Here is a 56,481-nt window from a genome sequence, read left to right as displayed (position 1 = left end):
GCGAGATCGCGGAGATGCCGTACCCGGTGTGCGTGAAGTCCCGGCAGGTCTCCTGGGTGAGGCCGGTGACGAAGGTGGACTGGCCCTGCCAGTAGGAGACGATCTTGGCGGTGGTGTCCAGGTTCTGGCTGGGCACGGTCTTCGGCACCGACCCGTCGGAGGCCAGGTAGACGTAGGCGGCCGTGCGGGTGCGGAACTTGGCCATGGCCGTGTCGTACGACGTCTTGTCCTCCAGGAAGACGGAGATGCCGACGGCGGCCTCCATCATCGTCAGCTCCCAGTTGCCGTTGGAGTTGGAGCCCTTGATGACGGTGGGGAGGTAGACGTTGCGCAGCATGGTGGCGAACCGGGCCTCGTTCGCCCAGGTGCCGGTGTACGTGTACCTGATGATCTCGGCGGCCTTGGGCCAGGAGGAACCCGCCCAGCCGGTCTGGAGCGGCGCGTTGCTGTTGGTGTGGCTGGTGAGCGTGGCCGACCAGGCGTCCATGATCTGGATGGCCTTCTGGGCGTAGCGGGCGTCCTTGGTGATGTACCAGGCGACAGCGTCGGTGTAGGCGGCGATCGCGTCCTCGCGCTCGTCGGTGCAGCCGTAGTTCGGGTCCGAGTACGGTCCGCACTCGACCGTCGCCCGGGGCGCGGGCGTGCGGTTCAGGTCGGCGTACTTGCTCGCCATCATCTGGTCGTAGGCCGCCTTCCAGGGCTGGGCGCCGGCCAGCACCTCGGTGCGGGCGAAGTCCAGCTGGGCCTTGGAGACGGTGACTCCGGGGTGCACGAAGGTGCTGGGGGCGGAGTGGGCGGCGGGGGCCGTGAAGGCGCCCAGCAGCAGGGCTCCCACGGCCGCGAGCAGGGGGATGCGACGCACAGCGACTCCGTTCGTACGTTCTCGTATGTGAACATGGAGCGCCTCTGTGAACGTAGGCGTTGATCCGAGACCGTAGGTACGGACCAGGCTTCCGTCAAGGTGTGAAGTAAGCAGGAGCCATTCACACCGGAACACCGGGCATGTGAAAGGGCCGCACCCCGGGTGCGGGGTACGGCCCTCGTCGCCTGCCTGTTCTGCTACCGGACCTCGGTGATCTCCGGTCCGCGCTGGAGCTGGCCCATGCCGCCGGAGAAGCGCGAGGACTCCTCCTGCTGAACGCCCTCGGGGACCATCTGGGCGTCGTTGGGCAGCTTCAGGACGATCGGGTCGCGGGGCGCCATCGGGCCCTCGCCGCGGACCACGACGGTGTCCCGGAAGATCTGCTCCAGGAGCCCGGCCGCCTGCGGCTGCACCGCGCCCTGCCCGGAGATCACACCGCGCAGGAACCAGCGCGGGCCGTCCACGCCGACGAACCTGACGACCTGGAAGCCGCCCGTGCCGTCCGGCAGCTGCACCGGCACCTGGGCGCGCAGCTCCCAGCCCAGCGGACCCTCGACCTCGTCGACGATGCCGCCCTGCTGGGTGATGCCGGTCGCGATCTCCTCGCGGACCTCGCCCCAGATGCCCTCGCGCTTGGGCGCGGCGAAGGCCTGCAACTGGACGGCGCTGTCGCGGAGCACGACGGTCGCCGCGACGATCGCGTCGCCCGCGACCTCGACCCGCAGCTCCATGCCGTCCACGCCGGGCACGAACAGACCGCCCAGGTCCACCCGGCCCTCGCCGGGCTCGCGCACCTCGGTGTCGTCCCACGGCCCGTCGGGCCGGGGCTCCGGCTCCAGACGAACGCGCTCGCGCTCGCCCTCTTCCTCGTCCGCCTCGGTGTCGACGCTGTCGACGACCTGCTCGGCCTCGCCGGCCGCATCCTCGGCGGCACCCTTCTTCTTGCGACGTCCGAACACGTCACTGTCCTTCCCGGTCGGATACGACCGAAGCGTATCGATTCCCACCCGTCCGACCGCCCTCGGCGGCCTGACCGCTTGTGCCGCTCACGTCGCCCACCGCGGCATGACCGCCGGTGGACCCGAAGCCCCCCTCGGCCCGCGCCGAGTCGGGAAGTTCCGCCACCTCATGGAAGCGGACCCTCTCGACCTGCTGGACGACCAGTTGGGCGATCCGGTCGAAGCGCTCGAACCGCACGGCCTCGCGCGGGTCGAGATTCACCACGATCACCTTGATCTCCCCACGGTACCCGGCATCAATCGTCCCCGGGGCATTCACGAGGGCCACACCGCACCGGGCGGCGAGCCCCGAACGAGGGTGCACGAAGGCCGCGTACCCCTCCGGGAGGGCGATCGACACTCCCGTGGGCAGTACGGCCCGTTCCCCGGGCTTCAGCTCGCACGCCTCGGTGGTACGCAGGTCGGCTCCCGCGTCGCCGGGATGCTCGTACGCCGGAAGCGGTACGCCGGGGTCGACGCGGCGGACGAGTACGCCGAGCGGGCTCGCCGTACCGGCCGCGGGCAGGGGGTTCGCGGAGTTCACGGATTCACCTCGAAGGCGCGGGTGCGCCGGGCCTGGTCCGGGTCCTTCATGGCGGCCTGGATCTCTTCCTGGCGGCCGTTGTCGACGAAGTGCTCGACCGGGACCTCGATGAAGAGGGCGTCCGCGCGGACGGCGACGGGCCCCGCGGGGCCGTCCATGCGTCCGGTGGCGGTCGAGTAGATCTTCCGGCCGGCCACGGCGACCACCTCGGCCGCCAGGTGGAGTGTGGTACCGACCGGCACGGGCCGCACGAAGTCGGTCTCCAGCCTGCCCGTCACGGCGATCTTCCGCAGCAGCCAGTTGAGCGAGCCCAGCGTCTCGTCCAGGGCGGTGGCGAGCACCCCGCCGTGCGCGAGGCCCGGGGCGCCCTGGTGGGCGGGGCGCACGGTGAACTCGGCGGTGAGGGAGACACCCTCCCCGGCCCGCGCCTCCAGGTGCAGCCCGTGGGACTGCTCATGGCCACACCCGAAACAGTGTTCGTAGTGTGCACCGAGGAGCTCACCGGGCGCGGGCGCGTCGGGGTGCCGCTCCGGTTTCCGGGCACTGGCGGGGGGCTGAAGAGCTGCGGAACTACCACTCACAGCCGCAGACCTTACCCGCGCGTCCAGTGAATCCGGACACCGTGCCAAGCTTGGCTCCATGCAGCTCTCCGCGACCCCGTACGAAGAACGCCTGACCGCCCCCCGGTCGTGGTGGTTCCTCAGCTTCCTGATCGGCGTCTCGTTCGCCTTGGTCATGCTGCCGTTCGGCACCCTGCCGATGCTGGGCGGCCTGGTCGGCGGCACCGCGGCGGCAGCGGTGGTGGCCAGTTCGTACGGCTCCCCGCGCATCCGGGTCGTGGGCGACTCGCTGATCGCGGGCGAGGCGAAGATCCCGGTGTCGGCCCTGGGCTCGTCGGAGATCCTGGACCCGGAGGAGGCGCGCGCCTGGCGCACGTACAAGGCCGACGTCCGCGCCTTCCTCCTGCTGCGCTCCTACATCCCGGGGGCCCTGCGCGTGGAGGTCACGGACCCGCAGGACCCGACGCCGTACCTGTACCTGTCGACGCGGGAACCGGAAGCCCTGGCGGCCGCCATCGAGGCGGCGAAGAGCCAGCAGGCGTAGCGAGCCAGGGGGCGTAGGCGGGCCCGGCAGCCGCCCGCCCGGGCCGTCCGGGGCCGTCTGCGGGGTTCTCCGGGGCCGGAGCCGTCGACCGACGCCTCCCGGGGTCTCTGAGCCGTCTGACGACTCGTGCCGTGGTTCGTGGGTCGCTCGCACCGCCAAGGTCGGCCGCCCGCCGGGCCCGGCTCTCCACAGCTCGGCCTTCTCCCGGCCGCTGCTCTCTCCACGCCGCCGCTCCGCCCCGGCCGCCGGTCTCTCTCCCGCACGCCGCTACGGGGCTCGGCCACGACGGTCGGGTCCGGCGGTGCCGGCCACGCGCGCGGCGGCCGCGCGGCCGTCAGCCGCCGAAGTCCTCCGGCAACTCCGCGATCGGCAGCGGCTCCGCCGGCTTCTCCAGCGGCGGCAGCTCCGGCAGTTCCTCCCACGGCACCTGGATCTTTCTCAGGTCCGCCCGGATCCGCGCCGCGAGTTTTCTGGTGTCCCGGCGGTTCATGACCGCACCCACCGCGGCGCCCACCATGAACGGCATCAGGTTGGGCAGATCCCGCACCATCCGCTTCATGATCTGCTGGCGCAGCTCGCGCTTCATGTGGCCCCCGAGGGCCGTGTTGATCGTCGACGGCTTCATCACGTCGATCCCGCGCTCCCCCGACCAGGAGGACAGATACGCGGTGCTGCGGGCCTTCAGGTTCCCCGGCGGCCGCACGCCGTAGACCTCGTGGAGCTCGGCGATCAGCTTCAGCTCGATCGCCGCGACCCCGGTGATCTCCGCGGCCAGCTCGGTCGGCATGGCCGGCGGCACCGGCAGCATCGCCGCCGCCCCGACACCGGCTCCGACCGCCGAGGTCGCGCCGGCCGCGCCCGCCACCAGCTTGTCGGCGAGCTGCTCGGGCCCGAGACCCGGGAACTGCCGGCGCAGGGCCGCGAGGTCACGTACGGGGACACGCGGGGCGATCTCGATGATCCGGTCCGCCAGGTACCCCAGCCCCGCTTTCGCCCGGCTGCCGCCCTTACGGGCGCCTTCCCGGGCCATGTCCACGGCCTTGTCCCGGATGGCCGCGGCCCGTCGCCTGGCGACGGGCGCGGGCCGGTCCGCCGGCGCCGGGAGGTCACCCCGGTCGACCGCCGGTTCGAGCGAGGCTCCCGGATCGGATGAGCCCCGCTCGTCGTCACGCGCACGTGGGCCGTCGGACGGCCCCGAGTCCGCTCCCCGCAAGGGGAAGCGGCGCTTCCGAGGTGGGGTCGAGCCAGTCATGCCCGACCCGTCCTCAGTCGCAGTCGCGGCAGATCGGCTGACCGTTCTTCTCCCGGGCCAGCTGGCTGCGGTGGTGCACCAGGAAGCAGCTCATGCAGGTGAACTCGTCCTGCTGCTTGGGCAGCACCCGGACGGCCAACTCCTCGTTCGAGAGGTCCGCGCCGGGCAGCTCCAGGCCTTCGGCGGCCTCGAACTCGTCTACGTCCACGGAGGACGTGGACTTGTCGTTCCGCCTGGCCTTCAGCTCTTCAAGGCTGTCCGAGTCGACGTCATCGTCGGTCTTGCGTGGAGTGTCGTAATCGGTTGCCATGTCGCTCTCCCCCTCTGGGTGTCTGCGGTGTCTCCAGCGCACGTAACGCGTGAGAGGCCGGACTTGTGCCCGACCCGAGGCGGAGATTTTGCCTCACATCAAGGTCTGTTACTCAATCGACACCCAACCGGACCCCTCAAGAGCGATCAGGTTGAATGGCGATGGGGACCGTACACGGTCCTGTTGAGGCACTTCAAAGGCGCCTCACCCTGTACTTCCCGTGATCAAGACCCCTGAAAACAGGGATTTTCCCGGCTTTATTCCCCCGGCCATGATCACGGAGAGTATATGGCCGGAAATCCGTGCTTGTGATCGATCACACACAGGGGAATGTGCCGCGCCGCTGGAAAATTCAGCGCAAAGCGAACATCCCCCGCGTGTGTCGCGATCTTGTAACAGCGTCAGACCGGCAGCGTGACGCGCATCACGAGCCCACCGCCCTCCCGGGGCTGGGCCGCGATGTGCCCGCCGTGCGCCCGGGCCACCGACCGCACGATGGAAAGGCCGAGGCCCACACCCTTGTCGCTGCCCGTGCGCTCGGTACGGAGCCGTCGGAACGGCTCGAAAAGGTTGTCGATCTCGTACGCCGGGACCACCGGCCCGGTGTTCGCGACGTACAGCACCGCCTGGCCGTGCTGGATCTCCGTGTTGACTTCCACCCAGCCGTCCTCCGGCACGTTGTAGCGCACCGCGTTCTGCACCAGGTTCAGGGCGATCCGCTCCAGCAGCACGCCGTTGCCCTGGACCACCGCGGGTTTGCGCACACCCCGGATGGTCACGCCCTTGGCCTCCGCCTCGGCGTGCACCTGGTCGACGGCCTGGGAGGCCACCTCGGCCAGGTCGACCGGCTTGCGCTCGACGATCTGGTTGTCGCTGCGGGCGAGCAGCAGCAGGCCCTCCACCAGCTGCTCGCTGCGCTCGTTGGTGGCCAGCAGGGTCTTGCCGAGCTGTTGCAGCTCCACGGGCGCGCCCGGGTCCGAGAGGTGCACCTCCAGGAGCGTGCGGTTGATCGCCAGGGGCGTTCGCAGTTCGTGCGAGGCGTTGCCGACGAAGCGCTGCTGGGCGGTGAAGGCCCGCTGGAGCCGCTCCAGCATGTCGTCGAAGGTGTCCGCGAGCTCCTTGAGCTCGTCGTCCGGGCCGTCCAGCTCGATCCGGCGGGACAGGTCCGAGCCGGCCACCGCGCGGGCGGTGCGGGTGATCCGGCCGAGCGGGGACAGCACCCGGCCGGCCATCGCGTAGCCGAACGCGAAGGCGATCACGGCCAGGCCCAGCAGGGCGAGGAGCGAGCGGCTGAGCAGGTTGTCCAGGGCCGCCTGGCGCTGGTGGTCCACGCACTGGGCGATCGCGTTGTTGAAGTCCGACAGCGACACGGAGTTGGCCGTGGCGGCCATGTTGATCGCGGGGCAGTTGTCGCTGGAGACCTGCAGCTTGTCGTAGTTGACGATCTTGAACAGCGGCTGGTTGCCGGTGCTGATCGCCTGGGCGGCGAGCAGGTAGATGATCGACAGCAGCAGGATGCCGGCGATCAGGAACATGCCGCCGTACAGCAGGGTGAGCCGTATGCGGATGGTCGGGCGCAGCCACGGGAGGACCGGCTGCTGCCTTCGGGGGTCCCAGGTGGGCTTGGGGGGTGCCTGCGGGGGCGCGGGAGTGGTGGCCACGGTCATCAGATCCGGTAACCCGAGCCGGGGACGGTGACGATCACCGGGGGCTCGCCCAGCTTGCGGCGCAGGGTCATCACGGTCACCCGCACGACGTTGGTGAAGGGGTCGGTGTTCTCGTCCCACGCCTTCTCCAGGAGCTGCTCGGCGCTGACCACCGCACCCTCGCTGCGCATCAGCACCTCCAGGACGGCGAACTCCTTGGGCGCGAGCTGGACCTCCTTGCCGTCGCGGAAGACCTCGCGGCGGTTCGGGTCGAGCTTGATGCCGGCGCGCTCCAGGACGGGCGGCAGCGGCACGCTGGTGCGGCGGCCGAGGGCACGCACGCGTGCGATGAGCTCGCTGAACGCGAAGGGCTTGGGGAGGTAGTCGTCGGCGCCGATCTCCAGGCCCTCGACGCGGTCGCTGACGTCACCGGACGCGGTCAGCATCAGCACGCGGGTGGGCATGCCGAGTTCTACGATCCGGCGGCAGACGTCGTCGCCGTGCACCAGGGGGAGGTCGCGGTCGAGGACGACCACGTCGTAGTCGTTGACGCCGATGCGCTCCAGGGCGGCCGCGCCGTCGTACACGACGTCGACGGCCATGGCCTCCCGGCGCAGTCCGGTGGCCACCGCATCGGCGAGCAGTTGCTCGTCCTCGACGACGAGTACGCGCACGTCGCTTGTCCTTCCTCTGTCCACTCGCGTAGCGCGCAGCGGCGCACACGGGCAGGGGGCTCCATGGGGTGTGTGACCTCCATCCTGCCCTTTTCGGCCATAAGTCGGCAGTAAGACAGGGGGCCCGGCAGCGGGATCGGAGGCGGCCGGGCGGGAATGCGGGATTTTCTCCTGCGGTTGAGGTTTCCACGGAGGGGAGCGGGGGGAGGACGGCAGGTACACCCCGCGATCACGCTCTGCATGTGCCGCAGCACCATGCGGTACGTACACCGCCGCTACAGCAGAGTGGACGATGGGGGTGTCCAGGCACCGTCGCCGCCCAGCGGGGCAGCGCTGGGCACCCGCGAGAGCTGTGATCGCCCCTTCCGAACGGCACACCCCCGTGCCACCGACCCACGACCCAGGACGAGGGGGCGCAGCATGGACGCTTTCACGACGGGACTTCTACAGCGCATAAAGGCGACCGAGTCCGACATCACCCGGGCTCGTGACGAGGGTGACGACTTCCTCGTCGAAGTGGAACAGGCCGAGCTCGACGACCTGCGCCGCCTCGCCGCCGAACACGGTGTGGAAGTCGGCGCGACCAGCGTCTGACAGTCCCGCAGCACAGCACCACGAGAACAGGGCCCCGGCGAATCCAGCGCCGGGGCCCTGCTCGTACCTGATCCTTTCCCCCCGCAACAGCGTTCGATTCCTACCGACCGCCAGGACACGAGACCTTTTTCACGAGAGCACACCGGCCGCCCGGGGCGACGTCACCCAAACTCCCGGGCAAGGGCGCTCGGGCTCTCCGAGAAGAGCGCCGGGACTCCCGAGCAAGGGCACTCAAAGCTCGCGGGTATGGGTACTGGGAGCTCGCGGGCACGGGCACTGGGAGCTCGCGGGCACGGGCACTGGGAGCTCGCGGGTATGGGTACTGGGAGCTTCCGGGCAAGGGGACACCGGCCTCGCGGGCATGGGCGCTCGGAGCTCCCGGTCACGGCGACACCGGCCTCGCGGGCATGGGCGCTCGGGGCTCCCGGCCAGGGGGAGCACCGACCTCGCGGGCAAGAGCACTCAAGACTCCCGGGCAACGGGGCACCGACCTCGCGCCCGGCATTCAGAGCCCTTGCTACGCCGGCACCTGAAATCTTTTCCCGCCGCCACGGCGCCTGGCCACGACGGCGGTGTCCGGCGGTGCCCGCCGACCCCGTCGGTCACCCCCTGCCGACTCCCCCGCTACCGAAGCGGGCTCGCCCGCCGCCGATCGGTTCCTCCGCCGCAACGGCGCTCGGCCGCCACACCAGTGCCCAACGGTGCCCGGCTACCCCAGCCTCCCCACCGTCGCCCTTCCCGCCGCCGCCACGGCGCTCGGCCACGGCGACGGTCTTCGGCGGTGCCTTCGCTCCCTCGGCCCCGGCGTGCGGCGGGCTTCAGTCGTGCCACGCTCCGAAGTCCTCCAGGAGGCGCTGGAGGGGCTCGAAGACGCCGGGGGTGCCGGCGACCGTCAGGTCGCGGGAGAGGGGCTCTCCGGGGCGGCCACCGGTGCGGGCGCCGGCCTCGCGGGCGATCAGGTCCCCCGCTCCCCAGTCCCACGCGTTCAGCCCGCGCTCGTAGTACCCGTCCAGCCGGCCGCAGGCCACGTCGCACAGGTCGACCGCCGCCGACCCGCTGCGCCGGATGTCGCGGAGCAGCGGGATCAGCCGGGCGGCGACCTCGGCCTGGTGGGTGCGGACGGCGGAGACGTAGTTGAACCCGGTCGACACCAGCGCCTGGTCCAGCGGCGGCGCCGGGCGGCAGCGCAACTCCCGCTCGCCCTCCCACGCCCCGGTCCCCCAGGCCCCGCCGCCGCGTACCGCGTGGTACGTCTCGCCGCGCATCGGGGCCGCCACGACCCCGACCACGGTCTCCCCGTCCTGCTCGGCGGCGATGGAGACCGCCCAGGTCGGCAGCCCGTACAGGTAGTTGACCGTGCCGTCGAGCGGGTCGATCACCCAGCGGACGCCGCTCGTGCCCGGAGTCGACGCACCCTCCTCGCCGAGGAAGCCGTCGTCGGGGCGGTGACCGGCGATCAGGTCGGTGATCAGCTTCTCCGCCGCGATGTCCATCTCGGTCACGACGTCGATCGGGCTGGACTTGGTCCGGGCCACGGCGAGGTCGGCCGGGCGGCCGTCCCGCAGCAGCTCGCCCGCGCGGGCGGCCGCCTCCCGGGCGAGCTTCAGGAGGTCGGTGTGCAGGGCGTCGGTCACGGTGCTCCTCACGCGTAGGGGCTGTCGGCGCCCGCGGCGGCCGGGCGGGCAGCACGGGCCGGGCAGCAGCCGACGGGGCAGAGGTTGTGGCTCGCGCCGAGCGCGCCCAGGGCGCACGGCGTGACCGCCCGCCCGCTCTCCACGGCCGCGCGCTCCAGGACGAGGTCGCGGATCGCGGCGGCGAACCGCGGGTCGTCCCCTACGGTCGCGGACCGCCGTACCGGCAGACCCAGCTCCTCGGCCTTGGCCGCGGCCTCCGTGTCGAGGTCGTAGAGGACCTCCATGTGGTCGGAGACGAAGCCGATGGGGGCCATGACGACGGCCGGGACCCCGGCGCCGTGCAGCGCCTCCAGGTGGTCGCAGATGTCGGGCTCCAGCCACGGGATCTGCGGGGCGCCGGAGCGGGACTGGTAGACGAGCCGCCAGGGGTGGTCGATGCCGGTGCGCTCGCGGACCGCGTCGGCGATCAGCTGGGCCACGTCCAGATGCTCCTCGACGTACGCGCCACCCTCGCCGTGCGTCTCGACCGGGCCGGAGGTGTCGGCCGAGGCGGTCGGGATGGAGTGGGTGGTGAACGCGAGGTGGGCGCCCGCGCGGACGTCCTCGGGAAGGTCGGCGAGGGACTCCAGCACCCCGTCGATCATCGGGTCGAGGAAGCCGGGGTGGTTGAAGTAGTGCCGCAGCTTGTCGATCTTCGGGAGTTCGAGGCCCTCGGCCGCCAGCGCGGCCAGCGAGTCCGCGAGGTTCTCGCGGTACTGGCGGCAGCCCGAGTAGGAGGCGTAGGCGCTGGTGGCGAGCACCAGGATGCGGCGGCGGCCGTCGGCGACCATCTCGCGCAGGGTGTCCGTCAGGTACGGCGCCCAGTTGCGGTTGCCCCAGTAGATCGGCAGGTCCAGGCCGTGCTCGGCGAAGTCCTTGCGCAGGGCGTCCAGCAGGGCGCGGTTCTGGTCGTTGATCGGGCTGACCCCGCCGAACAGGAAGTAGTGCTGCCCGACCTCCTTGAGACGTTCGGTCGGGATACCGCGCCCGCGCGTCACGTTCTCCAGGAACGGGACCACGTCGTCCGGGCCTTCCGGGCCGCCGAAGGAGAGCAGGAGCAGGGCGTCGTAGGGGGTGGCATCGAGCGCGTCTGACATGTGCCGATCCTGCCACCCGGCGCTGACGGCCCGGAAACAGGAGCGTGAAGAGTCGGATTCGGGAGGTTTATCCCGGGTGCCGAGCGGGTGCAACACGGCGGCCTCACTCGTAAGCTGTATCAGCCGCAATCGCGCCTTACCTCGTACATCAGTCGGAGACCCCCGTGCCCAGCCCCTATCGCGCCCTGTTCGCCGCCCCCGGCAGCAAGGGCTTCTCCGCCGCGGGCTTCGTCGGCCGGATGCCGCTGTCCATGATGGGCATCGGCGTGGTCACGATGATCTCCCAGCTCAGCGGACGGTACGGGCTCGCGGGCGCGCTGTCGGCCACCATCGCGCTGTCCGCCGCGGCGATCGGGCCGCAGGTGTCCCGGCTGGTCGACCAGTACGGCCAGCGCCGCGTCCTGCGCCCCGCGACCCTGCTCGCGCTGGTGGCCGCGGCCGGGCTGCTGCTCGCCGCGCACTACGGGTGGCCGGACTGGGTGCTGTTCGTGTGCGCCGCCGGGATCGGCGCGGTGCCGAGCCTGGGCGCGATGATCCGGGCCCGCTGGGCCGCCCTCTACCGGGGCACCCCGCAACTGCACACCGCCTACTCGTTCGAGTCCGTCGTCGACGAGGTGTGCTTCATCTTCGGGCCGATCCTCTCCATCGGCCTGTCCACGACCTGGTTCCCGGAGGCGGGGCCGCTGCTGGCCGCCGGTTTCCTCGCGGCCGGCGTCCTCTGGCTGACCGCCCAGCGGGCCACCGAGCCCGAGCCGCATCCGCGCGGACACCACGGCGGAGGTTCGGCGCTGCGCGCGCCCGGTCTCCAGGTGCTGGTGGCGACCTTCGTGGCCACCGGAGCGATCTTCGGGGCGGTCGACGTGGTGACCGTCGCCTTCGCCGACGAACGCGGCCACAAGGGCGCCTCCAGCATCGTCCTGGCGTTGTACGCGGCGGGTTCCTGCGTGGCCGGAGCGGTCTTCGGGCTCATGCGGTTCGGGGGGAAGCCGGAACGCAGGTGGCTGCTGGGCATATGTGCGATGGCCGTGAGTATGATCCCCCTCCTACTGGTCGGAAACTTGCCGCTTCTGGCCGTGGCGCTGTTCGTTGCGGGCCTGTCCATCGCACCGACGATGATCACGACGATGTCCCTCATCGAAAAGCACGTACCTCGCGCGAAACTCACCGAGGGGATGACCTGGGTGAGCACCGGCCTGGCGGTCGGGGTGGCGCTCGGCTCCTCGGTCGCCGGCTGGGTGATCGACGCGGCCGGCGCCCGTGCGGGGTACGGGGTTCCGGCCGTTGCCGGGGCCGTCGCGGTCGCGGTCGGTTTCCTCGGGTACCGCCGGCTCAGCAGGCCGGTCACGGGTCGGGGAGGCACCGTTGAGCAGTACAGCGAGCGGGAAGAGCGGCACGTGGCGTAACTGGGGAGGGAATGTCACCGTCCGCCCCGCGCGGGAGGTCACGCCCGCCTCCGTGGACGAGCTGGCGGCGGCCGTTCGGCAGGCGGCGGAGGACGGCCTGAAGGTGAAGGCGGTCGGCAGCGGCCACTCCTTCACCGCGATCGCCGCGACCGACGGCGTCTCGATCCGCCCTCAGCTGTTGACGGGCATCCGCAACATCGACCGCAAGGCCATGACCGTCACGGTCGAGGCCGGCACCCCGCTCAAGAGGCTCAATGTGGCCCTGGCCCGCGAGGGCCTGTCGCTGACCAACATGGGCGACATCATGGAGCAGACGGTCTCCGGGGCCACCAGCACCGGCACCCACGGCACCGGACGCGAGTCGGCCTCGCTCGCCGCACAGATCAGGGAACTCGAACTGGTCACCGCCGACGGCTCGGTGCTCACCTGCTCGGAGAAGGAGAACCCGGAGGTCTTCGCGGCCGCGCGGGTCGGCCTGGGCGCCCTGGGCATCGTCACCGCGATCACCTTCGCGGTGGAACCGGTCTTCCTCCTCACGGCCCGTGAGGAACCGATGACCTTCGATCGGGTGTTGTCCGAGTTCGACCAACACAGCACGGAGAACGAGCACTTCGAGTTCTACTGGTTCCCGCACACCGCGTCGGCCAACACCAAGCGCAACAACCGCAGCGCCGGACCGGCCCAGCCGGTCGGACAGTTGTCCGGCTGGTTCGACGACGAGTTCGTCGCCAACGGCCTGTGGCAGGCGGTGAACATGGTCGGCCGCGCGGTGCCCGCGACCATTCCGTCCATCGCCCGGATATCCACCCGGGCCTGGTCCGCACGGACCTACACGGACATCCCCTACAAGGTCTTCACCTCGCCCCGCCGGGTGCGGTTCGTGGAGATGGAGTACGCCGTCCCGCGCGCGGCCCTGGTGGACACGCTGCGGGAACTCAAGGCCATGGTCGACCGTTCGGACCTCAGGATCAGCTACCCGGTCGAGGTCCGCACCGCCCCCGCCGACGACATCGCGCTGTCCACCGCGTCCGCCCGGGACAGCGCGTACATCGCCGTGCACATGTTCCGGGGCACGCCGTACCAGGCGTACTTCACCGCCGCCGAGCGCATCTTCACCGCGCACGAGGGCCGCCCGCACTGGGGCAAGGTGCACACCCGGGACGCGGAGTACTTCGCCGGGGTGTACCCGCGCTTCGGCGAGTTCACGGCGCTGCGCGACCGGCTCGACCCGGACCGGCTGTTCCAGAACGACTACCTGCGTCGGGTGCTGGGCCAGTAGCCGGGGAGCCGCCCGCCTCCGAACTCCCCCTCGCCCCCTCCCCGCACCGGCCCGGTTCCCCGAACCGGGCCTTTCGCGCATTCCCAACCCTGCACACCCTTCCCGCACTTGTTCGATCGACGGGGCAGAAAAGGGACGTACGCACGAAACCATTAGTTCCGTTTCTGCGTATTGCGTGAAGTACGCCACGTTCAAGATCGCCCGAGACGGGCAAACAACGGGCGAGAAGCGGTTGTTGCCAGAAGTTGGGCGGCGCGCCAACCCACGCACGTGGCCCGAATGGAGTACTGTTTCGAGCCCTGGGTCCGGTCTCCCACCAGGGTGCCCGAGGCCTTGCAGGACCGCCGGGAGGGGGCTAGTTGCACAGGGTGACGGAGTTGGTCACTTAGCGTTGCGAATAGGTAACCGTGCCATAACGGCGGCGTAGGGCCCATGCCCGACACGCCGGGCAACTCGGCAAGGTTGTGGCAGGCTGCACCCGGGCAGGCCACACTCGACTAGCGGAAGCAGCGACGCACGTGACGTCGGCAGGCACCACCCGGGAGGTCCCCATGCCCGAACTGCGTGTCGTGGCCGTCTCCAATGACGGCACACGGCTGGTGCTCAAGGCTGCCGACTCTACGGAGTACACCCTTCCGATCGACGAACGGCTCCGTGCCGCCGTACGCGGCGACCGGCCCCGGCTCGGCCAGATCGAGATCGAGGTCGAGAGCCATCTCCGGCCCCGAGACATCCAGGCGCGGATACGGGCGGGTGCGACGGCGGAAGAGGTCGCACAGCTCGCCGGGATCCCCGTCGACCGGGTGCGGCGCTTCGAGGGTCCGGTACTGGCCGAGCGCGCCTTCATGGCCGAGCGGGCCCGCAAGACGCCCGTCCGCCGGCCCGGAGAGAACTCCGGACCATTGCTCGGCGAGGCCGTGCAGGAGCGGCTCGTGCTGCGCGGTGCCGACAAGGACACCGTGCAGTGGGACTCCTGGCGCCGCGACGACGGCACCTGGGAAGTCCTGCTCGTCTACCTGGTCGCGGGCGAACCGCACTCGGCGAGCTGGACCTACGACCCGCCCCGGCGGCTCGTCCAGGCGGTCGACGACGAGGCGCGCTCGCTGATCGGCGAGTCCGACGACCTCGCCGTGCCGGAGCCCAGCTTTCCGTTCGTGCCGCGCATCGCGCGACTGCCGCGCGATCGGCCGCTGGACCGTTCCGCCGACCGGGACCGCGAGCGGCCGAGCCTGCCCGCGCAGTCGTCCGAACCGGCCGAGGAGAGCGCCGGCGAGCGGGACTCGCTGACCAGCCTGCTGGAGGCGGTGCCGAGCTTCCGGGGCGACATGGTGGTCCCGGAGCGCCCTGCCGAGGTCCCGGAGGAGCCGCCCGCCCCGGAACCGGCGGAGGAGGAGCCCCCGGCCCCGGCGGCCTCGGCCGGCTCCGCCTACGCGGACGTCCTCATGCCCCGCTCCGTCGGCAGCCACCGCGACCGGCTGATCGGCGCCACCGACCGCCAGGCCGAGGCCGACGGCGTCCGGCCCGGCCGCCGGGCCGCCGTGCCGAGCTGGGACGAGATCGTCTTCGGGACGCGGCGCAAGAAGCAGGAGTAGCAGGAGCAGCAGGAGCAAGAGGCCGAAGCAGGCACAGGAATGAGGGGCACACTGCGTGCCCCTCATTCCTGTGCGCTCCTACTGCGGGTCCGGGCCGACCGCCACCGGACGGGACGGGTCGGCAGACCACTCCGACCATGAACCGACGTACAGCGCCGCCGGAATGCCCGCGACGGCCAGCGCCAGCACCTCGTGGGCGCCGGACACGCCCGAACCGCAGTACACGCCCACCTCGGCCGCCCCGGAGGCACCCAGGCCCTTGAAGCGGTCGCGGAGTTCGGCGGCGGGCAGGAAGCGGCCGTCCGGGCCGACGTTCTCGGTGGTCGGCGCCGACACGGCGCCGGGGATGTGGCCGCCGACCCGGTCGATCGGCTCCACGTCACCCCGGTACCGCTCCCCCGCACGGGCGTCGAACAGCACACCCGAACGGGCCAGCGCCGCCGCCCCGTCGGCGTCGAGCAACTGCCCGGCACTCGGGGCCGGTTCGAAGTCGCCCTCGGCCGGCTCGGGCACGTCGGTCGAAAGAGCGCCCTCCCAGGACGGCAACCCGCCGTCGAGGACCCGCACGTCCGGGTGACCCGTCCAGCGCAGCAGCCACCAGGCGCGTGCCGCCGCCCAGCCCTGTCCGCCGTCGTAGACGACGACCGGCCGGTCCGCCGACACCCCCGCGCGGCGCATCGCCGCGCCGAAGACGGCCGGGTCGGGCAGCGGATGCCGGCCGTTCTCGCCGGGCGGCGAGGCGAGTTCGCCGTCCAGGTGCACGTAGGCGGCGCCCGGCAGGTGCCCTGCCGCGTAGGCCGCCCGGCCGTCGAAGGACGGCGTGCCGGGCGGGGTCAGCTGCCAGCGGACGTCCAGCAGGACCGGCGGGGTCGGCCCGGCCAGGGCGTCGGCGAGTTCGGTTGCGGTGATGATGGCTTCCATGGCCCCATCCTTACGCCAGGGGTGGCCGCATCGTCCAGGTACGACTACTCTGCTCGGCCGGACAGCCTCGATCACCGGGTGTACGGGATCGAGCACATGCTGTACAGCTGATGGACACCCGACGGCAATCGGCCGGGAACGGGCGAGAAACGGCAGACCAGGCATCCTCGCGGCGAAGCCGCCCGACACCTGTGGACGCAGGACACCACGGAGGGTGCGAGCATCGGCACGGGGCGTGTCCGCGGCTGCGGTACAACCGGTCCGGAGAGCGGAAGCGACACGGCCACCGCAAGGGGCCGAGGAGAGAGTGACGATGACCGAGGTACGGGGAGCGGCCGGCCCGAACGGCGACACGCACGCTCGGCGCGCGCCCGGCACCCCCTGCTGGGTGAGTCTGATGGTGCACGGCTTGACCGCGACCGAGGAGTTCTACGGAGCCCTGTTCGGCTGGGAGTTCGAGCCAGGACCCCAGCAGCTCGGCCCCTATGTCCGGGCCCTGCTCGACGGGCGGGAGGTGGCGGGCATCGGCCAGTTGCCGCCGGACCTGCACCTGCCGATCGCCTGGACGCCGTACTTCGCCTCGGAGGACGTGGATCTGACGGCCGAGACGGCCCGGCTGTGCGGCGGCACGGTGGGCGTCGGCCCGCTGGACGCGGCCGAGGCCGGCCGGATGGCCATCGCCTCCGACCCCTCCGGCGCCGTGTTCGGCATCTGGCAGGCCTCGGCCCACCTCGGCACAACCCTGACCGGCGTCCCGGGCACCCCCGTCTGGGACGAGCTGCTCACCTTCGAGACGTCGAGCGTCGCGAAGTTCTACGAGACGGTGTTCGGTTACGAGGAGGAGCCGGTGGTGTCCACCGACCTCGACTACGTGACCCTGCACGTCGGGGGCCGCCCGGTGGCCGGCATCCACGGCGTCGGCCTCTCGCTGCCCCGGGACCGGGGGCCGCACTGGCTGACGTACTTCGAGGTGGCCGACGCGGAGGCGACCCTGCGGGAGGTCGCCGAGCTGGGCGGGCAGGTGCTGAAGCCGGCCCGGGACAGCGCACACGGGCGGGTCGCGACGGTGGCCGACCCGGAGGGCGCGGTCTTCTCGGTGATCCAGAGCCCGCACTGAGCCGGTGCCGATGCCAGTGCCTGTGCCGGTGCCGGTGCCGATGCCAGTGCCCGTGCCGGCGTGGGACGGTACGAGACGAGTCCGTCCGCCCCACGCCACGGTGACGCCGGTCAGTGCTTACGGCACTTGCTGACGTCGATCCGTACGATCTGCGGGTCGTGGTCGCTGGCCTGGTCGGCGAACTCGGCGTTGATGTGCACCACGTCGTAGTCGAAGCGGGTCACGGCCGGGCTGGTCAGGATGTGGTCCAGGGTCTGCGAGTTGCCGTCGTACACGTAGGTGTAGCGCTCGGCGGCCGGCAGGGTGGTGATCAGCGGGGTCAGGACGCCGCCGTCCGTCAGCTTCGTCACCGTCTGCGAGAACTCGTAGTCGTTCAGGTCGCCGAGCACCACGGCCTTGGCGTCCTTGTCCGCCGCGAGCAGGGACTTGACGAAGGTGTTGACCTCGGTGGCCTGGGCCGCGCGCTGGGTCTCCGAGCTGCGGGCCGGCGGCTGGTAGCGGCCGTGCAGGGGCTGGTCGCCGCCCTTGGAGACGAAGTGGTTGGCGACGACGAAGACGGTCTGGCCCTGGAAGACGAACTCGCCCACCAGCGGCTTGCGGCTGTCGTCCCAGGCGGCGCCGGCCGGGTCGATCCGGCCCGGCGAGTAGGTGAGCCGGGCCCCCTTGCGGGTCTTGACCACGCTGGTGCCCGTGGTGGCGTCGCCGCCCGGCCGGTCGGTGAAGGAGACCCGCTTGGGGTTGAAGAGGAAGACCTGGCGGATGTTGCCGCCGGGCTCGCCGCCGTCCTGGTCGTTCTCGGGCGCGATGTAGCGCCAGGAGTAACGCGGGCCGCCGGCCGCGCGGATGGCGTCGGTGAACCGCTTGAGGGTCGCCTCGGCGGTGACGGTCCCGTCGTCCGTCGCGCCGTTGTCGTCCTGGATCTCCTCCAGGGCCACGATGTCGGGCGAGTTGAGGTTGACCGCGACGCCCTCGGCGAGCCGGTCGAACTTCTCCTGGTCGTCCAACGCGTCCAGGTTCTCCACGTTGTACGTGGCGATGGCGAGCTCGTCGCCCTTCTGGCGGCGCGTCACCTCCCGCTTCAGGCCGTTGTCCACCAGGGTGCCGAGCTGGGTGGCTTGAACGTTGTAGCCGCCGTAGGTGGAGTAGTCGAGCGGCCCGGTGGTGGTGCCGGACAGCTCGTCCCCCACGTCGGCCGCCGGGAAGGCGGTGGTGGTGTCAAGGGACATCACCTCGATACGGCCGGTGTCGGGCTGGTCGTAGGAGGAGTAGAGGGTGCCGCCGCGCGGGGTCGGGTTCTCGTCGGGCTTGACGGTCACCCACAGCTCGCCGTACGCGTCGCTCGCGCCGACCACGCGGGCGTCGGCGAACGTCGTCCGCATGCCCTCCAGGGACTCGTAGAAGTCCTGGGCGTAGACGGTCGGCTGGAGGGCGAGGGACTCGATGCTGCCGCCGTCGGCGGTGGGGATGTACGCGTCCGGTACGGAGGCCGGATCCAGGGCGACGGGGGCGGGCAGCGCGTTGCCGCTGGAGAGGACGGTCGCGGTCGGGCCGTCGAGCTCGGTGACCGACTGGCTGGTGCTGCTCGGGTAGTACTCGCTGACCTTGCCGCTGACCAGCACCGAGTCGCCGACCGCCACGGTGGGGGCGGTCGAGCCGGTGTAGACGAATACGCCCTCGCTGGTCCGCGGGTCGGCGTCGGGCGTCGGATCCTGGATCCAGTAGCCCTTGGAGCCGGTCGTGCGGACTCCGGTGACGATGCCCGGCACCTTGGCGACGGTCTGCCCGGCGAGCGGGGACTTGCGGGTGGTGCCCTGGATGTCGTGGATACGGGCGCTGCCCGGCTGGGTCGGGTCGTCGCCGCCCCCGCCGTCCCCGTCGCCCGAACCCGGCGTCTGCCCCGCCGAGTTGACCGGCGAAGGGGTACCGGCGGTGAGGTCCGCCGCGTTGTCGTCCGTGTCGGCCAGGGTGCCGGCCCGTGCCACGGAGGCGGTGTTGGAGGCGCCGGTGACCGGACCGCTGCCCTCGCGGACCACCGCGGTGCCGTAGCCGACCAGGTCGACGATACGGCTGTCGGCCGCGCAGTCGGCGGCGGTCTTGCAGGTCAGCGCGGTGGTGCCGGAGACGAGGGCGACGGTGCCGGTGGTCGCGCTCATCGCGATGGTGCCGGTCGCGTCCGCGGCCGGCAGGGCCGTCGTCCCGCCGCTGCCCTGCGACTCGGCGACCAGGAACCGGCCGCCGGGCGCGACCGAGCCGTTGAGCGCGGTCACCTGCCACTGCGAGGACGCCGACGGCGACCCGGGCAGGTACTGCACGCTGTAGCCGGCCAGGTCGTAGGCCGCGGACCCGGCGTTGCCGAGTTCGACGAAGTCCCGGGTCAGGGTCGCGCCGGAGTTGCCGCCACCGCCGTACACCTCGGCGATCACCGCCGTGGCGGACGGCGTGGCATACGCGGCGGGAAGAGCGGTCATCGCGAACGCGCTCGCCACGCTCACGGAAATCAGCGGGTAGGCGGCGCGGCGCATACGGGATCGGCTCGCTGCGGGTCTGGACACGCTGGCGGTCTCCTCGGACGTCGGATGCTTCAACACGCCGCGGGCGGGCGGCGCTTGAACCGGGCGTGTGGGGGGAGGCGGGCTCAAGTTACGCGTGTAGACGCCGGATCGCCAAGATGCCGTGGGTTAAATCCAGGGAACGCAGAGGTGGTTGGCGCCCTACCTGACCGGCAGAACGTCGGGCGACAGGGCGGCCGGCTGAGGCCGGGGCAGCCGAGCCGTGGTCTCGGGACGAGATGCTGCCACTTTGTGTTATTCTCATACTTTTGCGTGCTCGTGACGGTTGGCGATCCTGCCCGTCCGGTTCCTCTTGCTCGCCGACTGCTCATTCCTACCGGGCCTTCCTCGGTACGTCCGGACACGGAAGGCTCTTCATGAATCACCCTGACCTCCCCGGCACCTCGCACAGCGATCCCGCCTCGACGGCGCCCCCGGTCGCTTCCTTCGCCGGCCTGGACCTGCCGGCCGAAGTGCTGCGAACGCTCGGCGAACTCGGTGTGCGCGAGCCCTTCCCGATCCAGGCGGCCACGCTGCCCGACGCCCTCGCGGGACGCGATGTCCTGGGGCGCGGGCGCACCGGATCGGGCAAGACACTCGCTTTCGGCCTGCCGCTGCTCGCACGGACGGCAGGACGGCGTGCGGAACCGAAGCAGCCCCTGGCTCTGATCCTGGTGCCCACCCGGGAGCTGGCCCAACAGGTCGCCGAGGCGCTCGCGCCGTACGCCGACGCGCTCCGGCTGCGGATGGCCACGGTCGTCGGCGGACTGTCGATCGGCCGGCAGGCCGCTGCGCTGCGCGACGGGGCCGAGGTCGTCGTAGCCACCCCCGGCCGGCTGCACGACCTCATCGAGCGCAAGGCCTGCCGCCTGGGGCGAGTACGGATCACCGTCCTCGACGAGGCCGACCAGATGTGCGACATGGGCTTCCTGCCGCAGGTCACGGAGGTGCTCGACCAGGTGCATGCCGAGGGCCAGCGGATGCTGTTCTCGGCCACTCTGGACCGCGACGTCGACCAGCTGGTCCGCCGCTACCTCCACGACCCCGTCGTCCACTCGGTCGACCCGTCCGTGGGCGGGGTCAGGACGATGGAGCACCATGTTCTGGTCGTCCACGGCCCCGACCGGTACGCCGTCATCACGGAGATCGCCGCCCGCGACGGCCGGGTACTGCTGTTCCTGGACACCAAGCACGCGGTCGACCAGCTCACCCGGCATCTGCGGGCCAGCGGAGTGCACGCCGCGGCCCTGCACAGCGGCAAGTCCCAGCCGCAGCGCACCCGGACCCTGGCGCAGTTCAAGAACGGCCAGATCACCGTCCTGGTGGCGACCGATGTCGCGGCCCGTGGCCTGCACGTCGACGACCTCGATCTCGTGGTCAACGTCGACCCGCCCACCGACCCCAAGGACTATGTGCACCGCGCGGGCCGTACCGCCCGGGCCGGTGAGTCCGGCATCGTCGTCACGTTGGTGCCGGCGGGCCAGCGCCGCGAGCTGGGCCGGCTGATGGCCGCGGCCGGTATCGAGCCGACCATCACCAAGGTCCGCTCGGGCGAGGCGGAGCTGAGCCGGATCACCGGGGCCAAGGCCCCCTCCGGCACCCCGCTCGACGGCGGGCCCGCCGCGCCCCGGCCCAAGAACACCAACGCTCCCTTCCGCGGCCTGGGCACCAGCAAGGACACCACGCGCGGCGCCGGCGGCAAGTCCCGAAAGACCGGTGAGGCCCGCAAGCTCGCCGAGGCCCGCAAGGCGGCCCTGGTGCGTCGCGGCCGCTGAAAAGCCGATGCCCCGCACCGTGCCCGGCATGACAAGCTGTGCTTCCCACTGCTCGAGCCCAGGAGGTCGCCATGACCGCAGACTCTGCATCCACAGAAGATTCGGAGCCGACCGACCCCGAGACGTCCGCTCTGGCGCCCGACAGTGACGGCAACTACGACCTGAAACGCAAGTTCCGGGAAGCCCTGGCGCGCAAGCGCGGTGCGCAGGCGGACGCCGCCGACCTCGCGGCGAACGCCGATGCGTCGAAGATCCGTGGGGCGCACGGCCCGGCCGCGAGCCAGCGGTCGTTCCGGCGCAAGAGCGGCGGCTGAGTCCGTCAGATCCGCGATCTGATCACGGGCCCCACTGCGGTTGGCGTGAGCCGATGGCGTCACCGCGGTGGACCCGGTCCGGTCCGTGCCGCTCGGTCTGTGCCGCTCGGTCTGCGGAGCTTCCAGGACGGCGGGCGGCAGGCGGGTTCGAGGCTCAGGAGGGGGCGAACGGCAGGACGTCCGGCGAGAGCACGCCGGCACGCGCCGCGGCGCTCGTCATGCGGCGGCGGTGATGACGTCGGCACAACACCTCGTAGCCGACTTCCGCAGTGGGGTGATTCACGTCACCGACGACGACCTGCTCACCCTCCACGACCATCTCGCCGCCCACCGTGCGAGCGTTGTGCGTGGCCCGCGCCCCGCACCAGCACATCGCCTCCACCTGCAGGGTCTCTATCCGGTCCGCCAGCTCGATCAGCCGCTGCGAGCCCGGGAAGAGCCTGGTCCGGAAGTCGGTCGTGATACCGAAGGCGAAGACATCGAGGCCCAGGTCGTCCACGACCCGCGCCAGCTGATCGATCTGCTCCGGCGCCAGGAACTGCGCCTCATCGACGATCAGATAGTCGACCTTGTCGCCCTGCGACATCCGACCCACGACATAGGCGTACAGATCCATCCCCGGCGCCGCCTCGACGGCATCCGTCACCAGACCGAGCCGCGAAGACAGTTTCCCCTCCCCCGCCCGGTCGTCGCGCGTGAAGATCACGCCCTGCAGCCCCCTTGCCGACCGGTTGTGGATTCGCTGCAGAGCGAGTGTCGACTTCCCGCAGTCCATCGTTCCGGAGAAGAACACCAGCTCGGGCATGGGGAGTTGCGCACCTTTCGGCGAGTTGCGGGATCAGGGGTGTCAGGAGCGTACTTCGAGCAGCGGAACGAGCTGCTCGGCGGGGGTCATCGAACCGTGGTTGCCGACCATCGCCGATTCCTTGGGTTCCCGCTCGGAGGCGATGAGCAGGACGTCGTCCCGTGCGGCCGCGACGACATCGCCGAGCCGCTCGTACACACGTTCGTCGATATGGGGGCCGAACCAGCCGGCCGCGATCGCCTCGTCCCGGGAGGCCACCCAGAACTGCTCACCGAGCACCTCGCGCCAGCAGGTCAGTACGTCGGTCGCGGCGCCGGGCACCGCGTAGACGTGCCGGGCCCGGCCCTCGCCGCCGAGCAGGGCCACGCCTGCCTTCAGCTCCCAGTCCTCGTCGAAGTCGATGCGGTGCTGTTCGTCGAAGGGGATGTCGACCATGCCGTGGTCGGCGGTGACGTACAGCGCGCTGCGTGCCGGGAGCTGTTCGGCGAGCCGCTGGACGAGCCGGTCGACGTGCATCAGCTGGCCGCGCCAGGTGTCGGAGTCCACGCCGTAGCGGTGCCCGGCACCGTCCAGCTCCGCGTAGTACGTGTACACCAGGGAGCGGTCGGCGGCGGCGAGTTGCTCCGCCGCGAAGTCCATCCGCTCCTCGCCGGTCAGCCGCCCGTGAAACGTTCCGCCGCTGAGCGCGACCTTGGTGAGCGGAGTGTGCTCGAAGTGCGGGGAGGACACCTGGGCGGAGTGCACCCCGGCGTCGGCGGCGAGCTGGAAGACGGTGGGGTACGGCTGCCAGGCGGCCGGGTCGGTCCAGGGCTGCCAGCGCAGCTGGTTCATCAGCTCGCGGGTCTGCGGGTTGCGGACCGTGTATCCGGGCAGGCCGTGGGCGCCGGGCGGCAGGCCGGTGCCCACGGAGGCGAGGGAGGTCGCGGTGGTGGCCGGGTAGCCGGCGGTGATCGGCCGTCCGGTGCCGCCGCGCGAGCTGCCGAGCAGCGCGGTGAGGTAGGGCGCCTCGTCCGGGTGGGCCTTGATCTGCTCCCAGCCGAGCCCGTCGATCAGGAAGACGCAGTTGCGATCGGCGGGCGTCAGCTCCGTGATCGACGCGGTCGTTCCGGGTACGGCCATGCCCGCGGCCAGGGTGGGCAGCAGGTCGGCGAGGGAACCGCTGCCGTACTCGGGCAGCGGCGCGGAGTCGAGGGCGAGGGGTTCCGGATGGTCCCAGGCGGCGTACGCCATCAGCGGGTGACGTCCGCGGTCGCCTCGGAGATGGCCTGCGCGAAGGCGAGCGCCTGGCGCACCGTCTCCGGGCCGTCCCCGGCCTCGCTGACCCGCAGGCTGAGGTCGTCGGCGGTGGAGTTGCCGGTGTAACCGTGGTCGGCCTCGCAGTTGGGGTCGCCGCAGGCGGCGGGCTCCAGGTCGATGCGGGAGACGGCACCCCAGCCGATGGTCAGCACGATCTCGCGGGGCAGGGTGCCCGGCGTGTACTGCTCCGGGTTGGCCACGACCCGGCTGACCACGACCGACGAGATCCGGCCGAGCTTGACCGACTCGGTCGAGGTGGTGGCGTACGGCGTCGGGGAGGTGCTGTCGGCGGCCTGCTCGTCGGTGTGGCTGACGATGAAGCGGTTGCCGGTGAGGACGAGCACGGTCACGTGCCGCCGCACCTCGTTCTGGTCGAACGTCGTCTCCTGGTGGACCAGGTACGACCGGATCGGCTCGCCGCCGATGGCGGCCTCCACCGCCTCGGCCACGAGGGCCGGGTAGTAGCCGCTGCGCTCGATCGCGACACGCAGCCCCTGGGTCGTCGTACTGGTCTTGGCCATGGCGTCCATCCTAATCCGTGGGCAAGGGGACCCGGGCCAGTCGCGCGCGGCGGCATCGAACGCCGCCGACGGATGCGGGCGTTCGTCTCGGTGGGCGGGCGGTCGGCGGGCGGTCAGTAGGCGGGCAGGGTGCGCGGGCCCAGGTCGTCGCGGGCCGGCGGTGGCGCGAGGCGCACGGTCGCCCCCAGGACGCTCACGCCGTGCCGGGCGACCACGACCGGCTCCAGGGTGACCGCGACCACCTCGGGGTGGTCGTCGACCAGCCTGGAGACCCTGAGCAGCAGCTCCTCGAGGGCGGGCGTGTCGACGGGGGCCGAGCCGCGCCAGCCGAACAGCAGGGGCGCGGTCCGGATCGACCGCACCAGCGAGGTGGCGTCCCGGTCGGTGACCGGAACCAGCCGGTGCGCCATGTCCCCGAGCAGCTGCGAGGCGGCCCCGGCGAGTCCGAAGGACACCACGGCCCCGGCGGCCGGGTCGATCACGGCCCGTACGACGGTGTCGACGCCCCGGGGCGCCATCCGCTGCACCACCGGCCGCAGCTCCTCGGGCGGCCCGAACAGCTCGCTCAACTCGTCGTACGCCCGGCGCAGTTGCTCCTCGTCCGCCAGGTCGAGGCGGACTCCGCCCAGGTCGGCGCGGTGGCGCAGGTGGGGGGCGGTGGCCTTGAGGGCGACGGGGTAGCCGAGGGCGCGGGCGGCCGCGACGGCGGCGTCGGGGGTGGCGGCGGGCAGCGCGCGGTGCACGTCGATGCCGTACCTGCCGAGCAGCCGGCAGGTCTCCTCGACCCCGATGGTGAGCCCCTCCCCGCGTTCGAGCAGCCCTCCGATCAGCTCGGCGGCGCCCCGCTCGTCGATGTCGTCGTACTCGGGCACCTTCCCGGGCTCCGCGGCCTCCCGCCGCCACTGCGCATACTTCACAGCCTCGGCAAGCGCCCGAACGGCCCGCTCGGCGGCGGGGTAGGCGGGGATGAGACGGGAGTAGGGGTGGGGGGCGGGGGGCTTCGGGAGCTTGGCCGCCGCCTGTGCCGCGGTCTGTACTGCGGTGGGCAGGCGTTCCGCAGGGCGGAACGGGTGGGCACCGCCCCCAGTGCCGGGTGCCGTCGCACCAACCGTAGGTGCGGTACGGCCCGCAGCCGAAAGCGCCTCCGCCAGCCCCCCGAGCTCCACGTGCACCACAAGAACCGGCTTCCCCGGAACCTCTTCGGCGGCAGACCGCAGCGCCTCCGCCAGCTCCGGATCCCCCACGGCCCCCTCCCCGATCGTCGGGATCGCCGTGACGACCACCGCGTCGCACGACTGGTCGGCCAGCGCGCGCGACAGCGCCCCGTGGAAGTCCCCGGCACTCGCCCGCGTCGTCAGGTCCAGCGGCCGGGCCGGCCGCAGCCCCTCGGCCAGGCACCGGTCGTACGTCAGCAGCCCCAGCGACTCGGAATTGCCGAGAATCGCCACCCGCGGCCCGGCCGGCAGCGGCTGCCGGGCGAGCAGCAGCCCCGCGTCGACCAGCTCGGTGATCGTGTCGACGCGGATCACCCCGGCCTGCCGCAGCAGCGCGGACACCGTGGCGCGCGGCAGCCGCGTCGCCCGTACCGCGTGGCCCGGCGGCGCCCCGGCGCCCTGCACCACGACCAGCGGTTTCGCCGCCCCGGTCCGGCGGGCGAGGCGGGTGAACTTGCGCGGGTTGCCGATGGACTCCAGGTACATGAGGACGACGTCGGTCTCCGGGTCGTCGTACCAGTACTGGAGGACGTCGTTGCCGGAGACGTCCGCGCGGTTGCCGGAGGACACGAAGGTCGAGACGCCCGTGGTGCCGGTGACGCCGCCGCCGCGCCGGTGCAGCCGGGACAGCAGGGCGATGCCGATGGCGCCGGACTGGGCGAAGAGGCCGATACGGCCGGGGCGGGGCATCTCGGGTGCGAGGGAGGCGTTCAGCCGGACGTCGTCCGCGGTGTTGATGATCCCGAAGGCGTTGGGGCCGATGATGCGCATGCCGTAGGTGCGTGCCTGCCGGACGAGCGCGCGCTGGCGCTCGCGGCCGTCGGGGCCGCTCTCCGCGTATCCGGCGGCGAGGACGACGAGTCCCTGGACGCCGTGTTCACCGCACTCGGTGACGACCTCGGGCACGTGCTCGGCGGGTACGGCGACCACCGCGAGGTCGACGGGGCCGTCGATGTCCCGCACCGAACGGTGCGCGGGCACCCCGTCGACCTCCTTGAGGTCCTCGGGGAAGGCCTGGTTCACCGCGTGCAGACGGCCGGTGAAGCCGGCGTCCCGGAGGTTGCCGAGAACGCTGCGGCCGACCCCGCCGGGCGCGCGGCCGACCCCGATCACGGCCACGGATCCGGGGGCGAGCAGCCGTCGTACCGAACGGGCCTCCGCGCGCTGCTCGCGGGCGCGCTGCACGGCGAGGGAGCGGTCCGTGGGCTCCAGGTCGAACTCCAGACGGACGACACCGTCCTCGAAGCTGCGCTGCTGGGTGTAGCCGGCGTCCGTGAACACCTTGATCATCTTGCTGTTGGCGGGCAGCACCTCGGCGGCGAAGCGGCGGATCCCGCGCTCGCGCGCGACGGCCGCGATGTGCTCGAGGAGGGCGGAGGCCACACCCCGGCCCTGGTGGGCGTCCTGGACGAGGAAGGCGACCTCGGCCTCGTCGGCGGGCGCGGAGGCGGGCGTCCCGTCGGCGCCAATGCGGTCATAGCGTACGGTTGCGATGAACTCGCCGCCGATGGTGGCCGCGAGTCCCACCCTGTCCACAAAGTCGTGGTGCGTGAAGCGGTGGACGTCCTTGGCGGAGAGCCTGGGGTAGGGCGCGAAGAAGCGGTAGTACTTCGACTCGTCCGAGACCTGCTCGTAGAAGCTGACCAGGCGATCGGCGTCATCAACGGTGATGGGCCGGATGCGCGCGGTACCCCCGTCGCGCAGCACCACGTCAGCCTCCCAGTGGGACGGGTACTCGTGCCTGTCCTGCGGGTCCGCCGGGGTCTGCATGGGCCCCAGAGTACGGCTCGCGTCCGACAACGGCGCGAGGCAGTCTGTGGAGGACGGGAGTCGGAGCGAGGCCGCGGTCCGACGACACACCCGGAGGGGCCTACGCCCCCTCCGGGCATGCTTCACGATATGGGAAACTGGTCTAGACAACCCTGAACACCGAAGGGCAGCATCACATGGCTGAGCGCCGCGTCAACGTCGGCTGGGCCGAGGGCCTCCACGCCCGCCCCGCTTCCATCTTCGTCCGAGCCGCCACGGCCGCAGGCGTCCCGGTGACGATCGCCAAGGCCGGGGGCAACCCCGTCAACGCGGCCTCCATGCTGGCTGTCCTGGGGCTGGGCGCCCAGGGTGGCGAGGAGATCGTCCTCGCCTCCGAGGCCGAGGGCGCCGACGCCGCCCTCGACCGCCTGGCCAAGCTGGTCGCCGAGGGTCTCGAGGAACTCCCCGAGACCGTCTGAGCGCCTGCACCCGCACGTCCGGGGCCGCGCCACTCCCACGGGGGTCGGCGCGGCCTCGCCGTTTCCCCGCCGTCCGCGTCGGGCCATCGTGCCACCGGTCACGTGCCGCAATTCCGTGACATTGCCAAGGCCCCGGTACCCGGCTTTACCGTGGGCGCACGAAAGGGGCGCGACCGTGAATTCCCGGCGCGCTTGAATTCGGGCAGCGAAAACAGGTCCCGCCGAATAACACCTCTTTGTATACGGCGCGCGTGTTAATGCCGCAGGCCCGACATGTTTACGGGATGTTGCGAAGTCCTCACACCGTTCGGCCGTTCGGTGGCGCCGGAAAAGCGCAGCCGGTGGGAGGCCGTCGAGCGCTCGGTGTGCAGGGCCGTGATCGCCCGGGCGCGTTCGCCGTCGCCGCGTGCCACCGCGTCCACGATGGCGCCGTGCTCGGTCCAGGACTCCACGGGGTTGGCGGGCGTCTCCACGGTGTACATCCAGGCGATCTTGTGCCGCAGCTGGGTGAGCGTGGAGGTCAGGGCGTGGCTTCCGGAGGCCTGGGCGAGGGTCTCGTGGAACCAGCCGCCCAGGGAGCGCAGGTCCTCGCTGTTGCCGCGCCTGGCCCGCTCCTGGCCCAGCCGGACCAGCCCGCGCAGCACCTTGAGATGGGCCTCGGTGCGGCGCTGGGCGGCCCGGGAGGCGCCGAGCGGCTCCAGGAGCATGCGCATCTCCAGCAGGTCGGCGGCCTCCTGCTCGGTCGGTTCGGCGACGCACGCACCCGCGTGCCGGCGCGTCACCACGAAGCCCTCGGCCTCCAGGGTGCGCAGGGCCTCGCGGACGGGGACCCGCGAGACGCCGTAGCGGCGGGCCAGGAGTTCCTCGGTGAGCCGGCTGCCGCGCTCGTAGACACCCGCGACGATGTCGTCCCGGATCGCCGTGCATACCGAGTGCGCCGGAATACGCATGACCGACCTCCGCCTTAATCCCCGTGAAACGCCGCCGAGTGGCGCTCGTTCCGTGACTCTATTGCAATGAGCCGGAATTTCCGACGGCGGACCGGAATCCAGGGATATATTTTGGACAGCAAGTGCACGAAAACGACGAAAGCCCCGGCACAGGGGCCGGGGCTCCGGAAGATCTCACGGGTTGCTTCCGCAGTGCGCTGCCGGGTTCGCCTCGGTGGTCGGGTGCGGGTGCGTGGGGGTTGCCCGCACCCCCTTTCAGGGGCGTCACGCGCAGCGCTCCTTCAGGGGCGCGGGGAACTGCGCGACCAGCCACGGCGCACCCGCGCCCGGCGCACGCACCGCAACCCCCACGTCGGTCTCGGCGCCGGACCCGCGTCCAGCTCCCTCAGACGTTCACGCCGTGCTTGCGGAGGTAGGCGACCGGGTCGACGTCGGAGCCGTAGTCCGGGGTGGTGCGGGCCTCGAAGTGGAGGTGCGGGCCGGTGGTGTTGCCGGTCGCGCCGGAGAGGCCGATCTGCTGGCCCGGGGTGACCTGCTGGCCCACCGAGACGCCGATGGACGAGAGGTGGCCGTACTGGGTGTACATGCCGTCGGCCATCTTGATGACGATCTCGTTGCCGTACGCCCCGCCCCAGCCGGTGGAGACGACCGTGCCGGTACCGACCGCGTGCACCACCGTGCCGCTGGCGGCGTGGAAGTCGATGCCGGTGTGGGCGCCGGAGGACCACAGGGAGCCGCCGGTCTTGTAGCCGGTGGAGACGTAGGAGTCGCTGATCGGCGCGACGAAGGTGTTCAGGCGCTTGCGCTCGGCCTCGCGGGCGGCGCGGGCCTTGGCCGCGCGCTCCTTCTTGGCCTGCTCGGCGGCCTTCTTGCGGGCGGCCTCCTCGGCCGCCTTGCGCGCGGCGGCGGCCTTCTGGGCGGCGGCCTGGGCGTCGATCTGCTCGGCGACGGAGTCGCTGATCGTGATGACCGGGGTGAGGCCGGTCTGCTCGACGGAGTTCTCGGCGGCGAGCGCCGGGGCGGCGGAGACGGTGCCGATGACACCGGTGGTGGTGAGAGCCGCGATACCGGCGGCCTGCGCGGTGGTGCGCTTCACCCGGCCGGGACGACGGTGCTTCCCGGAGGCGCACATGAACGCCATGTAGAGGCTGGTCCTTTCCTTCCCTCTCGCCTACCGGGTTAGCTGACGGGTTCGGAGCAGGAAGGTCTCCTACGGGCCCCCTCGCGACACGCGCGGGCGCCCGATTCACCCCAGGGACTGCGTGGGTCCCCGGCTCCCCTGGCTCGCGCCGTACGGGGACTCGGCGATGGCTGTCCGGTGCCGCGGATGCGGCGCGGTGCCTGACGGACAGCCCGGAAGAACCTACGAGGCCGCTCGCGCCCCGCCCAAACGGATCACGGTTTTTGTAGCGCATCCCACAGGGCAGACAGGCAACCTCCACCTCAATTCGGACACGCGAGAGCCCTGATGACCCGACGGTCATCAGGGCTCTTCACCCGCGTGTGTCCTACTCCGCGGCGACGACGGTGACTTCGCCGATGCCGAGGGCCTCGACGGGCTCCTTGATCTGCGCCGCGTCGCCGACCAGGACGGTCACCAGGCGGTCCACCGGGAAGGCGTTCACGACCGCCGCGGTGGCCTCCACGGTGCCGGTGGCGGCCAGTTGCCGGTACAGCGTGGCCTGGAAGTCGTCGGGCAGGTACTGCTCGACCTGGTCGGCCAGAGTGCCCGCGACGGCCGCCGCCGTCTCGTACTTGAGCGGCGCCACCCCGACGAGGTTCTGCACGGCCACGTCGCGCTCGGCGTCCGTGAGGCCCTGGGCGGCGAGCGTGCGCAGCACCGTCCACAGGTCCGTCAGGGCCGGGCCGGTGTTCGGCGTGTCCACCGAACCGCTGATGGCGAGCATCGAGACACCGCTGCCGTCGGGGGCTGACCGCAGCACCTGCCCGAAGGAGCGGACGCCGTAGGTGTAGCCCTTCTCCTCGCGCAGGACGCGGTCCAGGCGGGAGGTGAGGGTGCCGCCCAGGCAGTAGGTGCCGAGCACCTGGGCGGGCCAGACGCGGTCGTGCCGGTCGGAGCCGACGCGGCCGATGAGCAACTGGGTCTGGACAGCGCCGGGGCGGTCCACGATGACGACCCGCCCGGTGTCGTCGGCGGTCACGGACGGAACCGGACGGGGCTGCCCGGTGGCGGCGCGCCAGGCGCCCAGGGTCTCGCCGAGCAGCTCGTCCAGGTCGATGCCGGTCAGGTCGCCGACGACGACCGCGGTGGCCGTGGCGGGGCGCACGTGCCGGTCGAAGAAGGCGCGGACGGCGGCCGCATCGATCTTCTCGACCGTGTCCTCGGTGCCCTGGCGCGGGCGGGACATCCGCGCGGTGGCCGGGAACAGCTCCTTGTAGAGCTGCTTGGCGGCCCGGCGGCTGGGGTTGGCCAGCTCGTGCGGGATCTCGTCGAGGCGGTTGCGGACCAGCCGCTCGACCTCGCTCTCGGCGAAGGCGGGCGCCCTGAGGGCGTCGGAGAGCAGCCCGAGGCCCTTGGCGAGCCGGGAGGCCGGGACCTCCAGGCTGATGCGGACGCCGGGGTGGTCGGCGTGCGCGTCGAGGGTGGCGCCGGCCCGCTCCAGCTCCGCGGCGTACTCCTCGGCGGAGTGCTTGTCGGTGCCCTCGGAGAAGGCGCGCGCCATGATGGTGGCGACGCCGTCCAGGCCGGCCGGCTCGGCGTCCAGGGGCGCGTCCAGGAGCACTTCGACGGCGACGACCTGCTGGCCCGGGCGGTGGCAGCGCAGCACGGTCAGGCCGTTGTCCAGAGTGCCGCGCTCCGGGGCGGGGAAGGCCCACGGCTTGGCCTCGCCCGGCTGCGGCTGGGGGTGGAAGTCCATGGTGGCGAGCTCGGTCACTTGGCCGTCTCCTCGTTCTCGTTGCCGGCCTCTACGGTGGCTTCCTGCTCCGGGTCCTCGCCGCGGCCCGCCTCCTGGGTGTGCTCGGCGGACTCCGCGGACAGCGGCTCGTAGACGAGCACCGCGCGGTTGTCGGGGCGCAGCCGGGCCTTGGCGACCTCCCGGACCTCCTCGGCGGTGACCGTCAGGACGCGCTGGACGGCGGTCAGGGCGAGCTGCGGGTCGCCGAACAGGACGGCGAAGCGGCACAGTTCGTCCGCGCGGCCCGCGACGGTGCCGAGCCGGTCCAGCCACTCGCGCTCCAACTGGGCCTGGGCGCGCTCCATTTCCTCGGGCGTGGGGCCCTCCTCGGCGAACCGGGCGAGCTCCTCGTCGATGGCGGCCTCGATGACCGGCACCTCGACGTCACCGGAGGTCTTCACGTCGAGCCAGCCCAGGGAGGGCGCCCCGGCGAGCCGCAGCAGGCCGAAGCCGGCCGCGACGGCCGTCCGGTCGCGCCGTACCAGGCGGTTGTAGAGGCGGGAGGACTCGCCGCCGCCGAGCACGGTGAGCGCCAGGTCGGCCGCGTCGGACACGCGCGTGCCGTCCTCCGGGAGCCGGTAGGCGGCCATCAGCGCCCGCGCGGGGACCTCCTCCACCACGACCTCGCGCAGCTGCTCGCCGATGACGTCGGGCAGCGAGCCGTCGCGCGGGGTGGGCTTGCCGTCGTGCGCCTGGATGGAACCGAAGTACTTCTCGATCCAGGCGAGCGTCTGCTCCGGGTCGATGTCGCCGACGACCGACAGGACCGCGTTGTTGGGCGCGTAGTAGGTGCGGAAGAACGCGCGCGCGTCCTCCAGGGTGGCCGCGTCCAGGTCCGCCATCGAGCCGATCGGCGTGTGGTGGTAGGGGTGGCCCTCCGGGTAGGCGAGCGCGGTCAGCTTCTCGAAGGCCGTGCCGTAGGGGACGTTGTCGTAGCGCTGGCGGCGCTCGTTCTTCACGACGTCGCGCTGGTTCTCCATCGACTCGTCGTCCAGGGCGGCGAGCAGGGAGCCCATCCGGTCGGCCTCCAGCCAGAGGGCGAGCTCCAGCTGGTGGGCGGGCATGGTCTCGAAGTAGTTGGTGCGCTCGAAGCTGGTGGTGCCGTTGAGCGAGCCGCCGGCGCCCTGCACGAGCTCGAAGTGGCCGTTGCCCTTCACCTGCGCGGAGCCCTGGAACATCAGGTGCTCGAAAAGGTGAGCCAGGCCGGTACGGCCCTTGACTTCGTGCCGGGAACCGACGTCGTACCAGAGGCAGACCGCCGCGACCGGGGTCAGGTGGTCCTCGGAGAGCACCACGCGCAGACCGTTGGCCAAGCGGTGCTCGGTCGCTGCCAGGCCTCCGGAGCCTGTCTCGGCCGTGGTCGTGTGACCCATGGGCATGTACGTCCCTTCGCTCGCGGAAGCGGTCTCGAACCGCGGTTTCTCTGCCGGTCCTGCCACTGTATGCAAGCGTGCGGGGACCCGGCGAAGTTCCCGCACCACGTACGCCCACAGCGGATCGTCCGGGCGGATCGCGTAGCCTGCGTCCCACCCGCCCCGTGACGGCTTCCGGCACCAGGGCGGTTCGCGGCGACCGGGTCCTGGCCCGGGTTGTCAGTGCCGCGGTCCACAATGGTCAGCGTCAGATCCGTTCACGCATGAGCAAGGAGCCGGCAGCGATGGCCCGCCGCAGCACGAAGACCCCGCCGCCCGACGACTCGTTCGAGGAGAGAATCCTCGACATCGACGTCGTGGACGAGATGCGCGGCTCCTACCTCGAGTACGCGTACTCGGTCATCTACTCGCGCGCCCTTCCGGACGCCCGCGACGGTCTCAAGCCGGTGCACCGCCGCATCGTCTACCAGATGAACGAGATGGGGCTGCGCCCCGAACGCGGCTATGTGAAGTGCGCGCGCGTGGTCGGCGAGGTGATGGGCAAGCTGCACCCGCACGGCGACGCGTCGATCTACGACGCGCTGGTGCGGATGGCCCAGCCGTTCTCGATGCGGGTCCCGCTGGTCGACGGCCACGGCAACTTCGGTTCGCTGGGCAACGACGACCCGCCGGCCGCCATGCGGTACACCGAGTGCCGGATGGCCGAGGCGACCAGCCTGATGACCGAGTCGATCGACGAGGACACGGTCGACTTCGCGCCCAACTACGACGGCCAGGAGCGGGAACCGGTCGCGCTGCCCGCCGCGTTCCCGAACCTGCTGGTGAACGGCTCGTCGGGCATCGCGGTCGGCATGGCGACGAACATGCCGCCGCACAACCTCGGCGAGGTGATCTCGGCCGCCCGCCACCTGATCCGCTACCCGAACGCGGACCTGGACACGCTGATGAAGCACGTCCCGGGCCCCGATCTGCCCACCGGCGGCCGGATCGTCGGCCTGGAGGGCGTGCGGGACGCCTACGAGACGGGCCGCGGCACCTTCAAGATCCGGGCGACGGTCGAGGTGGAGACGGTGACGGCCCGCCGCAAGGGCCTGGTCATCACCGAACTCCCGTTCACGGTCGGCCCCGAGAAGGTCATCGCCAAGATCAAGGACCTGGTCAACGCCAAGAAGCTGCAGGGCATCGCCGACGTCAAGGACCTCACCGACCGCGAGCACGGGCTGCGGCTGGTCGTCGAGATCAAGAACGGCTTCGTGCCCGAGGCGGTCCTGGAGCAGCTCTACAAGCTGACGCCGATGGAGGAGTCCTTCGGCATCAACAACGTGGCCCTGGTGGACGGTCAGCCGCTCACCCTGGGCCTCAAGGAACTGCTCGAGGTCTACCTCGACCACCGCTTCGACGTGGTCCGCCGGCGCAGCGAGTTCCGCCGCACCAAGCGCCGCGACCGCCTCCACCTGGTCGAGGGCCTGCTCACCGCCCTGGTCGACATCGACGAGGTCATCCGGCTGATCCGCTCCAGCGACAACAGCGCGGAGGCCAAGCAGCGCCTGATGGAGCGCTTCTCGCTGTCGGAGATCCAGACCCAGTACATCCTGGACACCCCGCTGCGCCGTCTCACCAGGTTCGACCGCATCGAGCTGGAGGCGGAGCAGGAGAAGCTCACCGCGGAGATCGCCGAGCTGACCCGGATCCTGGACTCGGACGCGGAGCTGCGCAAGCTGGTCTCGGCCGAACTGGCCGCGGTCGCCAAGAAGTTCGGCACCGAGCGGCGTACGGTCCTGCTGGAGGCGTCCGGCGCGGCGGCGGCCGTGGTGCCGCTCCAGGTGGCCGACGACCCGTGCCGGGTGCTGCTGTCCTCGACGGGCCTGCTGGCGCGCACGACGAACGGCGAGCCGTTCCCGGCGGACACCGACGGCAAGCGCGCCAAGCACGACGTCATCGTGTCGGCGGTCCCCGCGACCGCGCGCGGTGAGGTCGGCGCGGTGACCTCGACGGGCCGCCTGCTGCGCATCAACGTCGTCGACCTCCCCCAGCTCCCCGACACGGCGACCGCCCCGAACCTCGCGGGCGGCGCCCCCCTCTCGGAGTTCCTCTCCCTGGAGGACGGCGAGACGCTGATCTGCCTGACCACGCTGGACGAGTCCTCGCCGGGGCTCGCCCTCGGCACCGAGCAGGGCGTGGTCAAGCGCGTGGTCCCCGACTACCCGTCCAACAAGGACGAGTTGGAGGTCATCACCCTCAAGGAGGGCGACCGGATCGTCGGCGCGGTGGAGCTGCGCACCGGCGAGGAGGACCTGGTCTTCGTCACGGACGACGCGCAGTTGCTGCGCTACCAGGCCTCCCAGGTGCGTCCGCAGGGCCGTCCGGCGGGCGGTATGGCGGGCATCAAGCTCACGGAGGGCGCGAAGGTCATCTCCTTCACGGCCGTCGACCCGGCGGCCGACGCGGTGGTCTTCACGGTGGCCGGCTCGCGCGGCACCCTCGACGACTCGGTGCAGACGACGGCCAAGCTGACCCCGTTCGACCAGTACCCGCGCAAGGGCCGGGCCACCGGTGGCGTGCGCTGCCAGCGCTTCCTGAAGGGCGAGGACTGCCTGTCCTTCGCCTGGGCAGGCCCGGTCCCGGCAAAGGCTGCCCAGAAGAACGGCACACCGGCCGAGCTCCCGGAGATGGACCCGCGCCGCGACGGCTCCGGCGTGTCGCTCGCGAAGACGGTGTCGGTGGTGGCGGGCCCGGTCTAGCCCTCGTAGTCCGCCTCGGGGCCCTCCTCGAGGCCCGGTACGTACCGCAGGACGCCCCACATGCCGTGCTCGTCGGCGTGTGGGGCGTCGTTCGTGCACGCCTCCAGCTCCTTGCGCAGCGCAGCCGCGTCGATGCCGGAGCCGATCAGCACGAGCTGGGTGAGCCGCTCCTCGCCCCGCCCCCAGGGTTCCGGGTAGAACCGCAGGAACCGCCCCACGGCATGCACGGCGTACCGGTTGACGGTGTCGTACGGCCCGAGGTCGACGTACCCCTTGATCCGGTAGAGCCCTTCGGGGCGGCTGTCGAGGAAGGCCATCAGCCGACGGGGGTCGAGGGGCAGCGTGGCGGCGAAGGACAGGCTGTCGTAGGAGGTGTGCAGGTGTCCTTCGTGCGCGCCGTCCGCATGGTGGTCGTGCAGGTCGTCGAAGGACAGCTGGCCGAGGCGTTCCTCGCCGGGCCGGCAGTCGAAGAGGAACTCGGGGTCGATGCGGCCGTAGGTCGCCGGGACGACCGCGGCCCCACGACCGCTGAGCGACCGCACCAGCCCGAGGACGCGCTCGCCGCCCTCCGCGGCCCGGTCGAGCTTGTTGACGACGACCAGGTCGGCGAGGGCGAGATGCCGGTCGATCTCGGGGTGCTTCGCGCGCGTGCCGTCGAACTCGGCGGCGTCGACGACCTCGACGAGGCCGCCGTAGACGATCCCGGGATGCTCGCTGGCGAGCAGCATCCGGACGAGTTCCTGGGGTTCGGCGAGACCGCTGGCCTCGATCACGATGACGTCGACACCGGTGCCGGGGTTGGCGAGCCGCTCCAGGTAGACGTCCAGTTCACTGGCGTCGACGGCACAGCACAGGCACCCGTTGCCGAGCGAGACGGTCGAGTCGCCGAGGGCCCCGGCCACGGCCATCGCGTCGATCTCGATGGCCCCGAAGTCGTTGACGATCGCCCCGATCCGGCTGCCTCCGCTGCGGTGCAGCAGGTGATTGAGGAGCGTGGTCTTCCCTGAGCCCAGGAATCCGGCGAGGACCACGACCGGGATCTGCTGGGGGGTGGGGCGGTGCTCCAACGGGGGCCTCTTTCGCACGGGTCGGGGTGGCGGGCCGATCCAGGATAGGAAACCTCCGGACCCGGCACCGCGCCCCGTTCCGGCTACACGATGACGGCGTCGGCCACCACCGGCTCCGGCCCCACGTACCGTGCCACCGGGCGGATGATCTTCGAGTCGGTCGCCTGTTCCAGGATGTTGGCGCTCCAGCCGATCGCGCGGGCCGCCGCGAACGTGGGGGTGAACATCTCACGGGGCAGACCGCAGAGTTCCATGACCACGCCCGCGTAGAACTCGACGTTGGTGTGGAGTTCGCGGCCGGGCTTCAGTTCGGCGAGGATGCGCTCGACGTGACGTTCGACCTCCACGGCGAACTCGACCCGGGGGCCGCCGAAGCCCTGGGCGATCTCGCGGAGCATGCGGGACCGGGGGTCCTCCGTGCGGTAGATCGCGTGGCCGAAGCCCATCACGCGGTCGCCGGCAAGGACCCGTTCACGGATCCACGGATCGATCCGGTCCGGCGTCCCGATCGCGTCCAGGGTGTCCAGCGCGCGACTGGGCGCACCCCCGTGCAGCGGCCCGGACAGGGCGCCGACGGCACCCACGAGGCAGGCCGCGACATCCGCGCCCGTCGACGCGATGACGCGTGCCGTGAACGTTGACGCATTGAATCCGTGATCAATGGTTGAGATCAAGTATTGCTCGACTGCACGCGCCCGCCGGGGATCCGGTTCCGCACCCGTCAACATGTACAGGTAGTTGGCCGCGTACGACAGGTCCTCGCGCGGTTCCACCGGGTCGAGTCCCCGCCCCAGCCGGTACAGCGCCGTGAGCAGCGTCGGTACGGCCGCGCAGGCGGCGACCGTGTCGGCCCGGCGCCGGTCCGCGTCGATGTCGTACACCGGCCGGAATCCCTTGGCCGCGCCGAGCAGCGAGAGCGCGGTGCGCAGGCCGGCCAGCGGGCCGGAGGTGCCGCTGGCCGCGGCCACCGCGGGCAGGGCGGCCAGAACCTCTGCGGGCAGGCGCCGGAGCGCGGCGGTCTCGGCGGCGAAGTCGGCCGCACGTTCCGGGGCCGGCAGTCCGCCGTGGATCAGAAGGTGCCAGACCTCCTCGAAGCCACGGGTGCGGGCGAGTTCGACCGCCGAGTACTCGCGGTAGTGGTAGAAGCCCTCGGTTCCCCGGACATCACCGACCTCCGTGTCCGTGACGACGACACCGGCGAGCCCGCGCGGCACCTCGACAAGGGCCGACGCACTCCTGTTGACGGTCATGACCTGCCTCCGTTTTCCTCCCTGAACATGATTCGACTGTCCATGATTGACTCAATACCTGTCAATATTGATTGAATCAATGCTCACGGCCCGCCGGTCGGGTCACTGGTTGCTGAACGCCGAGTCGAAAGCTGCCTTCGGCAGCGGCCAGAGGGCGGCGCGGATCCGGCCGACGGCCTCTGCCGCGCCGTGCAGCCGGTCCATGCCCGCGTCCTCCCACTCCACCGAGACGGGGCCGTCGTAGCCGATGGCGGCCAGGGCGCGGAAGGCGTCCTCCCAGGGCATGTCGCCGTGGCCGACGGAGACGAAGTCCCAGCGTCGGCGCGGGTCGCCCCAGGGCAGGTGCGAGCCGAGGATCCCGGCGCGTCCGTACGGCGGCCGGACGCGGGTGTCCTTGCAGTCCACGTGGTAGATGCGGTCCGCGAAGTCCGTGATGAAGCCGACCGGGTCGACGCCCTGCCAGATCATGTGCGAGGGGTCCCAGTTGAAGCCGAAGGCCGGGCGGCGGCCGATCGCTTCGAGGGTGCGCTCGCTGGTCCAGTAGTCGTAAGCGATCTCGGACGGGTGGACCTCGTGGGCGAAGCGCACGCCCTCGGCGTCGAAGACGTCGAGGATCGGGTTCCAGCGGCGCGCGAAGTCCTCGTACCCCTCGTCGATCACCGCCTGGGAGACCGGCGGGAACATCGCCACGTACTTCCAGATCTTCGATCCGGTGAACCCGACGACGGTGTCGGCGCCGAGCCTGCGGGCGACCCGGGCGGCGCGCTTCATGTCCTCGGCCGCGCGCTGCCGGACGCTCTCGGGGTCGCCGTCGCCCCAGACCTCCGGGCGCAGGATCGCCTGGTGCCGGAAGTCGATCGGGTCGTCGCACACGGCCTGGCCGCCGAGATGGTGGGAGATCGCCCAGACCTTCAGCCCGTACCGCTCCAGGACGGCCTGGCGCTGGGGCAGGTAGTCGGGGTCCGCCTCGGCGCGGGCCAGGTCCAGGTGGTCGCCGGAGGCCGCGATCTCCAGGCCGTCGTACCCCCACTCGCTCGCCAGCCGCGCCACCTCCTCGAACGGCAGATCCGCCCACTGGCCGGTGAAGAGGGTGACCGGCTGCCGGGCCGGTTCCTGGCTCTGGTTCATGTGCAGCCTCCTTGGCGTTCCCGACACTTTAGCTTACGGTGAGCAAAAGTCGACCTTGCTGGAGTCATCACTCTCCGTTTTTTCGACCTGTTCACGCGTTAGCTCCTCCAGAGGACAGCCTCCGGAGGAGAGAGAAGAGGTGTGTGTCATGCGCGTCGCTGTCATCGGTACCGGCTTCATGGGGGCCGTGCATACCCGGTCCGCACTCGTGGCGGGCGGCGAGGTGGTGGCCGTGGTCGGGTCGACGCCCGAGAAGGGCCGCCGCGCCGCCGCCGAGTTCGGGGTCGGCCGCGGCTACGACTCGGTCGAGGACGCGCTGCGGCACGGCGTGGACGTGGTGCACGTGTGCACGCCCAACGCCACGCACGCCGACCTCTGCCGTACGGCCCTCGCCGCGGGTGTCCCGGTCGTCTGCGAGAAACCGCTGGCCACCGACGCCGCGACCGCACGCGAACTCACCGAACTGGCGGCTGAGCGCGGGCTGGTCACCGCCGTGCCCTTCGTGTACCGGTACTACGCGTCCGTCCGCGAGGCACGCGACCGTATCCGGCAGCCGGGGCACCGGCCGCCCTGGCTGATCCACGGCAGCTATCTGCAGGACTGGCTCGCCGACCCCGGCGCCACCAACTGGCGGGTCGACCCGGCGGACGGCGGTGCCACGCGCGCGTTCGGGGACATCGGCGTCCACTGGTGCGATCTCGCCGAGTTCGTCACCGGGCAGCGGATCACCCGGGTGAACGCCTCCTTCGCCCGCGCGGTCCCGGCCCGGCCGGCCGCGGACGGCACCCCGCGTCCCGTCGAGACCGAGGACGGCGCGGTCGTACTCCTCGAAACCGATGCCGGAGCGATCGGGTCGGTGGTGGTCAGTCAGGTCTCCGCCGGGTACAAGAACGCGCTGTCGTTCTCCTTCGACGGGCCGGATGCCAGTTACGCGTTCCGTCAGGAGACCCCCGAGTCACTGTGGATCGGCGGCCGGAACGCCAACCAGGTGCTGCTGCGCGACCCGAACCGGCCCGGGGCCCCCACCGGGCGGGCGGCCCGCCTGCCGTCCGGGCATCCGCAGGGCTACTACGAGGCCTTCGCCGACTTCGTCGCCGATGCCTACGCGGCGATCCGCGGCGAACAGGTCACCGGGATGCCGTCCTTCGCCGACGGGCTGCGCGCGGCCGACATCGCCCAGGCGGTCGTCGACTCGGCACGCGACGGCGGCTGGGTCGACGTCCCGGCAGCCGAGCGGGTGATCCGGTCCGCGTAGGCACGGCAGCTCGTCACGGGCAGCCCGCCGTCCGTCCCCGCGGAGCTGCTACCGCGCGCCCGCGAGCGGCACGTCGAGCGAGAGTGGCTCGGTGAAGTCGCCGGTGCGGGCGCGGATCCCGCGCGGGCTCCCGCGCCGCAGCCACTGATCGAGCAGGTCCGGGTGCAGGAGCTCGTCGATGGCCAGGGCCGCCGCTCCGACGACTCCCTCGGAGCGGTCCAGGGCGACCCGGTCGATGACGAGTTCGTCGGTGGCCAGTGGCAGCGACCGTCTGGCCACGACCTCGGCGACGGGGTCCCGGAACACGTCGCCCGCCTGCGCCAGCACGCCCGCGAGGTAGACCGTCGACGGGTTGAAGACACTGACGAGGGTTGCCAGCTGCCCGCCGACCAGCTCACCCGCCCTGGTGACGAGTTCGGTGCTGACCCGGTCGCCGGCCCGGCAGCCGTCGAGCACGTCGGTGACGGCCAGCGGGGCGTCCGTACGCTCCAGGCGCTCGGCCAGGAAAGGGCTCCGCCCCTCCAGGGCAGCGGCGCGGGCGTCACGGGTGAGGGCCCAGCCGCCCGCGAACGCTTCCAGGCACCCGAACTTGCCGCACCGGCACCGGTGGCGGGACTCCTCGGCGACGATGGTGTGCCCGAGGTCGCCGGCCGCGCCGCGCGCCCCCCGGTGCAGCCGGCCCCTGGACATCAGGCCCAGGCCGATCCCGGTGCTCGCCTTGACGAGCAGGATGTTGTCGCCGGCGGCCGCCCTGGTCCGGCTCCAGGCGCCCAGGGCCATCAGGTTGGCGTCGTTGTCGACCCAGGCCGGCACGTCGTAGTGGGCTTCGAGCCGGTCCCGGAGCGGGAAGCCGTGCCAGCCGGCCATGATCGGCGGCTGCACGGGCATCCCGCGCGCGAAGTCGACCGGCCCGGGCACCCCCACGCACACCCCCCACAGGCGCTCCCGCAGCTCCGGGGCGAGCAACTCCCCCGCCGCCTCGACCAGGGTGGCCAGGGACGCCTCGGGGCCCGACTCGATGTCCCACGGCAGCCGCCGCTCGGCGAGCACTGTCCCGTCGAGGTCGGTCACCGCGGCGTGCAGATGGGTGGCGCCGAACACCGCGCCGAGGACGACACCGCGGCCGGACGCGATGCGCAGGATGCGGGAGGGCCGCCCGCCGGTGGAGGGGGCCGGCTCGCCCTCGGCCACCAGGCCGACCCGGATCGCGTGGTCCACCCGCTGCGTGATGATCGTCCGGCCCAGCCCGGTCTGCCGGCCGAGGTCGGGCCTGGTCACGGCCGCGCCGCTCCTGATCAGGCTCAGGACCAGGGAGAGGGTACGGGTGTGGTCGGTCATGCAGTGAGCTTATGGTCCCGACGGCCACCACGACCGCCGGCCTCGACAGCACCGCACGCCCGGAGCCCGAGCCCGCTCCGGCTCCGGCGTCCCCTTCTGCGCCGAGCGGGCGGTGCTCTCCAGGGCCGTGCTCTGGCACGCCGAGGACCGGGTCGTGTGCCGCGGCAACCACACCATCGTCTTCACATGAGCCGCTCAACCTCTGCCTCTATCAACATTGATCGAGTCAACTCATCCCGAAGCGGCTACGGTGACGCCCATGCGCGATCAACACCCCGCTCCCGGCAGTCCCGCGCGGCGGCTGAGCACCAAGGAGACCGCCGAGCTGCTCGGCGTGAAGCCCGAGACCGTGTACGCCTATGTGAGCAGGGGCCAGCTCAGCAGCAGACGCGAACCCGGGGGCCGCGCCAGCACCTTCGACGCCAAGGAGGTGGAGGCGCTCGCCCGGCGCAACAGGCGGGAGGCCGCAGGGAGTCCGGGCTCCGGTGTTGATCTGTCGGTGCGCACCCGGATCACGCTGATCGACAAGGACCGGTACTTCTTCCGGGGAGTCGACGCCACCGAACTCGCCACGCACCGCTCCTACGAGGAGGTGGCCGAGTGGCTGTGGACGGGCCGCATGACCCGGGGCGTGACCTTCACCGCCCCGGAGGCCACCGCGGCGGCCGCGCGCCGGACCGTCGACGCGCTGCCCGAGCACACCTCGCCCACCGACCGGCTGCGGGTCGCCACGATCGCCGCGGCCGCCGAGGACCCGCTGCGCTTCGACCTGTCCGAGGAGTCCGTCCTCGGTTCCGCGCGCGTGCTGATCCCCACGCTCGTCGCCGCACTCCCGGTGCAGCGCCGGAGAGGGACCGACGACGGCCCGCTGGCCCACCGGCTGTGGCGCCGGCTGACCGGCATCGACCCCAGCGACGCCGCGCTGCGCGTCCTGGACACCGCGCTCGGACTGCTCGTCGACCACGACCTGGCCGCCTCCACCCTCGCGGTCCGGGTCGCCGCCTCCGCGCGTGCGCACGCGTACGCGGCCGTGTCGGCCGGGCTCGGGGTGCTCGAAGGCCCCCTGCACGGCGCGTCCAGCGGCCTCGCCCACCGGATGCTGCTCGACGTCCTCGACCAGGGCAGCGCCGTCACCGTGATCGCGGACGAACTCCGCGCGGGCCGCCGTATCCCCGGCCTCGGCCACCGCCTCTACCAGGGCGAGGACCCACGCGCGCGGGTCCTGTTCGCACTGCTGGAGCAGGTGCCCCGCGCGGAGCCCGCCCTGCTCGCGGCCCGCGACATCGTCGCCACGACGGCCCGGCACACCCCGCTGCACGCCAATGTCGACCTGGCGCTGGCCGTGTTCACCGCCTCCTGCGGCATGCCCGCCACCGCGGGCGAGACGATCTTCGCCGTCGCCCGGACGGCGGGCTGGATCGCCCACGCCCTGGAGGAGTACGGCGAACGCCCGCTGCGCATGCGGCCCAGCGGCCACTACGTCGGCCCGCAACCGCCGCAGCCCCTGCCGGAATAACCCCTTCTGAGGCCCTTCGGAAGCGCGGACGGGCGAGGCCGGAAGTCACCCCGGACAAAGTCAGGTTAGGCTCACCTCTGTGAGTAGGTGTGCAACCGTCTCCCGGATGCTCGACGAGCCCGTTTCGGGTACCGCCGCCACCGCGACGACGTGGCTGCTGCTGGAACAACCCGGCCCGTGGGGTCCCAAGGCGCTCACTTCGAGCCACCTGGACCCCGCGCTGGGCCGCGCCCTGGAGGCCGCCGCCAAGGGGACCGGCGTACGGATCGCGCTCATCCGCCGCCCCGGCCGCCACGCCGACCCGGGCACCTCCGCCGTACGCCAGGTGTACGTCGCCCACACGGTCCCCGGGAACGTCTGGCTGCACAGCGCAACGACCCGCGACCCCCGCCGGCTGCTCGGCCTCGACTTCGCCGCGCTGGGCGCGGGCGACCACCGTTCGTTCGGCGCCGCGCTCGACGGCCGGCCGCACACAGGGAGCCCGCTCGCGCTCGTCTGCACCAACGGCAAGCGCGACCGCTGCTGCGCCCTGCTGGGCCGCCCGCTCGCCGCCGAGCTGGCCGCGTCCGGCGTACCGGGCACCTGGGAGGTCACCCATCTGGGTGGTCATCGCTTCTCGCCGACGCTGCTCGTGCTGCCGTACGGCTACGCGTACGGCCGCGCCGAGGCCCATGCCGTCAAGGAGGTCCTGCACGGCATCCAGGACGGCCGTGTGGTGCTGGAGGGGTGCCGGGGCTGCTCCGCCTGGGAACGGCCCGGCCAGGCGGCCGAACTGGCCGTGCGGGAGGCGGCGGCCGAGTACACGGCGGGCGTGCTGAGCGTCGTACGGACCGAGGGCGCGGCCCCGCGCTGGGAGGTCACGGTCGCCCACGCCGACGGCCGCCGCTGGCGGGTGTGCGTGGCCCAGGGCGCCTCGCTGCCGCCGCGTCCGGAGAGCTGCGGGGTGTCGGTGCTGGGGTCGCCGGCCCGGATGGACGTGGTGTCGCTGCGGGAACTGCGGACGACGACCGCGCTGGCGAGCTGACCCGGACTTTCCCAAGAACTGGTCAAGAGATCCGCGCCACACCCCCTTAAGCGCGGCGTACCCGCCCACGTACCGTCGTGGGTATGAGCCCCACGCCCCCTGTGCGCCGTCTGCGTCCCCGGCTGCCCCGGAAGGTGTTCTCGCAGGTCCTGCTGATGCAGCTGGCGATCGCCGCGGGCGTCGCGGTGCTCGCGACCGGACTCTTCCTGGCGCCGCTGAGCAAACAGCTGGACCAGGAGGCGATGCACAGGGCGCTGGCGATCGCCCAGACCACCGCTCAGGACCCGCAGATCGCCGAGGGCCTCCTGACCACCGCGCCGACCGTGAACGGGCCGGTGCAGAAGGAGGCGGAGCGGATCCGGAAGGCCACCAACGCCGAGTACATCGTGGTGATGGACCGGGGCGGATTCCGCTGGTCGCACACCACGCCCTCGGAGATCGGCCGGCATGTGTCGACCTCGCCCAAGGAGGCCCTGGACGGCCAGGAGGTCATGCAGATCGACAACGGCACCCTGGGCCGCTCCGCACGCGGCAAGGTGCCGCTGTACGACTCGAAGCACCGGATCATCGGGGCGGTCTCGGTAGGCATCGCCTACGACAGCGTGCGGGCGCGGCTGCTCAGCACGATCCCCGGGTTGTTCGCCTACGCCGGCGGCGCTCTCGCGGTCGGCGCGCTGGCCGCCTGGCTGATCTCCCGGAGGGTCCAGCGGCAGACCCGCGACCTGGCCTTCTCCGACATCTCGGCGCTGCTCTCGGAACGCGAGGCAATGCTGCACGGCATCCGGGAGGGCGTCGTCGCGCTCGACCGCGGCGGCCGCATCCGCCTGTTGAACGACGAGGCGAGACGGCTCCTGGGCATCGGTGACGAGGCCGTCGGCCGCTCCCCCGACGACGCGCTCGGCACGGGCCGTACGACCGACGTCCTGGCCGGCCGGGTGACCGGCACCGATCTGCTCACCGTGCGCGGTCAGCGGGTGCTGGTCGCCAACCGCATGCCCACGGACGACGGCGGCGCCGTCGCCACTCTGCGCGACCGCACCGAGCTGGAGCAGCTCGGCCGTGAACTCGACTCCACGCGCGGTCTGATCGACGCCCTGCGCGCCCAGGACCACGAGCACGCCAACCGCATGCACACCCTGCTCGGGCTGCTGGAACTGGAGATGTACGACGACGCCGTGGAGTTCGTCGGCGAGGTGGTCGGCGACCACCGGGTCACCGCCGAGCAGGTCACGGAGAAGATCCAGGACCCGCTGCTGGCCGCCCTGCTGGTCGGCAAGGCCACCGTCGCGGCCGAGCGCGGGGTCGCCCTGTGGGTGTCGGACCGCACCTGGCTCCCGGACCGGCTGATCGACCCCAGGGGCCTGGTCACGGTCGTGGGCAACCTGGTGGACAACGCGCTGGACGCGGTCGCCGGTACGCCGCACGCGCGCGTGGAGGTCGAGTTGCGCGTGGAGGGCCGGGCGATCGTCCTCAGGGTGCGTGACACGGGGCCCGGCATTCCGGCGGAGCAGCGGGAACTGGTCTTCACGGACGGCTGGTCCACCAAGAAGCCGCCCACGCACGGCAAGCGCGGCATCGGGCTCTCCCTGGTACGCCGGCTCGCCGAACGGCAGGGCGGCAGGGCGGCAGCGCGACCGTGGGCGAACCGGAGGGCGGGGGCGCCCAGTTCACGGTCGTGCTCCCGGAGGCGCTGACCGCGCCGGAGCTGGAGCGGGAGCCGGCGCTCACCCCGGCCGAGGAGGAGGCGCGATGATCGAGGTCCTGGTCGTGGACGACGACACCCGGGTCGCCCGGGTCAACTCCGCCTACGTCGAGAAGGTGCCCGGCTTCCACGTGGCCGGCGAGGCCCACAACGCGGCCGAGGCCCTGCACCGGTTGGAGACCCTGCCCCGCCTCGACCTCGTCCTCATGGACCATTATCTGCCGGACGACACGGGCCTCTCGGTGGTCCAGGAGATGCGCCGGCGCGGTCACCAGACCGACGTGATCATGGTGACGGCGGCCCGGGACGTGTCGACCGTGCAGGCGGCGATGCGGCAGGGCGCCCTGCAGTACCTGGTCAAGCCGTTCGCGTTCGCGGGGCTGCGCGCCAAGCTGGAGGCGTACGCGCAGTTGCGGCGCACCCTGGACGGCGGCGGCGAGGCCGAACAGGCCGAGGTGGACCGCATCTTCGGCGCCCTGTCCGCGCCGTCCGAGCCGGGGCTGCCCAAAGGGCACTCCCCCACCACCGCGGAGTTGGTGCGCCAGTCCCTGATGAGCGCCGAGGGCCCGCTGTCGGCCCAGGAGATCGCCGAGCGGACGGGGGTGAGCCGCCAGACCGCCCAGCGCTATCTGAAGCTGCTGGAACGTACCGGGCGGGCCCGGCTGACTCTCAAGTACGGCGACGCGGGCCGCCCCGAACACCGTTACGTGTGGGCGACCCGCGGCTGAGACCCGCTCACCCGGCTGTCACTTGGCGGCCTTGACGAACTCGGTCGTGTAGGTCTTGCTCAGGTCGACATCGGCGTTCTGGATGTTCGTGTTGAACGCCTTGAGCACCTTCTCCACGGTCTCCGGGCCGTTCTCGGGCATCACACCGTCGTCGGTGAACATCGGCAGCGTGCTCTTGATGGACTGCGTGTAGAGAGCCTTGTCGCCCTGGGAGTAGTCGGCGGGCATCTTGGCCGCGATCTCGGCGGCGCTGTGCGTGGACATCCACTTGAGCGTCTTGACGAATGCATTGACCAACTTCTGGACGGTGTCCTTGTGACCGTTGACCCAGTCCGTCTGCATGTACAGGCTCGACGACGGGTACGGCCCGCCGAGCGCCTTCTGGGAGCCCTCCGGCGTCCGCATGTCCAGCAGGACCTTGCCCGCCTTCTTGTCCAGGATCGTCGCGACGGTCGGGTCGGTGGTCATGCCGCCGTCGATGGAACCCTGCTGGAGCGCCGAGATGAAGGTCGCGCCCGCACCGACGGCGACCGGCGAGAAGTCGCTGACCTTGACCCCGTTCTTGACGGCCAGGTACTTGGTGAGGAAGTCGGTCGACGAGCCGAGGCTGGTGATGCCGAGCTTCTTGCCCTTGAAGTCCTTGGGCGAGGTGATGTCACCGGCCGCCTTGGTGGAGACGATCTCCACCTCGCCGGGCGCGCGGGAGAACTGCACGACGGACTCCACGGCCTTGCCCTTGGTCTGCAGGTCCAGCGTGTGGTCGTAGAAGCCGACCGTCCCCTGCACCTGCCCGGCGACGAGCGCCGTCTCGGCCTGGACACCGGCCGGCTCGGTCAGCAGTTCCACATTGAGGCCCTCGGCGTCGAAGTAGCCGAGCCGCTGGGTGAGCATCGCGGGCAGGTAGATGACCTTGTCCAGGCCACCGACCATGATCTTGACCTTGGTGCCCTTGCCGGAGCCGGTGGAGGCCGTGCTCGCCGCGTCGTTGGCGCAGGCGGTGAGGGAGGAGACGGCGAGCAGGCCGGCGGCGGCCAGGGTGCTGTATCTGGCGGACTTGCGCATGCGGTTCACGTCCTTGTGAGAAGGCGGTGCGGGGAGGAGCGAAGGAGAGGGGTCAGCTGTCGGAGTCCGACGGCTTCCACCGGAAGATGCGGCGCTCGGCGAAGGTGAGCAGCCCTTCGGCGGCCAGTGCGACGACGGCGAGGATGACCATCGCGGCGTACACACCGGCCGCGTTGAAGGTGCCCTGCGACTGCGCGACGAGCAGGCCGATGCCCTTGGTGGCACCGATGTACTCGCCGACGATGGCGCCGATGAGGGCGAAGCCGAAGCTGACGTGGAGGCTGGTGAAGATCCACGAGGTGGCCGACGGGATGACGACCTGGAGGGTCACCCTGCGGTCGCTCGCGCCGAGGATCCGGGCGTTGGCGACCAGGTTGCGGTCGACCTCGCGGGCACCCTGGAAGGCGTTGAAGAACACCGGGAAGAACACCAGCACGACGGCCGAGGCGACCTTGGAGGACGCGCCGAGCCCGAACCAGATCACGAAGATCGGGGCGAGCACGATCCTGGGGATCGAGTTGAGCACCTTGATGTATGGACCAAGGACATCGGCCAGGAAGGCGATCCGCCCGAGGGCGATGCCGAAGACCACACCGGCGATGACACCGATGACCCAGCCGAGCAGCGCCTCGTAGAGCGTGTACCAGATCTGCTCGCCCAGGGGGCCGAGCGCGGTGCCGTGGGTCACCCAGGTCCAGATCTGGTCCCAGATCTTCGACGGCATCGAGAAGTTGAACGGATCGATGACCTTGGCCCGGGACAGGCCCTCCCACAGGCCGAGGACGGCCACCAGGAGCAGTACGCGCACGGCGAACACAATCGCCTTGCGTCTGCGGGCGGCCTGAGCCCGCGACCGGGCGCGGTCCGGGCCGGCCTTGACCGTGTCGACGACCGGTGTGCTGAGCGTCTCAGGCGACATTGGCGGCACCCCTCTCGCGGGTGATGCGGACCTCTTCGCCGAGGGACTCCCAGATCTCGCGGTAGATCTCGATGAACCGCGGCTCCAGACGCACCGACTCGACCTTGCGGGGGCGGGGCAGGTCGATGTCGAAGACCTGCTTCACGGTCGCGGGCCCGGCGGTCATGACGACGACCTTGTCGGCCAGCGCGATGGACTCCTCCAGGTCGTGGGTGACGAAGACGACCGAGGCGCCCGTGCCCTCCCACAGGTCCAGCAGCTCGTCCGACATCAGGGCCCGGGTCTGCACGTCGAGCGCGGAGAACGGCTCGTCCATCAGCAGGATCTCGGGGTCGTTGACGAAGGTCGCGGCGAGCGCCACGCGCTTGCGCTGGCCGCCGGAGAGCTGGTGCGGATAGCGGTCCTCGAAGGCGGCGAGTCCGACCTTGGCCAGCCAGGCGCGGGCCTTCTCCTTGGCCTCCGCCTTGGGTACGCCCCGGAAACGGGGCCCGGCCATCACGTTGGACAGCACGGTCCGCCAGGGGAAGGTGGCGTCCTGCTGGAAGACGAAGCCGACCTTGTCGCCGACGCCGGCAACCGGCTCACCGGCCACCAGGACCTCGCCCTCGCTGGGCTCCTCCAGCCCGCTGACCAGGGTCAGCGTGGTGGACTTGCCGCAACCCGTCGGCCCTACGACGGCCACGAACTCACCACGCCCCACGGTGAGGTCGAGGTCGCGGACAGCCGTGTGCAGACCCCCCGACGGGGTCTTGAAGATCTTGCTCGCGCCCCGCAGCTCGATGGCGGGGCTGGTGTCTGCGCTCATGGGCCGGGACGGTAGGTGTGACCCGGACCACGACAGCAGTCTTCTGGGCGCAAGCCGTTCTTTTGCTCGCAAGCATCTGTTGTGCTCTTTTTGCTCGCGCTACAACTGCGGAGCCGAAACACGGGCTAACGCTCGCCGGCCTTGAAGGAGAGGCCTGATGATTGACGTCCTGGTGGTCGACGACGACTTCCGCGTCGCTGAGATAAACGCCAAATACGTGGGGAAGGTTCCCGGCTTCCGGGTGGCCGCCCGCGCGCACAGCGCCGCCCAGGCCCTGGCCGCCGTGAACCGCGGCACCATCGACCTGGTCCTGCTGGACCACTACCTGCCGGACCGGACCGGCCTCGAACTCGTCCACCAGATGCGGGAGCAGGGCCACGGCACCGACGTCATCATGATCACGGCGGCCAGCGATGTGACGACCGTCCAGAAGGCGATGCGCCTGGGCGCCCTGCACTACCTGGTCAAGCCGTTCACCTTCGCCGCCCTGCGCACCCGCCTGGACTCCTACGCGGCCCTGCGCCGGACCGTCGACCGGGTCGGCGGCCGCGGCCTGACGGGCCAGGAGCAGGTCGACCGGATCTTCGGTGCCCTGCGCACCTCACCGGCACCGTCCATGCCCGGCCTGCCCAGCGGCCAGTCCGAGCCCACGACGGACCTCATCTGCGGCGTTCTGCACCGCGCCGACCATCCGCTCTCCGCCCACGAGGTCGCCGCCGAGACCGGCCTGAGCCGCTCCACGGCCCAGCGCTACCTCCGCCACCTGGAACAGGCAGGCCGCCTCCACCTCTCCCTGAAGTACGGCGACACGGGCCGCCCGGAGCATCGCTACGCCTGGGTGGCGCCGTAGTCGTTTCGGGGCGCGCTAGACGGCCCCCGCCCCCGTCAGCGACCGGACCTCGGTCTCCGCGTGCCCGGCCTCGTCCGGGACCTCGTCCGAGGTGACCGTGCCGAGCCAGCCGGCCAGGAAGCCGAGCGGGACGGAGACGATCCCCGGGTTCTGCAACGGGAAGTACTGGAAGTCGACCTCCGGGAACAGCGCGCCCGGGCTCCCGGACACCACCGGGGACAGCACGACCAGCGCCAGCGCGGGCACGAGCCCGCCGTATACGGCCCACACCGCGCCGCGTGTCGTGAAGTTCCGCCAGAACAGCGAGTACAGCAGCACCGGGAGGTTCGCCGAGGCCGCCACCGCGAAGGCAAGCCCCACCAGGAAGGCGACGTTCATGTCACGGGCCAGCAGCCCGAGGGCGATCGCCACGACCCCGATTCCGACCGCCGCCGTGCGGGCCACCCCGACCTCGCTGCGATGCCTGGCGTGCGGCCTGCGCAGCGAGGCGTACAGGTCATGGGCGACGGACGCCGAGGAGGCGAGGGTGATCCCGGCGACCACGGCGAGGATCGTCGCGAAGGCGACGGCTGCGACGATCGCGAACAGAACCGTTCCGCCTGTGGAGCCCGGGCCGCCGCCCAGGTCGAGCGCCAACAGCGGCACCGCCGTGTTCCCCGCCTCGTTCGACGCACGCACCGCGTCCGGCCCGACCACGGCCGCCGCCCCGAAACCGAGCACGATCGTCATCAGGTAGAAGCTCCCGATCAGCCCGATCGACCAGACCACCGAACGCCGTGCCGCCCGCGCGGTCGGCACGGTGTAGAAGCGGGACAGGATGTGCGGCAGGCCGGCCGTGCCCAGCACCAGCGCCAGTCCCAGGCTGATGAAGTCCAGCCGCTCGCTCCAGCTCCCGCCGTACTTGAGCCCCGGCGCCAGGAACGCCTTCCCGTGCCCGCTGCGCTCGGCGGCCGTGAGCAGCAGCCGGTCGACGTCGCCGTGGAAGCGCAGCAGCACCAGCACGGTCAGCGCCACCGTGCCGCCCATCAGCAGGACGGCCTTCACGATCTGGATCCAGGTGGTGGCCCGCATCCCTCCCAACGACACGTAGATCACCATCAGCGCGCCGACCCCGATGACCGTCCACGCCTGCGCCGCCTCACTGGTCCGCCCGAGCAGCAGCGCGACCAGACTGCCCGCCCCCACCATTTGCGCCACCAAATAGAGAACGGACACGGTGACCGAGGACGCCCCCACCGCGATCCGCACCGGCCGCTCGCTCATCCGCGCCGCGATCACGTCGGCCAGCGTGAACCGGCCGCAGTTGCGCACCAGCTCGGCCACCAGGAACAGCACGACCAGCCACGCCACCAGGAAGCCGACCGCATACAGCAGCCCGTCGTAGCCGAACAGCGCGATCAGCCCGGTCACTCCGAGGAAGGAGGCCGCCGACATGTAGTCGCCCGCGATGGCAAAACCATTCTCCATAGGCGAGAAGAGCCGACCACCGGCATAGAACTCCTCCGCCGAACCGTGCCGCTTCCGGCTCACCCACGTCGTGATCCCGAGCGTCACGGCGACGAACACGCTGAACAGCAGCAGCGCCAGCGTCTGATGGTGGCCCGTCATGACGCACCACCCCGGGCACCCCGGGTCAGCTCCTGGGTGTCCCAGCGCAGCTCCAACGCGGCACGGTCCCTGCGCAACCGCGCGTGCCGTGCGTACGCCCAGGTGAGCACGAACGTGCTGAGGAACTGTCCGAGCCCCGCGACCATCCCCACGTTCACCGCTCCGGCGACGGGCCGCGCCATCAGTCCGGGCGCCGTCGTCGCGGTCACCACATATCCCACGTACCAGGTGAGGAAGACGGCGGCACCCGGCACCACGAACCTCCGGTAGCGGCCGCGCACCTCCTGGAAGGCCGCGCTGCGCTGCACCTCCAGATACACGTCACGGGCGGCGCGGGCGCGAACAGCCGCCCCCTCACCCTCCGTCCGCGCGCCGGGCACAGCGGGCACCGGCCCGCCGGTGCCGTCCGGCTCGCCCCAGCCCGAGGCCAGTGCGTCGTACCAGGGGTCCTCGTACCTGACTTCTCGGGAGGCCGTGCCGTACTCACCCTGGTCCTCGTACCGCCCGGCCGAACTCTCTGAGTCGTCTTCGCCGTCGCGGTGACGCCCGTTGCTTGACTGCATGCCCAAGGATGGACAGATCGGGAAGATCCCCGACTCTCTTCCCCTGGCTCTTCACCCCATCAGGTGACTCAATCCGCTGGTGGCCGCACCAATCCCTTCCCGTAGGCATAACGCACCGCCTGGGCCCGGTCCTTGAGCCCCGTCTTCGCGAACAGGTTGTTGATGTGTGTCTTCACGGTCGCGGTGGAGACGTGCAGTTTCCGGGCGATCTCCTGGTTGGTGAACCCCTCGGCGATCAGCACCAGGACCTCGGTCTCCCGCGCGGTCAGCCCGTCCGGCGCCTCCGTGACCACGGGCACCGGTTCGGGCTGTGACAGCCGCTCCAGCAGCCGCCGTTGGATGCTCGGCGACAGTCCCGCATCTCCCGAGAGCACGCTCTCCACGGCTCGTACGATCTCGTCGCCGCCCGCGTCCTTGGTCAGATACCCACGGGCGCCGGCTCTCAGCGCCGGAAACAGCGACTCGTCGTCCGCGAACGTGGTCAGCACCACGACCTGGGTCCCGGGGTACTCCGACCGGATCCGCCGGGTCGCCTCCACCCCGTCGCAACGCGGCATCCTCAGGTCCATCAGCACCACGTCCGGGGAGAGTTCGCCGACCAGCCGGACAGCCTCCTCCCCGTCACCCGCCGCTCCGACCACCTCCACGCCGGGCAGCAGCCCGAGGAGCATCACGATGCCCTCCCTGACCACTGTCTGGTCGTCGGCGACCACGACCCGCGCGGGCTTCTTCTCCCCCTCCGTCATACGGGCACCCTCAACCTCACCTCGAACCCCTCGTCATCACGCCCTGCCTCCAGCGACCCGCCCAGCAGCTCGGCCCGCTCCCGCATACCCAGCAGACCGTACCCGCTGCCGGCACCGGTGAGTTCGCCCGGACGACCGCCCGAGTCCCGCACGTTCAGCGTCACTTCGTGCTCGGTGTAGTCCAGCCGCACATGGACCTTGGCGCCGTGGGCGTGCTTGCGGACGTTCGTCAACGCCTCCTGGGCGACCCGTCGTACCGTCTGCGACGCCTCGGCGGGCAGGGACCTGCGCTCACCCGTGACGGTTACGTCGGCGCCGTCGGTCGAGCCGACGAGTTCGGTCAGGAAGTCCTCCAGCGGGGTGAGCTCGCCCCGCAGCGCTGACAGGGCCTGACGGGTCTCGGCGAGTCCGTCCCGGGCCATTCCCCGGGCGGCCACCACCCGTTCGAGGATCTGCTCCCGGTCGGCTCCGCGCTCGATCAGCAGCCGTGCGGCCTCCAGGTGCACCATCTGCGCGGAGAGGCTGTGGGCCAGCACGTCGTGGATCTCCCGTGCAATCCTGGCCCGCTCCCCCAGCGCCGCCGACTCGGCCTCGGCCGCTCGCGCGGCGCGCTCCTGGGCCAGCAGCAGCTGTGCGTGGCCCCGGGCCTCGGCGTCGAGTCTCATGACGTAGCCGGCGAGTGCCAATCCGACGACGGTGGCGGCGGTGGTCAGCCACACGTCGTTGTTGAACGCGGAGTACGAGGCCAGGGCCACGGACGTGACGGGCAGCGCGACCGCGATCGGCAGCCGCTCCAGGGCCGAGATACCGCAGCCGCACCAGATCACGAGAGCCGGTCCCCGGAAGCCGGTGGTCTCCGCCACCACGGCGATGGCCAGGAGGACGGCGAGGAGGGCGAGCGAGGGCAGGAGCCTGTGGGCGTAGGTGGTCCGGTAGAAGGCCCACGAGACGGCTGCCGTCAGCAGGACGGCCGCCACCGCCGCGGCCACGCCCCAGCCGTGGACGTGTGACTGGTTGAAGGCGCTCCACAGCAGAAGGGCGAGGACGAACAGTCGCACTCCCCAGGCGAGCAAGCGCCGCGGCCGGGAGATCCCCGCACGGCTCAGCGCTTCTCGCGAGGGCCAGCGCGTCCAGGCGTTCTCCGTCACACGCCCTCCTTCCGGGTGACCCGAGCCATGTCGTCACCGTACGCCCGGATGGGGCCGCTCACGGCCAGTGCGGAGGGGAGCGACTGCGCACGCCAGACGAGGATGCCCGCCCGGACGAGCAGGGTGAGCGCCAGTCCGAGCATGAGGGCCGCGCTGTCCTGGTGGACGCCGACGACGGCTCCGAGGGCGTAGAGACCGACACGCGCGGCTATGCCGGCGAACCAGACGGCCGCGCTGGCCTTGGTGCTCTTGGTCCACACGACGCCGTCGGTTTCCGTCCACAGTCGGGTGGTCCAGGCCCATGCTGCGCCCATCACCAGTCCCACCAGCATCTCTGTGGCGAGCAGAAGGGCGGATGCGGTGCGGTGGTGGGCGTCGAGTATGCCGGGTTCGCGCAACGCGACGACCGCGAGGATCACGGGCAGCAGCCACCAGCGCCGGCCCGTGTCGATCGGGCGGGCGCGGAACTGGCGCACGATCACCACGACGACGACGGCCACGATCAGCAACGCGTTGACGAGCCCGGACATCAGAGCCTCCGTGAGCGGGAAGGGGCGGTGCCGGGAGCGGGAGCTGCCGACGCCTTCGACGCTACGGAAATGTGCAGGTCAGCAGATCGGAGCGGGGGTGGATCACGGGTGGATTCCGGCGAGCGGGATCTCTCCACCCCCGGGTGGAGAACCACACGCGTCGCCGCGTGGTCGGCCGAGGGACCTCGGGTGCACCGACAGGCCTCGGACGGACCGACCGGATCTCGGACGGACCGGCAGCCTCGCGGAGACCGCCAGGTCTCGGGGAGGGCGGCAGGCCTCGGGGAGACCGACGGGCGTCGGATGAGCCGATGGCCTCGGATGAGTCCACGGGCCCCGGACGGATCAACGGTGGGAATCGCGCAGAACGGCCGGGGCGGCATCGCGCGGAACAGCCGGCGGGCGCCCCGCAGCACAGCCCGAAGGCAGCTCGGGGCGGAGCCGCCGGACAGTTCGCGAAAGCAACCAGCCGGTCCTGGAGAAAACCGGCAGACGCCCCGCAGCACAGCAGCGGCAGACACCTCAAGGAACAACCAGCCGGCACCTCAGCACAGCCGGGAACCACGCCTCCCGCAACACAATGCCCAGGAACCCGCAAAACGCGCAGTCGGCACCCCGCGGGGAAAGCGGCAGGCGCGCCGCGTGAGCGGCCGGTCGGCGTCTGGCGGGGCGGTCGGCGGGTTTGCCTGCCGAGGCGTTCGGCCGGACAGCGATCACCTCACCGCCGCCCGGCCTGCCTCGGCCCCGGACTACCGCCCCGCGGGCGTACCGCGCTCTGGGCCGCCACCGCTTGGCCCAGAGCTCAGCGCAGCGGCTACGCGTCGATGCGTGACCGGTCGAGTGTGGCGGCGGAGCTGGAGATGAACTCCTTGCGGGGAGCCACGTCGTTGCCCATCAACAGGTCGAACACGCCTTCCGCGGCATCCAGGTCGGAGAGGTTGATCCGGCGCAGGGTCCGATGACGCGGATCCATCGTCGTCTCCGCCAGCTGATCGGCATCCATCTCGCCAAGACCCTTGTACCGCTGGATGGAGTCCTTGTACCGGATCCCCTTGCTCTGGAACTCCATGAGCCGGTCACGCAGCTCACGGTCCGAGTACGTGTACACATACCTGTCCTGCCCCTTCCGGGGCTGGACGATCTCGATACGGTGCAGCGGCGGCACCGCCGCGAACACCCGCCCCGCCTCCACCATCGGCCGCATATAACGCTGGAACAGCGTCAGCAGCAGACAACGGATGTGCGAACCGTCCACATCCGCATCGGTCATCATAATGATCTTGCCGTAACGGGCCGCATCGATGTCGAACGTCCGCCCCGAACCCGCTCCTATCACCTGGATGATCGCCCCGCACTCGGCGTTCTTCAGCATGTCCGTCACCGACGACCGCTGCACATTCAGGATCTTGCCCCGGATCGGCAGCAACGCCTGGAACTCCGAGTTCCGCGCCAGCTTCGCCGTACCCAGCGCCGAATCACCCTCCACGATGAA

Annotated in this window: 48 protein-coding genes, 1 pseudogene and 1 riboswitch (1 of these 50 only partly in view); of the genes and pseudogenes, 16 read left to right on the top strand and 33 right to left on the bottom strand. The window is 71.5% G+C overall.

The genetic code is table 11. The features are described 5' to 3' along the window. The 4 genes from ACWGKQ_RS21420 to ACWGKQ_RS21405 all read right to left on the bottom strand — a co-directional run. Positions 1-862, bottom strand: the 5' portion of a protein-coding gene (locus tag ACWGKQ_RS21420; protein ID WP_453293519.1) for an alginate lyase family protein. Its footprint begins 308 nt before the window's first position; only the first 862 of its 1,170 coding nucleotides appear in the window; it begins with the start codon at positions 860-862; its stop codon lies off the left edge, out of view. A gap of 197 nt (positions 863-1,059) precedes the next feature. Next, a complete protein-coding gene (locus ACWGKQ_RS21415; protein WP_384049557.1) occupies positions 1,060-1,821 on the bottom strand; it encodes a DUF3710 domain-containing protein in 762 nt (253 codons plus the stop codon). A 1-nt stretch (position 1,822) separates the two neighbouring features. Beyond that, complete coding sequence (dut, locus tag ACWGKQ_RS21410) at positions 1,823-2,404, bottom strand: dUTP diphosphatase (protein ID WP_453293518.1); 582 nt, start codon at positions 2,402-2,404, stop codon at positions 1,823-1,825. Next, positions 2,401-2,985, bottom strand: coding sequence for a PaaI family thioesterase (locus ACWGKQ_RS21405; protein ID WP_453293517.1), 585 nt, complete (start codon positions 2,983-2,985; stop codon positions 2,401-2,403). The genes dut and ACWGKQ_RS21405 overlap by 4 nt, the downstream gene beginning before the upstream one ends. A gap of 58 nt (positions 2,986-3,043) precedes the next feature. Between ACWGKQ_RS21405 and ACWGKQ_RS21400 the strand changes: the two genes are divergently transcribed. Beyond that, positions 3,044-3,508: a DUF3093 domain-containing protein gene (locus ACWGKQ_RS21400; protein ID WP_453293516.1), complete on the top strand. Its 465-nt coding sequence runs from the start codon at positions 3,044-3,046 to the stop codon at positions 3,506-3,508. A gap of 334 nt (positions 3,509-3,842) precedes the next feature. On the opposite strand, the gene ACWGKQ_RS21395 is transcribed toward ACWGKQ_RS21400, so the two are convergent. The 4 genes from ACWGKQ_RS21395 to ACWGKQ_RS21380 form a co-directional block, all read right to left on the bottom strand. Then, positions 3,843-4,760 (bottom strand): hypothetical protein, encoded by a 918-nt coding sequence (locus ACWGKQ_RS21395; protein ID WP_453293515.1) that lies wholly within the window; start codon positions 4,758-4,760, stop codon positions 3,843-3,845. 13 nt (positions 4,761-4,773) lie between these two features. Then, positions 4,774-5,070 carry a DUF4193 domain-containing protein gene (locus tag ACWGKQ_RS21390; RefSeq protein WP_003997302.1) on the bottom strand — a complete coding sequence of 99 codons (297 nt, stop codon included), beginning with the start codon at positions 5,068-5,070 and terminating at the stop codon, positions 4,774-4,776. A 401-nt stretch (positions 5,071-5,471) separates the two neighbouring features. Further along, positions 5,472-6,731, bottom strand: a complete 1,260-nt coding sequence (locus ACWGKQ_RS21385; protein ID WP_453293514.1) for a sensor histidine kinase — start codon at positions 6,729-6,731, stop codon at positions 5,472-5,474. A gap of 5 nt (positions 6,732-6,736) precedes the next feature. Further along, a complete protein-coding gene (locus ACWGKQ_RS21380; protein ID WP_007387794.1) occupies positions 6,737-7,390 on the bottom strand; it encodes a response regulator transcription factor in 654 nt (217 codons plus the stop codon). A gap of 420 nt (positions 7,391-7,810) precedes the next feature. On the opposite strand from ACWGKQ_RS21380, the gene ACWGKQ_RS21375 reads away from it, so the two are divergent. Continuing rightward, positions 7,811-7,984, top strand: a complete 174-nt coding sequence (locus ACWGKQ_RS21375; protein ID WP_165939545.1) for a hypothetical protein — start codon at positions 7,811-7,813, stop codon at positions 7,982-7,984. 818 nt (positions 7,985-8,802) lie between these two features. On the opposite strand, the gene ACWGKQ_RS21370 is transcribed toward ACWGKQ_RS21375, so the two are convergent. Together ACWGKQ_RS21370 and ACWGKQ_RS21365 are read right to left on the bottom strand one after the other, a co-directional pair. Then, positions 8,803-9,618 carry an inositol monophosphatase family protein gene (locus ACWGKQ_RS21370; protein ID WP_453293513.1) on the bottom strand — a complete coding sequence of 272 codons (816 nt, stop codon included), beginning with the start codon at positions 9,616-9,618 and terminating at the stop codon, positions 8,803-8,805. A gap of 8 nt (positions 9,619-9,626) precedes the next feature. Then, positions 9,627-10,754: a ferrochelatase gene (locus tag ACWGKQ_RS21365; protein WP_453293512.1), complete on the bottom strand. Its 1,128-nt coding sequence runs from the start codon at positions 10,752-10,754 to the stop codon at positions 9,627-9,629. A gap of 164 nt (positions 10,755-10,918) precedes the next feature. Here ACWGKQ_RS21365 and ACWGKQ_RS21360 point away from each other — a divergent pair, with 164 nt between their 5' ends. The 3 genes from ACWGKQ_RS21360 (at position 10,919) to sepH (ending at position 15,028) form a co-directional block, all read left to right on the top strand. Then, positions 10,919-12,157 carry an MFS transporter gene (locus ACWGKQ_RS21360; protein ID WP_453293511.1) on the top strand — a complete coding sequence of 413 codons (1,239 nt, stop codon included), beginning with the start codon at positions 10,919-10,921 and terminating at the stop codon, positions 12,155-12,157. Then, positions 12,117-13,436 carry a D-arabinono-1,4-lactone oxidase gene (locus ACWGKQ_RS21355; protein ID WP_453293510.1) on the top strand — a complete coding sequence of 440 codons (1,320 nt, stop codon included), beginning with the start codon at positions 12,117-12,119 and terminating at the stop codon, positions 13,434-13,436. The genes ACWGKQ_RS21360 and ACWGKQ_RS21355 overlap by 41 nt, the downstream gene beginning before the upstream one ends. Before the next feature lie 551 nt (positions 13,437-13,987). Then, positions 13,988-15,028, top strand: a complete 1,041-nt coding sequence (gene sepH / locus ACWGKQ_RS21350; RefSeq protein WP_453293509.1) for a septation protein SepH — start codon at positions 13,988-13,990, stop codon at positions 15,026-15,028. A 78-nt stretch (positions 15,029-15,106) separates the two neighbouring features. Here sepH and ACWGKQ_RS21345 read toward each other — a convergent pair whose 3' ends face one another. After that, positions 15,107-15,949 (bottom strand): sulfurtransferase, encoded by an 843-nt coding sequence (locus ACWGKQ_RS21345; RefSeq protein WP_453293508.1) that lies wholly within the window; start codon positions 15,947-15,949, stop codon positions 15,107-15,109. A gap of 313 nt (positions 15,950-16,262) precedes the next feature. On the opposite strand from ACWGKQ_RS21345, the gene ACWGKQ_RS21340 reads away from it, so the two are divergent. Next, entirely contained in the window at positions 16,263-17,066 is an 804-nt protein-coding gene (locus ACWGKQ_RS21340; protein WP_453293507.1) for a VOC family protein, read from the top strand. Positions 17,067-17,176: 110 nt separating this feature from the next. Here ACWGKQ_RS21340 and ACWGKQ_RS21335 read toward each other — a convergent pair whose 3' ends face one another. Beyond that, positions 17,177-19,588 (bottom strand): endonuclease/exonuclease/phosphatase family protein, encoded by a 2,412-nt coding sequence (locus tag ACWGKQ_RS21335; RefSeq protein WP_453293560.1) that lies wholly within the window; start codon positions 19,586-19,588, stop codon positions 17,177-17,179. A gap of 404 nt (positions 19,589-19,992) precedes the next feature. Between ACWGKQ_RS21335 and ACWGKQ_RS21330 the strand changes: the two genes are divergently transcribed. Together ACWGKQ_RS21330 and ACWGKQ_RS21325 are read left to right on the top strand one after the other, a co-directional pair. Further along, on the top strand, positions 19,993-21,390 hold the full coding sequence (locus ACWGKQ_RS21330) for a DEAD/DEAH box helicase (protein ID WP_453293506.1): 1,398 nt from the start codon (positions 19,993-19,995) through the stop codon (positions 21,388-21,390). 71 nt (positions 21,391-21,461) lie between these two features. Beyond that, a complete protein-coding gene (locus ACWGKQ_RS21325; RefSeq protein WP_453293505.1) occupies positions 21,462-21,704 on the top strand; it encodes a DUF5302 domain-containing protein in 243 nt (80 codons plus the stop codon). 154 nt (positions 21,705-21,858) lie between these two features. Here ACWGKQ_RS21325 and ACWGKQ_RS21320 read toward each other — a convergent pair whose 3' ends face one another. The 4 genes from ACWGKQ_RS21320 to ACWGKQ_RS21305 form a co-directional block, all read right to left on the bottom strand. Then, positions 21,859-22,509, bottom strand: a complete 651-nt coding sequence (locus ACWGKQ_RS21320) for a thymidine kinase (protein WP_453293504.1) — start codon at positions 22,507-22,509, stop codon at positions 21,859-21,861. Positions 22,510-22,551: 42 nt separating this feature from the next. Continuing rightward, a complete protein-coding gene (locus tag ACWGKQ_RS21315; RefSeq protein WP_453293503.1) occupies positions 22,552-23,739 on the bottom strand; it encodes an alkaline phosphatase family protein in 1,188 nt (395 codons plus the stop codon). Further along, positions 23,739-24,335: a DUF5998 family protein gene (locus ACWGKQ_RS21310; RefSeq protein ID WP_093498645.1), complete on the bottom strand. Its 597-nt coding sequence runs from the start codon at positions 24,333-24,335 to the stop codon at positions 23,739-23,741. The genes ACWGKQ_RS21315 and ACWGKQ_RS21310 overlap by 1 nt, the downstream gene beginning before the upstream one ends. Before the next feature lie 104 nt (positions 24,336-24,439). After that, positions 24,440-27,310, bottom strand: a complete 2,871-nt coding sequence (locus ACWGKQ_RS21305) for a bifunctional acetate--CoA ligase family protein/GNAT family N-acetyltransferase (protein ID WP_453293502.1) — start codon at positions 27,308-27,310, stop codon at positions 24,440-24,442. Between the two features lie 176 nt (positions 27,311-27,486). Here ACWGKQ_RS21305 and ACWGKQ_RS21300 point away from each other — a divergent pair, with 176 nt between their 5' ends. Beyond that, on the top strand, positions 27,487-27,768 hold the full coding sequence (locus tag ACWGKQ_RS21300; RefSeq protein ID WP_073492738.1) for an HPr family phosphocarrier protein: 282 nt from the start codon (positions 27,487-27,489) through the stop codon (positions 27,766-27,768). Positions 27,769-28,022: 254 nt separating this feature from the next. On the opposite strand, the gene ACWGKQ_RS21295 is transcribed toward ACWGKQ_RS21300, so the two are convergent. The 4 genes from ACWGKQ_RS21295 to ACWGKQ_RS21280 all read right to left on the bottom strand — a co-directional run bounded on the left by ACWGKQ_RS21295 (position 28,023) and on the right by ACWGKQ_RS21280 (position 33,015). Further along, positions 28,023-28,718, bottom strand: a complete 696-nt coding sequence (locus tag ACWGKQ_RS21295; protein WP_453293501.1) for a GntR family transcriptional regulator — start codon at positions 28,716-28,718, stop codon at positions 28,023-28,025. A 385-nt stretch (positions 28,719-29,103) separates the two neighbouring features. Next, positions 29,104-29,859 carry a M23 family metallopeptidase gene (locus ACWGKQ_RS21290; RefSeq protein ID WP_453293500.1) on the bottom strand — a complete coding sequence of 252 codons (756 nt, stop codon included), beginning with the start codon at positions 29,857-29,859 and terminating at the stop codon, positions 29,104-29,106. A gap of 12 nt (positions 29,860-29,871) precedes the next feature. After that, positions 29,872-30,035: riboswitch (cyclic di-AMP (ydaO/yuaA leader) on the bottom strand. Positions 30,036-30,226: 191 nt separating this feature from the next. Continuing rightward, on the bottom strand, positions 30,227-31,615 hold the full coding sequence (locus ACWGKQ_RS21285; protein ID WP_453293499.1) for a M16 family metallopeptidase: 1,389 nt from the start codon (positions 31,613-31,615) through the stop codon (positions 30,227-30,229). Then, positions 31,612-33,015: a M16 family metallopeptidase gene (locus ACWGKQ_RS21280; protein ID WP_453293498.1), complete on the bottom strand. Its 1,404-nt coding sequence runs from the start codon at positions 33,013-33,015 to the stop codon at positions 31,612-31,614. The genes ACWGKQ_RS21285 and ACWGKQ_RS21280 overlap by 4 nt, the downstream gene beginning before the upstream one ends. Positions 33,016-33,293: 278 nt before the next feature. Here ACWGKQ_RS21280 and ACWGKQ_RS21275 point away from each other — a divergent pair, with 278 nt between their 5' ends. After that, positions 33,294-35,750, top strand: a complete 2,457-nt coding sequence (locus ACWGKQ_RS21275; protein ID WP_453293559.1) for a DNA gyrase/topoisomerase IV subunit A — start codon at positions 33,294-33,296, stop codon at positions 35,748-35,750. On the opposite strand, the gene ACWGKQ_RS21270 is transcribed toward ACWGKQ_RS21275, so the two are convergent. The 3 genes from ACWGKQ_RS21270 to ACWGKQ_RS21260 all read right to left on the bottom strand — a co-directional run bounded on the left by ACWGKQ_RS21270 (position 35,747) and on the right by ACWGKQ_RS21260 (position 39,195). After that, positions 35,747-36,817, bottom strand: coding sequence for a CobW family GTP-binding protein (locus ACWGKQ_RS21270; protein ID WP_453293497.1), 1,071 nt, complete (start codon positions 36,815-36,817; stop codon positions 35,747-35,749). The two genes, ACWGKQ_RS21275 and ACWGKQ_RS21270, sit on opposite strands and share 4 nt — an antisense overlap. Before the next feature lie 83 nt (positions 36,818-36,900). After that, a complete protein-coding gene (locus ACWGKQ_RS21265) occupies positions 36,901-38,067 on the bottom strand; it encodes a citrate synthase (protein WP_453293496.1) in 1,167 nt (388 codons plus the stop codon). A gap of 102 nt (positions 38,068-38,169) precedes the next feature. Further along, a complete protein-coding gene (locus tag ACWGKQ_RS21260) occupies positions 38,170-39,195 on the bottom strand; it encodes a sugar phosphate isomerase/epimerase family protein (protein ID WP_453293495.1) in 1,026 nt (341 codons plus the stop codon). A gap of 148 nt (positions 39,196-39,343) precedes the next feature. Between ACWGKQ_RS21260 and ACWGKQ_RS21255 the strand changes: the two genes are divergently transcribed. Continuing rightward, on the top strand, positions 39,344-40,450 hold the full coding sequence (locus ACWGKQ_RS21255; protein WP_453293494.1) for a Gfo/Idh/MocA family protein: 1,107 nt from the start codon (positions 39,344-39,346) through the stop codon (positions 40,448-40,450). A gap of 48 nt (positions 40,451-40,498) precedes the next feature. Here the strand turns inward: ACWGKQ_RS21255 and ACWGKQ_RS21250 are convergent, their stop codons facing one another. Then, positions 40,499-41,788: an ROK family protein gene (locus ACWGKQ_RS21250; RefSeq protein WP_453293493.1), complete on the bottom strand. Its 1,290-nt coding sequence runs from the start codon at positions 41,786-41,788 to the stop codon at positions 40,499-40,501. 259 nt (positions 41,789-42,047) lie between these two features. Here ACWGKQ_RS21250 and ACWGKQ_RS21245 point away from each other — a divergent pair, with 259 nt between their 5' ends. The 4 genes and pseudogenes from ACWGKQ_RS21245 (at position 42,048) to ACWGKQ_RS21230 (ending at position 46,758) form a co-directional block, all read left to right on the top strand. Next, complete coding sequence (locus ACWGKQ_RS21245; protein ID WP_453293492.1) at positions 42,048-43,304, top strand: citrate/2-methylcitrate synthase; 1,257 nt, start codon at positions 42,048-42,050, stop codon at positions 43,302-43,304. A gap of 79 nt (positions 43,305-43,383) precedes the next feature. Further along, positions 43,384-44,328, top strand: a complete 945-nt coding sequence (locus ACWGKQ_RS21240) for a sucrase ferredoxin (RefSeq protein WP_453293491.1) — start codon at positions 43,384-43,386, stop codon at positions 44,326-44,328. A gap of 83 nt (positions 44,329-44,411) precedes the next feature. Then, positions 44,412-46,081, top strand: a pseudogene (locus tag ACWGKQ_RS21235) (ATP-binding protein). Next, complete coding sequence (locus tag ACWGKQ_RS21230; RefSeq protein ID WP_453293490.1) at positions 46,078-46,758, top strand: response regulator; 681 nt, start codon at positions 46,078-46,080, stop codon at positions 46,756-46,758. Before ACWGKQ_RS21235 ends, ACWGKQ_RS21230 begins: the two are co-directional and overlap by 4 nt. 18 nt (positions 46,759-46,776) lie before the next feature. On the opposite strand, the gene ACWGKQ_RS21225 is transcribed toward ACWGKQ_RS21230, so the two are convergent. From ACWGKQ_RS21225 to ACWGKQ_RS21215, 3 genes are read right to left on the bottom strand one after another with little or no spacing between them, the layout of a single operon-like run. Next, complete coding sequence (locus ACWGKQ_RS21225; protein ID WP_453293489.1) at positions 46,777-47,820, bottom strand: ABC transporter substrate-binding protein; 1,044 nt, start codon at positions 47,818-47,820, stop codon at positions 46,777-46,779. A gap of 52 nt (positions 47,821-47,872) precedes the next feature. After that, on the bottom strand, positions 47,873-48,739 hold the full coding sequence (locus ACWGKQ_RS21220; RefSeq protein WP_453293488.1) for an ABC transporter permease: 867 nt from the start codon (positions 48,737-48,739) through the stop codon (positions 47,873-47,875). Beyond that, a complete protein-coding gene (locus tag ACWGKQ_RS21215) occupies positions 48,729-49,544 on the bottom strand; it encodes an ABC transporter ATP-binding protein (protein ID WP_453293487.1) in 816 nt (271 codons plus the stop codon). The genes ACWGKQ_RS21220 and ACWGKQ_RS21215 overlap by 11 nt, the downstream gene beginning before the upstream one ends. A gap of 157 nt (positions 49,545-49,701) precedes the next feature. Here ACWGKQ_RS21215 and ACWGKQ_RS21210 point away from each other — a divergent pair, with 157 nt between their 5' ends. Then, positions 49,702-50,394, top strand: coding sequence for a response regulator (locus tag ACWGKQ_RS21210; RefSeq protein WP_453293486.1), 693 nt, complete (start codon positions 49,702-49,704; stop codon positions 50,392-50,394). Positions 50,395-50,409: 15 nt separating this feature from the next. Here the strand turns inward: ACWGKQ_RS21210 and ACWGKQ_RS21205 are convergent, their stop codons facing one another. From ACWGKQ_RS21205 to ACWGKQ_RS21180, 6 genes are all read right to left on the bottom strand, one after another. After that, positions 50,410-52,002 carry a solute symporter family protein gene (locus tag ACWGKQ_RS21205; protein WP_453293485.1) on the bottom strand — a complete coding sequence of 531 codons (1,593 nt, stop codon included), beginning with the start codon at positions 52,000-52,002 and terminating at the stop codon, positions 50,410-50,412. Further along, on the bottom strand, positions 51,999-52,565 hold the full coding sequence (locus ACWGKQ_RS21200; protein WP_453293484.1) for a DUF485 domain-containing protein: 567 nt from the start codon (positions 52,563-52,565) through the stop codon (positions 51,999-52,001). Before ACWGKQ_RS21200 ends, ACWGKQ_RS21205 begins: the two co-directional genes overlap by 4 nt. Before the next feature lie 68 nt (positions 52,566-52,633). Continuing rightward, positions 52,634-53,311 (bottom strand): response regulator transcription factor, encoded by a 678-nt coding sequence (locus ACWGKQ_RS21195; RefSeq protein ID WP_453293483.1) that lies wholly within the window; start codon positions 53,309-53,311, stop codon positions 52,634-52,636. Further along, positions 53,308-54,459: a sensor histidine kinase gene (locus ACWGKQ_RS21190; RefSeq protein ID WP_453293482.1), complete on the bottom strand. Its 1,152-nt coding sequence runs from the start codon at positions 54,457-54,459 to the stop codon at positions 53,308-53,310. Before ACWGKQ_RS21190 ends, ACWGKQ_RS21195 begins: the two co-directional genes overlap by 4 nt. Continuing rightward, complete coding sequence (locus ACWGKQ_RS21185; protein ID WP_453293481.1) at positions 54,456-54,989, bottom strand: DUF1453 domain-containing protein; 534 nt, start codon at positions 54,987-54,989, stop codon at positions 54,456-54,458. The genes ACWGKQ_RS21190 and ACWGKQ_RS21185 overlap by 4 nt, the downstream gene beginning before the upstream one ends. Positions 54,990-55,803: 814 nt before the next feature. Further along, a partial coding sequence (locus ACWGKQ_RS21180) for a toprim domain-containing protein (RefSeq protein ID WP_453293480.1) occupies positions 55,804-56,481 on the bottom strand: 678 nt, incomplete at its 5' end.

Source organism: Streptomyces sp. NPDC054770, assembly GCF_053611985.1.
This window is presented reverse-complemented; position numbering and strand designations above follow the sequence as displayed.

Excerpts from the sequence above, each read along its gene's own strand:
- ACWGKQ_RS21400 (WP_453293516.1), top strand. The coding sequence starts at position 3,044 with ATGCAGCTCTCCGCGACCCCGTACGAAGAACGCCTGACCGCCCCCCGG.
- ACWGKQ_RS21390 (WP_003997302.1), bottom strand. The coding sequence starts at position 5,070 with ATGGCAACCGATTACGACACTCCACGCAAGACCGACGATGACGTCGAC.
- ACWGKQ_RS21245 (WP_453293492.1), top strand. The coding sequence starts at position 42,048 with ATGCGCGATCAACACCCCGCTCCCGGCAGTCCCGCGCGGCGGCTGAGC.
- ACWGKQ_RS21275 (WP_453293559.1), top strand. The coding sequence starts at position 33,294 with ATGGCCCGCCGCAGCACGAAGACCCCGCCGCCCGACGACTCGTTCGAG.
- ACWGKQ_RS21260 (WP_453293495.1), bottom strand. The coding sequence starts at position 39,195 with ATGAACCAGAGCCAGGAACCGGCCCGGCAGCCGGTCACCCTCTTCACC.
- ACWGKQ_RS21265 (WP_453293496.1), bottom strand. The coding sequence starts at position 38,067 with ATGACCGTCAACAGGAGTGCGTCGGCCCTTGTCGAGGTGCCGCGCGGG.
- ACWGKQ_RS21250 (WP_453293493.1), bottom strand. The coding sequence starts at position 41,788 with ATGACCGACCACACCCGTACCCTCTCCCTGGTCCTGAGCCTGATCAGG.
- ACWGKQ_RS21310 (WP_093498645.1), bottom strand. The coding sequence starts at position 24,335 with ATGGACGCCATGGCCAAGACCAGTACGACGACCCAGGGGCTGCGTGTC.
- ACWGKQ_RS21305 (WP_453293502.1), bottom strand. The coding sequence starts at position 27,310 with ATGCAGACCCCGGCGGACCCGCAGGACAGGCACGAGTACCCGTCCCAC.
- ACWGKQ_RS21365 (WP_453293512.1), bottom strand. The coding sequence starts at position 10,754 with ATGTCAGACGCGCTCGATGCCACCCCCTACGACGCCCTGCTCCTGCTC.
- ACWGKQ_RS21215 (WP_453293487.1), bottom strand. The coding sequence starts at position 49,544 with ATGAGCGCAGACACCAGCCCCGCCATCGAGCTGCGGGGCGCGAGCAAG.
- ACWGKQ_RS21345 (WP_453293508.1), bottom strand. The coding sequence starts at position 15,949 with ATGGAAGCCATCATCACCGCAACCGAACTCGCCGACGCCCTGGCCGGG.
- ACWGKQ_RS21195 (WP_453293483.1), bottom strand. The coding sequence starts at position 53,311 with ATGACGGAGGGGGAGAAGAAGCCCGCGCGGGTCGTGGTCGCCGACGAC.
- ACWGKQ_RS21280 (WP_453293498.1), bottom strand. The coding sequence starts at position 33,015 with ATGCCCATGGGTCACACGACCACGGCCGAGACAGGCTCCGGAGGCCTG.
- ACWGKQ_RS21315 (WP_453293503.1), bottom strand. The coding sequence starts at position 23,739 with ATGGCGTACGCCGCCTGGGACCATCCGGAACCCCTCGCCCTCGACTCC.
- ACWGKQ_RS21220 (WP_453293488.1), bottom strand. The coding sequence starts at position 48,739 with ATGTCGCCTGAGACGCTCAGCACACCGGTCGTCGACACGGTCAAGGCC.
- ACWGKQ_RS21320 (WP_453293504.1), bottom strand. The coding sequence starts at position 22,509 with ATGCCCGAGCTGGTGTTCTTCTCCGGAACGATGGACTGCGGGAAGTCG.
- ACWGKQ_RS21395 (WP_453293515.1), bottom strand. The coding sequence starts at position 4,760 with ATGACTGGCTCGACCCCACCTCGGAAGCGCCGCTTCCCCTTGCGGGGA.
- ACWGKQ_RS21330 (WP_453293506.1), top strand. The coding sequence starts at position 19,993 with ATGAATCACCCTGACCTCCCCGGCACCTCGCACAGCGATCCCGCCTCG.
- ACWGKQ_RS21200 (WP_453293484.1), bottom strand. The coding sequence starts at position 52,565 with ATGCAGTCAAGCAACGGGCGTCACCGCGACGGCGAAGACGACTCAGAG.
- ACWGKQ_RS21210 (WP_453293486.1), top strand. The coding sequence starts at position 49,702 with ATGATTGACGTCCTGGTGGTCGACGACGACTTCCGCGTCGCTGAGATA.
- ACWGKQ_RS21335 (WP_453293560.1), bottom strand. The coding sequence starts at position 19,588 with ATGCGCCGCGCCGCCTACCCGCTGATTTCCGTGAGCGTGGCGAGCGCG.
- ACWGKQ_RS21205 (WP_453293485.1), bottom strand. The coding sequence starts at position 52,002 with ATGACGGGCCACCATCAGACGCTGGCGCTGCTGCTGTTCAGCGTGTTC.
- ACWGKQ_RS21375 (WP_165939545.1), top strand. The coding sequence starts at position 7,811 with ATGGACGCTTTCACGACGGGACTTCTACAGCGCATAAAGGCGACCGAG.
- ACWGKQ_RS21225 (WP_453293489.1), bottom strand. The coding sequence starts at position 47,820 with ATGCGCAAGTCCGCCAGATACAGCACCCTGGCCGCCGCCGGCCTGCTC.
- ACWGKQ_RS21295 (WP_453293501.1), bottom strand. The coding sequence starts at position 28,718 with ATGCGTATTCCGGCGCACTCGGTATGCACGGCGATCCGGGACGACATC.
- ACWGKQ_RS21340 (WP_453293507.1), top strand. The coding sequence starts at position 16,263 with ATGACCGAGGTACGGGGAGCGGCCGGCCCGAACGGCGACACGCACGCT.
- ACWGKQ_RS21185 (WP_453293481.1), bottom strand. The coding sequence starts at position 54,989 with ATGTCCGGGCTCGTCAACGCGTTGCTGATCGTGGCCGTCGTCGTCGTG.
- ACWGKQ_RS21300 (WP_073492738.1), top strand. The coding sequence starts at position 27,487 with ATGGCTGAGCGCCGCGTCAACGTCGGCTGGGCCGAGGGCCTCCACGCC.
- ACWGKQ_RS21230 (WP_453293490.1), top strand. The coding sequence starts at position 46,078 with ATGATCGAGGTCCTGGTCGTGGACGACGACACCCGGGTCGCCCGGGTC.
- ACWGKQ_RS21255 (WP_453293494.1), top strand. The coding sequence starts at position 39,344 with ATGCGCGTCGCTGTCATCGGTACCGGCTTCATGGGGGCCGTGCATACC.
- ACWGKQ_RS21325 (WP_453293505.1), top strand. The coding sequence starts at position 21,462 with ATGACCGCAGACTCTGCATCCACAGAAGATTCGGAGCCGACCGACCCC.
- ACWGKQ_RS21290 (WP_453293500.1), bottom strand. The coding sequence starts at position 29,859 with ATGGCGTTCATGTGCGCCTCCGGGAAGCACCGTCGTCCCGGCCGGGTG.
- sepH (WP_453293509.1), top strand. The coding sequence starts at position 13,988 with ATGCCCGAACTGCGTGTCGTGGCCGTCTCCAATGACGGCACACGGCTG.